At 41.5% G+C, this 57,671-nt stretch carries 55 protein-coding genes, 1 tRNA gene and 1 pseudogene (2 of these 57 running past the window's edge); 27 read left to right on the forward strand and 30 right to left on the reverse strand.

What is annotated here, in order from left to right:
• The 3 genes from HWQ40_RS24810 to HWQ40_RS24820 form a co-directional block, all read right to left on the reverse strand.
• On the reverse strand, window positions 1–1,599 hold the 5' portion of the coding sequence (locus tag HWQ40_RS24810; RefSeq protein ID WP_292783108.1) for a tetratricopeptide repeat protein. Its footprint begins 246 nt before the window's first position; only the first 1,599 of its 1,845 coding nucleotides appear in the window; its start codon is at window positions 1,597–1,599; its stop codon lies beyond the left edge, outside the window.
• A gap of 124 nt (window positions 1,600–1,723) precedes the next feature.
• Window positions 1,724–2,494: a WecB/TagA/CpsF family glycosyltransferase gene (locus tag HWQ40_RS24815; RefSeq protein ID WP_292783111.1), complete on the reverse strand. Its 771-nt coding sequence runs from the start codon at window positions 2,492–2,494 to the stop codon at window positions 1,724–1,726.
• 216 nt (window positions 2,495–2,710) lie between these two features.
• On the reverse strand, window positions 2,711–3,778 hold the full coding sequence (locus HWQ40_RS24820) for a glycosyltransferase family 4 protein (protein ID WP_292783144.1): 1,068 nt from the start codon (window positions 3,776–3,778) through the stop codon (window positions 2,711–2,713).
• Between the two features lie 1,082 nt (window positions 3,779–4,860).
• Here HWQ40_RS24820 and HWQ40_RS24825 point away from each other — a divergent pair.
• From HWQ40_RS24825 to HWQ40_RS24840, 4 genes are all read left to right on the forward strand, one after another.
• Entirely contained in the window at window positions 4,861–6,363 is a 1,503-nt protein-coding gene (locus tag HWQ40_RS24825) for an acyl--CoA ligase (RefSeq protein ID WP_292783147.1), read from the forward strand.
• Window positions 6,364–6,532: 169 nt separating this feature from the next.
• Window positions 6,533–7,213 (forward strand): helix-turn-helix domain-containing protein, encoded by a 681-nt coding sequence (locus HWQ40_RS24830; RefSeq protein WP_292783149.1) that lies wholly within the window; start codon window positions 6,533–6,535, stop codon window positions 7,211–7,213.
• A gap of 80 nt (window positions 7,214–7,293) precedes the next feature.
• Entirely contained in the window at window positions 7,294–7,830 is a 537-nt protein-coding gene (locus HWQ40_RS24835; RefSeq protein ID WP_292783151.1) for a dihydrofolate reductase family protein, read from the forward strand.
• 71 nt (window positions 7,831–7,901) lie between these two features.
• A complete protein-coding gene (locus HWQ40_RS24840; protein ID WP_292783154.1) occupies window positions 7,902–8,042 on the forward strand; it encodes a hypothetical protein in 141 nt (46 codons plus the stop codon).
• Between the two features lie 128 nt (window positions 8,043–8,170).
• On the opposite strand, the gene HWQ40_RS24845 is transcribed toward HWQ40_RS24840, so the two are convergent.
• The 16 genes from HWQ40_RS24845 to HWQ40_RS24920 form a co-directional block, all read right to left on the reverse strand.
• The gene (locus HWQ40_RS24845) at window positions 8,171–8,809 is read right to left on the reverse strand and encodes a ThiF family adenylyltransferase (protein ID WP_292783156.1); all 639 of its coding nucleotides are present in this window, start codon (window positions 8,807–8,809) and stop codon (window positions 8,171–8,173) included.
• Window positions 8,810–8,843: 34 nt separating this feature from the next.
• Entirely contained in the window at window positions 8,844–9,674 is an 831-nt protein-coding gene (locus HWQ40_RS24850) for a hypothetical protein (protein ID WP_292783157.1), read from the reverse strand.
• Window positions 9,675–10,126: 452 nt separating this feature from the next.
• On the reverse strand, window positions 10,127–11,086 hold the full coding sequence (locus tag HWQ40_RS24855) for a HEPN domain-containing protein (protein WP_292783159.1): 960 nt from the start codon (window positions 11,084–11,086) through the stop codon (window positions 10,127–10,129).
• A 208-nt stretch (window positions 11,087–11,294) separates the two neighbouring features.
• Complete coding sequence (locus HWQ40_RS24860; protein ID WP_292783161.1) at window positions 11,295–12,728, reverse strand: VWA domain-containing protein; 1,434 nt, start codon at window positions 12,726–12,728, stop codon at window positions 11,295–11,297.
• 272 nt (window positions 12,729–13,000) lie between these two features.
• Window positions 13,001–13,207, reverse strand: a complete 207-nt coding sequence (locus tag HWQ40_RS24865) for a hypothetical protein (protein ID WP_292783163.1) — start codon at window positions 13,205–13,207, stop codon at window positions 13,001–13,003.
• 77 nt (window positions 13,208–13,284) lie between these two features.
• Window positions 13,285–13,353 (reverse strand) — tRNA-Phe (locus tag HWQ40_RS24870).
• A gap of 32 nt (window positions 13,354–13,385) precedes the next feature.
• Window positions 13,386–14,114 (reverse strand): hypothetical protein, encoded by a 729-nt coding sequence (locus HWQ40_RS24875; protein WP_292783165.1) that lies wholly within the window; start codon window positions 14,112–14,114, stop codon window positions 13,386–13,388.
• A 472-nt stretch (window positions 14,115–14,586) separates the two neighbouring features.
• Complete coding sequence (locus HWQ40_RS24880) at window positions 14,587–14,787, reverse strand: hypothetical protein (protein ID WP_292783166.1); 201 nt, start codon at window positions 14,785–14,787, stop codon at window positions 14,587–14,589.
• A 499-nt stretch (window positions 14,788–15,286) separates the two neighbouring features.
• Window positions 15,287–15,490, reverse strand: coding sequence for a hypothetical protein (locus HWQ40_RS24885; protein ID WP_292783167.1), 204 nt, complete (start codon window positions 15,488–15,490; stop codon window positions 15,287–15,289).
• Window positions 15,487–15,957 (reverse strand): hypothetical protein, encoded by a 471-nt coding sequence (locus HWQ40_RS24890; RefSeq protein WP_292783169.1) that lies wholly within the window; start codon window positions 15,955–15,957, stop codon window positions 15,487–15,489. The genes HWQ40_RS24885 and HWQ40_RS24890 overlap by 4 nt, the downstream gene beginning before the upstream one ends.
• Before the next feature lie 121 nt (window positions 15,958–16,078).
• Window positions 16,079–16,276 carry a hypothetical protein gene (locus tag HWQ40_RS24895; RefSeq protein ID WP_292783171.1) on the reverse strand — a complete coding sequence of 66 codons (198 nt, stop codon included), beginning with the start codon at window positions 16,274–16,276 and terminating at the stop codon, window positions 16,079–16,081.
• Between the two features lie 96 nt (window positions 16,277–16,372).
• Entirely contained in the window at window positions 16,373–16,792 is a 420-nt protein-coding gene (locus HWQ40_RS24900) for a hypothetical protein (RefSeq protein ID WP_292783173.1), read from the reverse strand.
• Between the two features lie 11 nt (window positions 16,793–16,803).
• Window positions 16,804–16,977 (reverse strand): hypothetical protein, encoded by a 174-nt coding sequence (locus tag HWQ40_RS24905; protein WP_292783175.1) that lies wholly within the window; start codon window positions 16,975–16,977, stop codon window positions 16,804–16,806.
• The gene (locus HWQ40_RS24910; protein WP_292783176.1) at window positions 16,974–17,156 is read right to left on the reverse strand and encodes a hypothetical protein; all 183 of its coding nucleotides are present in this window, start codon (window positions 17,154–17,156) and stop codon (window positions 16,974–16,976) included. The genes HWQ40_RS24905 and HWQ40_RS24910 overlap by 4 nt, the downstream gene beginning before the upstream one ends.
• 20 nt (window positions 17,157–17,176) lie before the next feature.
• The gene (locus HWQ40_RS24915) at window positions 17,177–17,332 is read right to left on the reverse strand and encodes a hypothetical protein (RefSeq protein WP_292783178.1); all 156 of its coding nucleotides are present in this window, start codon (window positions 17,330–17,332) and stop codon (window positions 17,177–17,179) included.
• Between the two features lie 158 nt (window positions 17,333–17,490).
• Complete coding sequence (locus HWQ40_RS24920) at window positions 17,491–17,667, reverse strand: hypothetical protein (protein ID WP_292783179.1); 177 nt, start codon at window positions 17,665–17,667, stop codon at window positions 17,491–17,493.
• A 337-nt stretch (window positions 17,668–18,004) separates the two neighbouring features.
• Here HWQ40_RS24920 and HWQ40_RS24925 point away from each other — a divergent pair, with 337 nt between their 5' ends.
• From HWQ40_RS24925 to HWQ40_RS24935, 3 genes are all read left to right on the forward strand, one after another.
• Window positions 18,005–18,229 (forward strand): hypothetical protein, encoded by a 225-nt coding sequence (locus HWQ40_RS24925; RefSeq protein WP_292783181.1) that lies wholly within the window; start codon window positions 18,005–18,007, stop codon window positions 18,227–18,229.
• Between the two features lie 67 nt (window positions 18,230–18,296).
• The gene (locus HWQ40_RS24930) at window positions 18,297–19,064 is read left to right on the forward strand and encodes a hypothetical protein (protein WP_292783183.1); all 768 of its coding nucleotides are present in this window, start codon (window positions 18,297–18,299) and stop codon (window positions 19,062–19,064) included.
• A gap of 64 nt (window positions 19,065–19,128) precedes the next feature.
• The gene (locus HWQ40_RS24935; RefSeq protein ID WP_292783185.1) at window positions 19,129–19,761 is read left to right on the forward strand and encodes a DUF4102 domain-containing protein; all 633 of its coding nucleotides are present in this window, start codon (window positions 19,129–19,131) and stop codon (window positions 19,759–19,761) included.
• A 112-nt stretch (window positions 19,762–19,873) separates the two neighbouring features.
• Here the strand turns inward: HWQ40_RS24935 and HWQ40_RS24940 are convergent, their stop codons facing one another.
• The 3 genes from HWQ40_RS24940 to HWQ40_RS24950 all read right to left on the reverse strand — a co-directional run bounded on the left by HWQ40_RS24940 (window position 19,874) and on the right by HWQ40_RS24950 (window position 21,197).
• Entirely contained in the window at window positions 19,874–20,161 is a 288-nt protein-coding gene (locus tag HWQ40_RS24940) for a hypothetical protein (protein WP_292783186.1), read from the reverse strand.
• Between the two features lie 108 nt (window positions 20,162–20,269).
• The gene (locus HWQ40_RS24945) at window positions 20,270–20,704 is read right to left on the reverse strand and encodes a hypothetical protein (RefSeq protein WP_292783188.1); all 435 of its coding nucleotides are present in this window, start codon (window positions 20,702–20,704) and stop codon (window positions 20,270–20,272) included.
• 334 nt (window positions 20,705–21,038) lie between these two features.
• Window positions 21,039–21,197 carry a hypothetical protein gene (locus tag HWQ40_RS24950; RefSeq protein ID WP_292783190.1) on the reverse strand — a complete coding sequence of 53 codons (159 nt, stop codon included), beginning with the start codon at window positions 21,195–21,197 and terminating at the stop codon, window positions 21,039–21,041.
• Between the two features lie 59 nt (window positions 21,198–21,256).
• Between HWQ40_RS24950 and HWQ40_RS24955 the strand changes: the two genes are divergently transcribed.
• The 6 genes from HWQ40_RS24955 to HWQ40_RS24980 all read left to right on the forward strand — a co-directional run bounded on the left by HWQ40_RS24955 (window position 21,257) and on the right by HWQ40_RS24980 (window position 24,257).
• On the forward strand, window positions 21,257–21,526 hold the full coding sequence (locus HWQ40_RS24955) for a hypothetical protein (RefSeq protein WP_292783191.1): 270 nt from the start codon (window positions 21,257–21,259) through the stop codon (window positions 21,524–21,526).
• Complete coding sequence (locus HWQ40_RS24960; protein WP_292783192.1) at window positions 21,526–22,491, forward strand: hypothetical protein; 966 nt, start codon at window positions 21,526–21,528, stop codon at window positions 22,489–22,491. The genes HWQ40_RS24955 and HWQ40_RS24960 overlap by 1 nt, the downstream gene beginning before the upstream one ends.
• Window positions 22,492–22,608: 117 nt before the next feature.
• A complete protein-coding gene (locus HWQ40_RS24965; RefSeq protein WP_292783194.1) occupies window positions 22,609–23,205 on the forward strand; it encodes a hypothetical protein in 597 nt (198 codons plus the stop codon).
• Window positions 23,205–23,456: a hypothetical protein gene (locus HWQ40_RS24970; RefSeq protein WP_292783195.1), complete on the forward strand. Its 252-nt coding sequence runs from the start codon at window positions 23,205–23,207 to the stop codon at window positions 23,454–23,456. The genes HWQ40_RS24965 and HWQ40_RS24970 overlap by 1 nt, the downstream gene beginning before the upstream one ends.
• Window positions 23,453–23,905, forward strand: coding sequence for a hypothetical protein (locus HWQ40_RS24975; protein ID WP_292783197.1), 453 nt, complete (start codon window positions 23,453–23,455; stop codon window positions 23,903–23,905). Before HWQ40_RS24970 ends, HWQ40_RS24975 begins: the two co-directional genes overlap by 4 nt.
• Window position 23,906: 1 nt before the next feature.
• The gene (locus HWQ40_RS24980) at window positions 23,907–24,257 is read left to right on the forward strand and encodes a hypothetical protein (RefSeq protein WP_292783200.1); all 351 of its coding nucleotides are present in this window, start codon (window positions 23,907–23,909) and stop codon (window positions 24,255–24,257) included.
• A 164-nt stretch (window positions 24,258–24,421) separates the two neighbouring features.
• Here the strand turns inward: HWQ40_RS24980 and aspS are convergent, their stop codons facing one another.
• Window positions 24,422–26,209 carry an aspartate--tRNA ligase gene (gene aspS, locus HWQ40_RS24985; protein ID WP_292783202.1) on the reverse strand — a complete coding sequence of 596 codons (1,788 nt, stop codon included), beginning with the start codon at window positions 26,207–26,209 and terminating at the stop codon, window positions 24,422–24,424.
• A 323-nt stretch (window positions 26,210–26,532) separates the two neighbouring features.
• Here aspS and HWQ40_RS24990 point away from each other — a divergent pair.
• A pseudogene (locus HWQ40_RS24990) lies at window positions 26,533–26,726 on the forward strand (ATP-binding protein); the annotation flags it as partial.
• A gap of 381 nt (window positions 26,727–27,107) precedes the next feature.
• Here the strand turns inward: HWQ40_RS24990 and HWQ40_RS24995 are convergent.
• From HWQ40_RS24995 to priA, 3 genes are all read right to left on the reverse strand, one after another.
• A complete protein-coding gene (locus HWQ40_RS24995) occupies window positions 27,108–29,306 on the reverse strand; it encodes an Ig-like domain-containing protein (RefSeq protein WP_292783205.1) in 2,199 nt (732 codons plus the stop codon).
• Between the two features lie 615 nt (window positions 29,307–29,921).
• Window positions 29,922–30,242, reverse strand: a complete 321-nt coding sequence (locus HWQ40_RS25000) for a hypothetical protein (protein ID WP_292783207.1) — start codon at window positions 30,240–30,242, stop codon at window positions 29,922–29,924.
• A 623-nt stretch (window positions 30,243–30,865) separates the two neighbouring features.
• On the reverse strand, window positions 30,866–33,505 hold the full coding sequence (gene priA / locus HWQ40_RS25005; protein ID WP_292783209.1) for a primosomal protein N': 2,640 nt from the start codon (window positions 33,503–33,505) through the stop codon (window positions 30,866–30,868).
• A gap of 803 nt (window positions 33,506–34,308) precedes the next feature.
• Here priA and HWQ40_RS25010 point away from each other — a divergent pair.
• The 4 genes from HWQ40_RS25010 to HWQ40_RS25025 all read left to right on the forward strand — a co-directional run bounded on the left by HWQ40_RS25010 (window position 34,309) and on the right by HWQ40_RS25025 (window position 38,237).
• Window positions 34,309–35,481, forward strand: coding sequence for an RpoD/SigA family RNA polymerase sigma factor (locus HWQ40_RS25010; RefSeq protein ID WP_292783212.1), 1,173 nt, complete (start codon window positions 34,309–34,311; stop codon window positions 35,479–35,481).
• A gap of 163 nt (window positions 35,482–35,644) precedes the next feature.
• Window positions 35,645–36,139, forward strand: coding sequence for a GNAT family N-acetyltransferase (locus HWQ40_RS25015; RefSeq protein WP_292783542.1), 495 nt, complete (start codon window positions 35,645–35,647; stop codon window positions 36,137–36,139).
• A gap of 362 nt (window positions 36,140–36,501) precedes the next feature.
• Window positions 36,502–36,837 carry a cytochrome c6 PetJ gene (gene petJ, locus HWQ40_RS25020; RefSeq protein ID WP_292783544.1) on the forward strand — a complete coding sequence of 112 codons (336 nt, stop codon included), beginning with the start codon at window positions 36,502–36,504 and terminating at the stop codon, window positions 36,835–36,837.
• 476 nt (window positions 36,838–37,313) lie between these two features.
• Window positions 37,314–38,237 (forward strand): tetratricopeptide repeat protein, encoded by a 924-nt coding sequence (locus HWQ40_RS25025; protein ID WP_292783215.1) that lies wholly within the window; start codon window positions 37,314–37,316, stop codon window positions 38,235–38,237.
• 185 nt (window positions 38,238–38,422) lie between these two features.
• Here HWQ40_RS25025 and HWQ40_RS25030 read toward each other — a convergent pair whose 3' ends face one another.
• The 3 genes from HWQ40_RS25030 to glgX all read right to left on the reverse strand — a co-directional run bounded on the left by HWQ40_RS25030 (window position 38,423) and on the right by glgX (window position 42,463).
• Window positions 38,423–38,872: a hypothetical protein gene (locus tag HWQ40_RS25030; protein ID WP_292783218.1), complete on the reverse strand. Its 450-nt coding sequence runs from the start codon at window positions 38,870–38,872 to the stop codon at window positions 38,423–38,425.
• Between the two features lie 4 nt (window positions 38,873–38,876).
• A complete protein-coding gene (locus tag HWQ40_RS25035; protein ID WP_292783221.1) occupies window positions 38,877–39,881 on the reverse strand; it encodes a hypothetical protein in 1,005 nt (334 codons plus the stop codon).
• A gap of 455 nt (window positions 39,882–40,336) precedes the next feature.
• Entirely contained in the window at window positions 40,337–42,463 is a 2,127-nt protein-coding gene (gene glgX / locus HWQ40_RS25040) for a glycogen debranching protein GlgX (RefSeq protein ID WP_292783223.1), read from the reverse strand.
• Window positions 42,464–42,954: 491 nt separating this feature from the next.
• Between glgX and HWQ40_RS25045 the strand changes: the two genes are divergently transcribed.
• Window positions 42,955–45,051 (forward strand): TonB-dependent receptor, encoded by a 2,097-nt coding sequence (locus tag HWQ40_RS25045; RefSeq protein ID WP_292783226.1) that lies wholly within the window; start codon window positions 42,955–42,957, stop codon window positions 45,049–45,051.
• Between the two features lie 222 nt (window positions 45,052–45,273).
• A complete protein-coding gene (locus HWQ40_RS25050) occupies window positions 45,274–45,570 on the forward strand; it encodes a hypothetical protein (RefSeq protein ID WP_194043762.1) in 297 nt (98 codons plus the stop codon).
• A gap of 275 nt (window positions 45,571–45,845) precedes the next feature.
• Here the strand turns inward: HWQ40_RS25050 and nifH are convergent, their stop codons facing one another.
• On the reverse strand, window positions 45,846–46,736 hold the full coding sequence (gene nifH / locus HWQ40_RS25055; RefSeq protein WP_292783228.1) for a nitrogenase iron protein: 891 nt from the start codon (window positions 46,734–46,736) through the stop codon (window positions 45,846–45,848).
• Window positions 46,737–48,330: 1,594 nt separating this feature from the next.
• On the opposite strand from nifH, the gene HWQ40_RS25060 reads away from it, so the two are divergent.
• The 7 genes from HWQ40_RS25060 to HWQ40_RS25090 all read left to right on the forward strand — a co-directional run.
• Window positions 48,331–48,783 (forward strand): hypothetical protein, encoded by a 453-nt coding sequence (locus HWQ40_RS25060; RefSeq protein ID WP_292783231.1) that lies wholly within the window; start codon window positions 48,331–48,333, stop codon window positions 48,781–48,783.
• Complete coding sequence (locus tag HWQ40_RS25065; RefSeq protein WP_292783233.1) at window positions 48,776–49,990, forward strand: NRAMP family divalent metal transporter; 1,215 nt, start codon at window positions 48,776–48,778, stop codon at window positions 49,988–49,990. The genes HWQ40_RS25060 and HWQ40_RS25065 overlap by 8 nt, the downstream gene beginning before the upstream one ends.
• 3 nt (window positions 49,991–49,993) lie before the next feature.
• Window positions 49,994–50,353: a hypothetical protein gene (locus tag HWQ40_RS25070; RefSeq protein WP_292783235.1), complete on the forward strand. Its 360-nt coding sequence runs from the start codon at window positions 49,994–49,996 to the stop codon at window positions 50,351–50,353.
• Window positions 50,353–50,691, forward strand: coding sequence for a hypothetical protein (locus tag HWQ40_RS25075; protein WP_292783238.1), 339 nt, complete (start codon window positions 50,353–50,355; stop codon window positions 50,689–50,691). Before HWQ40_RS25070 ends, HWQ40_RS25075 begins: the two co-directional genes overlap by 1 nt.
• Window positions 50,692–50,932: 241 nt before the next feature.
• A complete protein-coding gene (locus tag HWQ40_RS25080) occupies window positions 50,933–51,688 on the forward strand; it encodes an alpha/beta hydrolase (RefSeq protein ID WP_292783240.1) in 756 nt (251 codons plus the stop codon).
• A 318-nt stretch (window positions 51,689–52,006) separates the two neighbouring features.
• Window positions 52,007–54,382, forward strand: a complete 2,376-nt coding sequence (locus HWQ40_RS25085; protein ID WP_292783242.1) for a glycoside hydrolase family 31 protein — start codon at window positions 52,007–52,009, stop codon at window positions 54,380–54,382.
• 186 nt (window positions 54,383–54,568) lie between these two features.
• Window positions 54,569–57,671, forward strand: partial view of a PAS domain S-box protein gene (locus tag HWQ40_RS25090; protein ID WP_292783244.1) — the 5' portion only. It continues 1,307 nt past the right edge of the window; the window shows 3,103 of its 4,410 coding nt (coding positions 1–3,103); the start codon lies at window positions 54,569–54,571; its stop codon lies beyond the right edge, outside the window.

Raw genomic sequence — 57,671 nt, forward strand, 5'->3', positions numbered from 1 at the left:
ATAAGCTTCTGCCAAATAAGCTAAGTTCCGCCCTTGCAGATACAAATCACCGGAAACTTGTGCTGTTTTAAAACCATCTTCAAGATATTTAATTGCAGTTTGGTGTTCTCCGATTACTAAATAGGCAATTCCTAAGCTGCTAACACATAAGGCTTTACTTTGAAGATCGCCTAATTTTTCTGATAATTTTAAACCTTGTTCCAAATAATTAATTGCGGCTTCATAGGTTTCGGGTTCTAGGTTTTCCAGTTCTTGAGCTTGCATGACTTCGCTGTAACCTAAATTTACCAGCGCGTTTGCTTCTCCTGTCCTATCGCCTGCTTGCCGACTTAGTATTAATGCTCGTTGACTGTAGTTAATTGCCTCAGCATAATTTTGCTGTTGCACGTAGGTACGGCTAAGGTGATTGAGATTGGCAATTTCACAGGCGCGATCGCCTGCATTCCTGGCTATCTCTAGCGCCTGCTGATGAAAATCAATTGAGCGCTGGTATTGTCCCAAAGCACGCTGAGAATAACCTAAAAGAGTCAAAATTCTTGCTTTTTCTTGAGTTCCCTCGCCTCGTCGTAGCGGTTCATCCAAATAATCTAGGGCATCTCGTAAATAAGTGCCAGTAAAAGAGGCAAAAATCCCACCGTAAAAGGGAAAATACGGACGCTGGGCAAAGGTTCGCAAAATCTGGAGCATGATTTGAGAACAGGCATCGCCGTACACTGTCCCAATGCTGCCAAAACCACTTGCTAACTGACTCCAAATCACTGCAAAGGTCAAAAAAGTGGAAATGGACAACTTTGGCCCCGCTTTCACATCGTAAGCTTGTTGGTCAAACCAGTTAATTAATCCCCGTTGCAAGAACTGTAAAATCAATGCCATTTCCACCCAATCTCTCAGGGTGATACCCCTTTGTCGCTCGGCAAACTCAATTGCCGATTCTTCCCTAGCCAAGGTGCGAAGCAGTGCTTGTGGTAACTCACTATTAAGTTGTTTCGCCCAACTTGCCCAAGGGCCATGTTCTCCCGGTACACCACCAAACCCCAGAGATTCTTTTTGCTCGTACATCCAACTGAGCAAGTTGTCTTGCAATCGCTGCCAAGAAGCTAAACCACGGGTAATCCCTTCGGAAAATTGTTGTAAATCAGCATCTGCCTGAGCAAATTGCAGCAATGCTTTTGACAACTGCTGTAACTGTTGTAAATTTAGCGGATACTTCTGATTGGGGTCAGTAACTCGGATAAATGTCGCTAGACGCTCGGCAGCAGGGGCTGTGGTGATTTCTGTAACTGCGGAGGCGATCGCTTCTGTGGCTTTGTTTTGCTCTGAAGAGCGTTGCCATTGACTTTGAATCGTCTTAATGGCTCTCAAACTGCGAGTCGCTTTGGCTTTCTTGAGTTCGTCTTTTTCGCTATCTACTTGGCTTTGGAGGGAATTCAGGCGATCGCTCAAAGCTAGCTCAAAGACTTCCCCTGTACCGGAAGTAATTCCTTTAAGCAGTATTTGATACACCTGTTCTACAGAGCTAATTTTGCCCTTGAGGGTGGTTTCGACAATTTCATCGATTAAGGCAAGATAGCGATCGCTTAATGGCAGAGAGTCTGGCACTTTGGCTACTAGGAGAATGTCACATCAATTCTAATTCTAGTCTTGGCAGCAGAGGTAAGGGAAACAATTGGCCACTTTTGGGCAGTCATGGTCATAACAAATACAAAATTTAGAAAAAATTTATTTAGCGATTTGTTATCATTCCTTGAGTGATTCGCTGTTTAACTACACGATAAAAAAATAATGGAATGCCTACAATATAACGGTCTGCTAGACGAGTAGGTTCAGTGATTAAGCGTGTTAACCACTCCAGACCATTATCGGTCAGCCAACGCGGCCCACGATATATAGAGTCAGTATAAAAATCTAGACAAGCACCCAAAGGTAAAAATACAGTAGTTTCAATTTTATTGAAGTTATCTAAAATCCAGCGTTCCTGTAACGGCATACCAAAGCCAATATATAAAATATCTGGTTGGAATTTATTAATTTTTTCTATTACCAAATCATTCGCTTTTCCTGATTTGTCAAAATAACCATGATGTCCCTGTACGCGTAAATTAGGTGCAATTGATTCTAACTTAGTAATTGCCTTATCCACTACGCCAGGTTTTCCAGCTAACAAAAATAAAGAAAGGTTTTCTTTCTCACACTTTAATACTAAATCTTCTATGTAATCTGGTGCTGTCATTCGATGTGCAAATTGCATTGAATAACCATTGAATCTAGCTCCTACCATTACACCAAATCCGTCACAAAATACTAAATCAGCCTTATTCAAGAAATCTCGATACCAAGACTTTTCATAAGCGAGATTCATTGCTCTGATATTCACATGTCCTACAACTGTCTTTTTTTGGTTTTTTGCTGCTTCTATTAAATAATCAACTAATTCTTGTACTTTAAGTTTATGGAATCTTGTATCAAACAACTTCACTTCAGGAAAAGTTTTCATTTCTGCACCTCCCTCACTTATTAGCTAGTATACCAAGTTTAGAATAATGCCAACAACAAAAGAATAATATCTTTATCGCTACTTGACTTTTTATAATATTAAATCCATACCTTTTCAACACCTATTATCCTTATACAGAATGAATTATCTCCTTTGTAAGTTCGGTATTTAATACATAGTGTAAGTCACTTAAACCTATTTTCATCAGGATGGCTCTCAATTGATAACTGCTGTATAAATGCATCTTAAAGATGTAAGATAATTGTTTATGTCCAAGTGCTTAACTCTGACTCGTGCATTATTTCCCAAAGATATTCTCAGATTTTCGTCTGCAATTAAGGATTGCATTGCCTCTGACAATTGTTGAATATTCCCCGGATTAACTAATAAACCATTCTGATTTTGAGTAACTACTTCGGGTATTCCTCCCACTGCGGTAGTGATAACTGCCAAACCCCAACTCATTGCTTCTAGTAGTGCCATAGGCAGACCTTCGTTGTAGGAAGGTAACACAAAGACATCAGCTTTAGTTAAAAGCTCGTCACGTTTTTCTTTATCTACCCAATCAAGAATAGTGATGTAGTCAATAAGATTTAGAGTTGGGATCAAACTACGAGCTTGTTCTACATCTCCATCCCCCGCTATAACCAACTTGGCTTGGCTTTGTTGAGCAACAGGCATAGAAGCAAATGCTTTAATTAAATCAAAAGCACCTTTGCGCTCACCAATGCGCCCTAAAAATAAGAAAAATATCTGTTTGGAATCTATTCGCTGTGGAATTTGTGCGGGAATTTTTACTGGGTTAGGGAGAACAATAACTTGCTCTGACTTCAAGCCAAGATTCTCAATGTAGAATTTTTTCCAGCTATCTGATAAAACAATGAAACGGGTACATTTACAAAACGACCAACTTAGCCACTGCTTAAGCCATTGGGGTAGTTTAGAGTAAAACAAATGAAAATCAGCACTGTGAGTATGAATTATTACTGGTTTTTGAAATAGCCAACCAATAAGAGTAGTAATTGAATGACGAAAAGCGCTACCTCTATCTGAAACATGGATGTGAATTAGGTCAGTCTTTTGGTTTAATAAGTTCCAAAACAACTCACCTATTGCCTGCAAAAACACTAACACTTTATGGACAGCAGAACCATTCGGTAAAGTAGTAATGTGTTTAATTTGAATATCAGAGGTAGTTTCTTCAAGAATGAGCTTTTCCACAGAAACTATTCCACCTTGGCGCTCCAAGCTTTCGCCCAACATAGTAATTTTTATGGGACTCATAATTGCTATTAATCTGTTTTGGAAATTGAACACACGGCTATTTATATAAACTATTATAAGAACGAATTTCTTCTAGTTTATATCCAAAGGCATACTCCAATAGCATTTTGGGAGTTAATGCTACTAACTATATCTGCCCGATCGCAGAGCCACAAATTTATTCAATGTACACTTTTCTGATTTTACAGGATTACCTACATAACAAAATTCTGCCATCGAAAGTGTTATGAGGATGAGGATGTTTGAAAAGTATTGTTTTTAATAACAAAATATCATAAAATTAACCCTCTTTTTATATCAGTATATGGCGGTTTCAAAGCCCCTCACGAGTGTGGGAGAGGTTTATAGCCCTCTTCTATGACTATGGAGAGAGAATAATCCAATAGATTAGAAATCGCGGCTACACAAACAAAGTCCGCCTGCGCGGACTAACGCCAAAATAGGGTTTCAAATTTAATCTGACGAGAGTAATAAAAGAGCGATAGAGAGGGTCTACAGTAGACTTTTTGCAGCTTTTTAACCATCCACTGAAACAATCCGAACTTTTAGAACCGTGTAAACTATATCATGTATCACGTCCAAATCAAACATAATCTACGAGAAACTGCCGATAAAACTTAAACGATGTCTACGTTGAAAACCGTAGTTTTTGGAATGATGGTAAAGCTCAAAACACAAGCTAAAATCCAATAATCTACTATTCTTCAAAACTCCAGGTTTCAAAATAGATAGGGTTTAACTCAGAAAGTAGCCATTATCAAGTGGGTACACAAGGATACATAAAAAACTTCTTCCCTTGATTCTCCTGACCAAACAAAAAAAGGATACAAGCCCCTGAATTTATTTATGGAAAAGAAAAAATGCAAAGCAACATTAATTCAAGCCCCCGGATTTATCCGTGGGGTCTTCAATTTTGAATTTTGAATTCCCCGCAGGGGTTGACCCCTATGTTTGCACAGCGTTGACCATAGCAGAAGTTACAGGGTCTTGTAACTTCTTTATGATTTCCTTGCTTTTTGCAGCTAGAACGGCACAATTTTTTGTTTAAGCTAAATCATAATATTTACAGGTCGGAAAAACTAATGAATTTATTTGAGCTTTTAGTAGGAGAAGACAATCATCCAGCCCTAGTTACGCCTGATGGGCGATCGCTAACCTATAAGCAATTGCGCGAGAATGTTATTGGACTGGTATCTCAACTCAACAGCTTTGGATTGAAACGGGGAGAACGCATTGCCATTGCTATGACTAACGGTTCACCAATGGCGATTACCTTTTTGGCTGCTGCCTTATGTGGCACTGCTGCACCCTTAAATCCCAAATACAAACAAGAAGAATTTGCCTTTTACTATCAAGATACCCAAGCAAAAGCACTGATTACGTTGTCTGAGGGGCCAGAAGCAGCCATTGCTAGTGTCACACCCAATATGATGCTGATTAATGCCAAGGTAAATACTGACGGCACATTAAGCTTTGAATTAGTCAAAACAGGCTCAGAACCAGCAGAATCTGCGAATCCCGCGACCCCCAACGCTGATGATATAGCGATGATTCTCCACACTAGCGGCACTACCAGTCGTCCCAAGCGTGTGCCGATTCGTCATCGCAACTTAATCGCTTCAGCCGGCAACCTGATTAGTGCTTACTCACTCACAGCAGCTGATACTACACTATGCCTAATGCCCCTATTCCATGTTCACGGATTGGTGGGCTGTTTGCTGGCAACTCTGGCTTCGGGTGGTACATTAGTTTGTCCCAATGGTTTTAATGCCTTGGAGTTTTGGAAACTGGTAGATACCTACAAACCCACCTGGTACTCCGCAGCGCCAACCATGCACCAGACAATTTTGGTCCGTGCTAGCCGCAACCCAGAAATTGTCAAAGCAAACCGCTTTCGTTTCATTCGCTCTAGTAGTGCTTCTTTGCCGCCGATTATCATTGAACAGTTAGAGGCAACTCTTAATGCTCCTGTGGTGGAATCTTACAGCATGACTGAAGCATCTCACTTAATGACCACCAATCCCATACCGCCAAAAGTCAGGAAAGCAGGTACTGTAGGTTATGGCTTCGGGGTAGAAGTGGGCATTATGGACTCTGAAGGCAACCTGTTATCTAAGGGAAGCTTGGGCGAGGTGGTGGTAAAAGCACCCAATGTTATAGATGGCTACGAAAATAACCCAGAAGCTAACGCCACTGCTTTTGTGAACGGTTGGTTCCGTACAGGGGATCAGGGTACAGTTGATGCAGACGGCTACCTCCGCTTGACTGGACGAATTAAAGAATTGATTAACCGGGGTGGGGAAAAAATTTCTCCTTTAGAAGTGGATGATGTCTTGCTGCGCCATCCCGCTGTCGCCGAAGCCTTAGCCTTTGCCGTCCCCCACAAATCTTTAGGAGAAGATATCCACGCGGCTGTGGTTCTGAAAGCAGAAGCTGGTGAAAAAGAACTTTTAGCTCACTGTGCAACTATGCTGGCAGACTTCAAAGTTCCCAAGCAAATTCACATTTTAGATCAACTACCTCGTGGTGCTACCGGTAAACTACAACGGTTGGCGATGTCGAAATTGCTGAATATAGGGGAGTAGGGAGTGGGGAGATAACGGAAGTTTACTCTGGAAGATTTGAACAGCCAAAGTCACTCCCAGTCGTAGTTAATTTCAACCGGGTACACGTAACATCTGTGCATTCCATCTTGGCGGGATAAAATCAGATGATGGAGGTAACAGAGTTTGGACTTGGGCTTGTAACTGGGCGATGGAATTTGTATTTGACGCGAGGTCGGCAAACTCGTCTTTTGTCGAAATGATCTGGCACACCCACAGCGAACACGCTGGCACTTTTACTTCGGAAGCTGTCAGCAATTGGGAGATGGCAATAGCGACCTTCAATGGCAAGACGACGATCGTCGCACGAGGTCCAGAGACCAAAGCATCCCAAGCTGATTTCCCCGCTGACGCTGAGTTCTTTGGCATCACCTTCAAACTTGGCACGTTCATGCCCCATCTCCCTGTAAAAACCCTTCTGGATAGACAGGATGCCACTCTTCCGAAAGCGTCGAGCAATTCCTTCTGGTTGTATGGCTTTGCGTGGGAACTTCCGACCTTTGAAAACGCCGACGTGTTCGTCAACAGACTTATCCATCAGGGGATACTCGTGCGCGATCCGGTGGTCGAGGCGGCGATACAGGGACACATACCCGATATGTCGATACGTTCCTTACAGTACCGCTTCTTGCAGGCAACCGGATTAACCTACAAGACGATTCAGCAGATCGAACGCGCCCACAGCGCCGTCTCGCTCCTTGAGCAAGGTACGTCTATTTTAGACACTGCCTTCGAGCTAGGCTATTTCGATCAGGCTCATCTAACCAATTCGCTGAAGCGCTTCATCGGAAAAACACCCGCGCAAATTGCTGGCAAAAGCACAGTTGAATAGTTTGCGTTTTTTTCCAAGACTCTTTCCTTTTGCTGCACCATGATTGCGGTATAGACAGCGAATGACAAAAGGAGAACATAATGCGGAAAGTAGTCATTACTGAATTCATGTCACTGGATGGCGTTATAGAAGAACCGGCCTGGACTGCACCCTATTGGAATGACGACATCGCGAAGTTTAAAGGTGATGAGCAAGACACCAGCGATGCCTTGCTTTTGGGACGTGTGACCTATCAAGGGTTTGCAGCAGCCTGGCCGGAGAGTGCGGATGAAGGGGCAGATTACATGAACAGCGTGTGCAAATACGTGGTGTCAACGACCCTGAACACGTTGGAGTGGAACAACTCAACGCCGATCAAAGACAATATCGTCCAAGAACTCACCAAACTCAAGCAGCTGGACGGTCAGGACATTCTGGTGTACGGCAGCGCCACGCTTGTGCAAACGCTCATTGGGCACGATCTTGTGGATCGCTATCGGCTGCTTGTTTACCCGGTGGTTGTGGGCAAAGGCAAGCGCCTGTTTAAAGAGGATACCACTGCAACTTTGAAGCTTCTGGAATCACAGTCGTTCAGTTCAGGCGTTGTGGCGCTCGTCTATGAACCGGATCGCAAATAATCACCGCCATACGGACAAAAAAATATTGGTAGAAACAGCGCGGTATTAGCAGTGGGAACGAGTACAGCAATATGTCAGCACTTGAGAGCGATCGCTACTTATTCCACTTCACCAGCACCCCTCTCCACCTGAACCTGAATTTTCAACCATCAACGTTCGCGCAGCGTCTCCAAGAGTTGCGGCATTACTTTGTTCTACAAGTTGCAGATTGACTCGGTGCAACATCCACGAACACCAGCGTTGTGCAGTCTGTTACCGCAGGTAACTCAACTTCATTCTCTGACACGCTCTCGACAGACTGATGTCTATTTATCGTTAAAATCACAAACGTCTACACAATCTACAAAAACAGAGATTGAACAGTCAGATCCTTCTGGGTGATACTGAAGTTACGCTGTTCTGCTGTGGCAATAAATGAAACGATCGCTTCACACGCCACAGCCACGGTTAACATCACCAGGTTTCGTGCCAACGGATAATCACAGACATCATCATTAACCTCGGAAGGAACGCGATAAACGTTATTCCAAATCACTTCTGCATAATCAGCCGATAGTCCAGCATGAAGACAAGGAATGCTTAGTTGTTCAGCATAATCTTTCACTGCTTGACGTGCCACACTATTGTCAAAGACATCGATAATTAGCTGGCTGTCTTGGAGTAGTTGAGTTGTATTTGCTGGTGTCAACTCCTTTGTTTTGGCATCAACTTTAGTACCAATTGCTCGATATAAATTGTTCGCTAAAATCTTCGCCTTGAACGCTCCCACATCGGAACGGTAGTAAGGCTGAGTCGAAAGATTACGCTCCTCAATGCGATCGCGATCTATCACTGTAAGTTTATCAAAACCAGACCGAGCTAAGTTTTCAGCAATGTTAGCTCCTAATGCTCCAGCGCCACAAATGGTTACACGATAGTTCTTCAACTTTGTCATCACAGCATTGCTGCGGTAAAGCTGTTCGTGAAAAAAGATACTCATAATAATTCGTAATTAATTAGTCCGATTGTTCTCACTAGTCTTGTTGTTCCATAACACCCACTAAGGATTGCAAGTCAAAATCGCGATCGCGTCCACTTAGGCAAATGCCAGAACTGACAACAGTCAAATCAGTTTTAGCGATCGCACTACTATGGCGAACACCATCAGCAGTTATCCAATCGACTGTCCAGTAATCGCTGCGATCGTGGAATTGAGTTAAGGTACCGCCACCCATTTGCAATGCCTTTCTCAATCGCTTTTCATCCTGTTGGGGTTGAGTAAATCCCTCAATGCGCCGAGTTGCTAATTCATACACTGTGCGGATTTCTGGAGTAATGCCCTTAAACTGTAATTTTTCAGCAGGAATGAGTTGCTTAACAGCAGATTGCAGAGTTTCAACAATTACCGGCTCGGTACGGCGATCTACTTCCTCGAACCAGCATGACTGCCCATTCCATCGGGCAATGATTTGCTCAAAGGCGATACCTTCGGTTACTAGATGCACTGCGATCGGCTTAACTACCTTCAACCGTTGACGCATATCTACTTCATTTACGGGGTATGCTAACCAAGCTTGTCCCCGCAGTTGGTGTGCTAACCGCAGTCGTATTTGGGAAAAGTGTTGCAGGTATTCCACAATTTGGGGTAAGTCTGCTTCTTCTACAACCTTTGCTGTTTTTTCATCCACAGCCTGAAAGATGCCCCAACCTTCAAATTTACTAGGCTTTGGCGTGAAAGTGTAGACCATCCCAGCTACCCGTGTGCGAACTCGTCCACCTTTAACACAGGGCGCAAGGAATTGGGTGGTATGTAACTGTGCTTCTGCGATCGCAATTTGGTTGATTAGCTTAAATATGTTAGTCATAACTAATACCAATTTTCAAAAATAAGGCTACCAATGCAACCCTATAAAATCTGATCTTCTTAATTACGAATTACGAATTACGAATTACGAATTAATAAAATTCTGCGTGCAAGTTGGTGGAGCATTGCGTGTTCTCAGTTACTAGAGGGACTCCGCTGGTGAGTTGTTACACACTCTTTCAAGGATGGCTACTTTTAAGCCTACCTCCCAGGTTCTTCGCACTCCCCGTTCACACACGCCCACTGCATTTGGCAGTGTTACTTTTCCTCTCGTACTAGTATGTAAGCTCCACGAGTTGGGGCACGCAGGATATTATATAATACAACATACTACAAAATAAATGGAAAAGCGATTGCGGTTGTCATTGCTAGAAAGGAAATTGAGCTAGAATGCTTCTCAGTCAGCTAATGTTTAAGGGTTTCAAGTTTTATTTGCCGACAATATTCATTCATTTAGCATTCTCTCAAATCAGTGTATAGTTGAGGTTCGATTAGAGAATGTTGTAAAAGCATTTTTACAACTAACTTTAGAAATTTTTTGGCGGTGAAATCATCTTTTAAAACTAATAGCTCTTTTGCAAAATCTGGTTGACCACCGTGGGCTATATTACTTCTATAAGCGTAAAGTTTTTTCCAAAGTGTACTTTCAGGTGTATTTCCAAAAAACTGATAGTAGTCAAGTTTCTTACTAAAACGCTTTGATAATAAATTGATTTTATTTATAACTTGTCGTGTAATTGAATCTCCTGTATCAATTGATTTATGTGTAATTAAAAACTCAATAATAGTAAAGAGTCCAAGAATTTTAAATTCAGAATTATGAGGAAGATGCTTGAGTTCTTCTAGCTTATTAATAGCTTTTTTTATATCTGGATACTTAATCTCATCTAACTGCTGATAATTTTGATATATTGAGCCTATATCTTGCAGAGTTACACCATAAATAGATTCAGTTGAAGGTAAACCACTATTCATTTCATGAAAATAATGAAAAGTATGTGTAGGTTTTTTCTGAATTCCAAAGTGTTTTATTCCTTCATGGTAGAGAAATTGTAAACCAAATTCTAATTCGACTTCTGTTAAATTGGCTGCCAAACTTAAATCAGAAATTTTAGAATTATTTCCAGAAAAGTTTATTACATAATATTTCCAATCTTGTGGTTCAAGCGGCTGTCCTTGAAAACTCTTATGATTGAGTGTGTTTATTGTTTCAACATATACAAATTCATAAGGATATGAATTATAGCTGGAATAATTTGGAAAATAGCCTGAATATTGTAAATATTGTTTAATCTGCTCAATTTGAATAGGGTTAGCTTTTTGGAAGTAGCAATCTTCAATAATTTTAAAAGGCAAATCGCAATTGATATTGACTAGGTTAGCTACAAAAGCAAAGCTAGTATTTTCTGACATAGTGTTTTCAAGCCTACTTTTAATTGTTTTAGTCTATGAGAGTATCCTATCTGAATTTCCAGGATATGTGCAGTGACAAATTAGTGTCAACAGTAAATATATTTCTTGCAAAAATAATTCCTATTTATATTTAACTGAAGTAATTTAAAATCTCCAAAGTAGGCAATGCTTACTATTTGTAATAATAAACATTACCATAGTTTGCAACTTACTTATCATCTCGCACAGGCAAGGGCATATCCAAAATCTCCATCAGCAAATCCAGACGAGAGGGGTGCGTCAGGAGTGGGACGATGTTCGGCAAACTGTAGTAGTCACCCGCGAAAGTGAACGTATCTACAGGTGCTTGCTGCTGCTTCAGTTGAGTCTCCACCCAGTTGTAATGAGTACCCACACGGACAATCACCACATTGGGCATTATCGCCAATTCCCGGCAGTAGTTCTTGTAGACTTCACCGAAGTAAGGAGCAGCATTTTCGCCCTCATCCGTCACTATGATAATCTGGTCAACTACCTGCTTCTTCTTCCGCATTGCTTCCAATGCACAGCCGATGCTAGTACCACCGCCTGCATTGATGTGCTGGAAGGCACGCTCCCAGTCGGTCAACTCCTTGCCTTTTGCCGTAACAGCGTAAGGAATGGTGTCGAAGGCATAGACAAACAGTTCTGCCTTTGTGATACCAGAGATTAGGGCAGCGAGTTGCTTACCGATCGCGATCGCATTTTCCATTGAACCAGACTTATCCACCAATAAAGCAGTTGGACGAGCGATCGCACCACGCCGTTTCACCTGTTCGTTTGTCACCTTTTCCAGTTGGGCAACGGTGTCTGCGTCAAAATCTCCTGCGTCTGTGGCAATCTGTGCTTTGAATGCTGAGACACGCCCACTCTTAGACGCTGCTTCCAGCTTAGAGTCAATCAGCTTCTTCACTTGTGGGTGATCCATTGCACCTCTAGTCTGGAGAGACTTGAGATTGTTAATCGCTTCTTGAGGAGTCATGCTGTTGATTAACGCCACCAATACAACTGGTGTAAGTTGTTTGATAGCACCAATTGCGATCGTGTAGGGAATGTTGAACTCGACAATCAGCCGTGCCTGTTCTGCGGCATTTTCTGCCTTAGCAAGCTGCTTCAGCACATTTGCTAAGGAACCCTTTGGAGGAGTATCGCCAAATAGAATCGCATTTGCCCGCTCATTTGGCTTGATGTGCAGCGAAGCATATAAGTGCTTCATTGCTTTACGACCTCTGAGCGCAGCGCGATCGAACAGAGCCGGATTGCTCTCCCGCACCTTTAGATAACGCCGTACCGCAGTGCGAGCGGAACGAGGTAGTTTATTCTGCTGCTGCTTCATGAAGTCAACTACACGAGCTACCTGATAGGGTGGAAACTCTTGCAGCATTACAAATCCAGCATCTCGGTGTTCAGTCAAATTGCTGGTTAACAAATGAGCAACAAACACTTCCTTGTGGTCGCGGACATCACCATGACGCTGATACCAGACTGCCAAGTGTCCGTAGAATATGGGATCGAGTTCAACAATTAACTGATGAATTTCTGCGACTTGCTCAAGCTTGCGGTGAGGAGTTGTGAGCAAACTATTGAGCATTTCCAAACGCAGGTCACGTTCTGCAGTGTTCATTATGAACCTCCTCTAAGAATTTTGGATTTTAGATTTTGGATTTTGGATTGCAACCTAAAATCCAAAATTGCAGGAGGCAGATGTTGCACGCGGGGCGATAAAGTCACCGCGCAAGTTGTGGAAGCATTGGATATAACTTATGCAGAGTTATGTAAGCTTATGCGATCGGGGCGCGGCAACAACTGCCAATTAGAAATTTGATGTAAAGTATCGAAATCGTTGGTACTACTGCCTAAAAGTAGTAACTGCGTAAGCTGCCATCATATCTGCCGCTATTGCGACAGCACTTTTTGAAAGCAGCGACCAGAACCACAAAGGCAAAGGTCATTGTTACCAAGTTTTTCCTGTAGTTCCTTGTCGCCATGAATAAGGCGATAGCCACGTTTAACAGCTTTTTCAGATGGGTAGCCACGACGACGTTTGCTGGATGGTTCAAAAGCAGAAATCGTCGAAATCTTCAGGCTCGATGTTGAAATCATTAATCTTCTTCATCGTTCTCACCTCCATATTCAAATGAAATAAGATCACCTCATGCAAGTCGAAAAAGCTGTTGATTCACACACAGGATTTGAACCTGTAATTGCTTGATCTTCAGTCAAGTGCCTTACCATTCGGCTAGTATGTAAGCTTATCCAGTTAGGGCACGAAGTGAAAATTTTAGGTTTTAGAAAGTTGATTTAAAATAAATCGAATTTCTTTCTTGTTACACTGCTGTTTCCTAACAGCGTAAATCATTCGACCTCTATACATTATTGCCGCAGAACGATGAATTATCCCTTTGACAGCATCTGTCACATAATGAGTTGGTGGTGGTGGAAAATCTTCAAAGGTAATTAAATACCAAATCTCGTTTAGCTTCTGGTATTGATGATAATTATCAAGGATGACAATATCAGTTTGTTCCTGCTTTTGCTTCTGCTTTCGAGGTATTTTCTCGGCTGCACAAAGAATTCCGGTTTCAGGATGGATATAGAAGCGATCGCGATGGTTTGCATCTAGCTGAATTCGATATCCTCGATAAGGCTTGCTATAGAAACCACCATCAATTATTTCTACATACCGTTCAACGTAGTCCCAGACATGATCGATAACATGCTGTCCTGCCATTGTGTTGGGATCTAATCGTTGACAAAGTTGGCTGTAAACGTCATTCCAAGGCTGTCCGACTTTTGAGCGCAAAAACCGACGCAAGGGGCCGAGATGGTCAGAAAGATACTTAGATTTATTTGTTGGTTTAATCAGGTAGGGATTCAACAATCCATCCTGAATTGCATCCTCGGTGATTTTGTATAATTGCTTCTTAAAGCCAGTCACCTTTTTGAGGCTAATTCTCCTCCCACCGCGAGGACGCTCAATCACAATCTCGCTCAAACGATGTTCGCTCATATCTCACGTTGTTTAAATGCAGTTGTACTAATTGAGTTGTTATTAAACATGAGTTGGCTAACATCATTGAACTCACCTCTGTATTGAGTAAAGGTTATAGATAAATACAATTCAAATAATTGAAATTCCGCACAAGTTAGCAAAGCAGTTTTCACAATTGCCTATACCAATTTGGCTACGCTCCCATCAAAGGGAGCGACAGGATTTGAACCTGCATTCCGTTGCCGGAGTGTGTGTAGGCTTTACAAGTTAGGGCGCGGAATTAAGTCTTAAATCATTACGTGCAAGTTCAAGAAGCTTTTTACAGCTACGGCCGCTCTTACCAAATATTGGCAGTGGGCACGCACGCTAAATCTGCGAGAGACTTAGAAATCATGCTTCGCTTATTCGATCGCTCGAACTTTACTACCTTAGGGCCGTTATTCAATGTGTATGTATGCTTCTTCTGTTAGGGCACGGATGACTAGGAAATTTAACCATAGACAGCTTCAGGGCGGACGATCAAATCACCACTAGGACGGCGATCGATTACATAGGCAGAGAAGCGATCGCTATTCACATCTAAATGCCGAGCGACGCGCTCTTTCACTGCCACATCATTCATCCCTGCTGCAATTCCCAATTGTGTTTTTGGCACATCAACAGAACGTCCTTCAAATCGAATATGAACCATTATAATCACCTTTTGTTTTAATTACGAATTGATATTAGTGGATCTGATCGGGATTGAACCGATACCCTCCCTGTGAGAGTTACACTCACACCTCATGCAAGTTGAAAAAGCTGTGGTAACACCGCAGGAATTGAACCTGCACTTATCGTTTTAGAGACGATCGCTCTACCATTGAGCAAGTATGTAAGCTTTTTCTGTCAGGGCACAAGTGACATCTGGGAACTCTACCGTTAGAGCTACAGACCCAAGGAAAGCATTATTGCAATGCTTTTGAGGAGGCTTTTCTTGCATACTACAAATGTAGTACAAAATTTACATAATGTCAAGTGTCGGGATAGATCGGGCAATTGTCCTTGATGTAGTGTAATGAAAACCATCACCCGACAGCATCGACCATTTTTCAGAATTTGGCACGAGCGCGGCGGAACCAGTACCTTCTTTCACTCTAAACTATTGAGGGATTTTCAAACCCCTACAGTAATGTAGGGGTTTACCATGTCTAATGAATTTCTTGCAAATCGATCGCGTACCCGCACTCAGTGCAAAAAGCAATTAGTTCTTCAACATTCTCCGGGTCTATAAACATTTGACCATCAGCACACTTAGGGCACTCACCGTAAAAATCTAAGTTCCCTTGATTGTCATACTCGTCATCGTCGTCATCGTAGTCAGATCCATAAACTGGATAATCTTGTTGGCTCATTTTGCGTTCGCCCCTGGCGTTGGCTGCGCCATCGCTCTCGATAACTCCCGAAATAGAACATTCGCAACTTTAGACATCAGCTTCGACTGCAAGTGCTTACCGTTGAGTAGCTGCTTGCCAGAACCATCAACTTTGCTTTTGAGTGTTTCCTTGTAAAGAGTAATTTCGTTGCCAATAGGATTGTCAGGCAAGCGGTCGTCAATTTCAATTTTGGTGATCACGTATTGCCAAAACGTCATTCGACATAATGCCGAACCACTACCTACCTCAACTAGACTATCTCCAGACTGTTCGAGAACCGTTCCCATGCCCAGTCTGAGTTTGAAAGCGTCCCTTGAACGGTTACGCTTAACCCGCTTAATATCACCGGGAAGAAATTTAACCACGCGCTTACCCTTTTCCCGCGTGACTTCCTTTTTCTTTACTTCTCGGACTTCTCGCTCAATCAGCTGTTTGCCATTGGTCAAAAACGCTTCAAACGGGTAGATGCGACTGAGCAGCCTAGCGCGAATCCGACTACCAAAATTAAACTGGTCAAAAATTTGGTTATACGTTTTGAACTGCTCATCATTGACCAGCGCCTTAAGTTCAACCTCTAGGCGCTGCTCTTCGATGTTGCGGTTGGGGTAGGTCGTAAACTACCTGAAACTCCCCGTCACCTTGCCTAAGAATGCTCATGTAAGCAACTGCCTCAGTTCGGGTACGAAATCGATAAAAGCAGACATTTTTGCCAGTGGGCAGACGTTGGAAAATCGCCCACGGTGTTAACTTGTCGCGGTAATTCATAATTCCAAATCCTAATTGTGTAAAAAAACACCAGCACAAATGTTACCAGTCACGCTGGTGCAACCTTATAAATGAGAGGTGTTGTAGTTAGTGGGTTTATTGCTGCATAGGCGATACCTCCGTGACGACTGTTAAGCTTTGCCCGTAACAGACTTGATTAATCAACGCTTCGATTAATCCCTCTCTATCAGCCACAGGTAAGGAGCTATTAGCTTGATGCCCCACTACATATATTTCTTCGCGGCAGCGTCCAGGGGCTTCGTCGCACAACTGAATTGCCAGAGCCGAAATTAAAAACAGCTTTTCGCGTTTGGTTATACGCTCAAATGTTGCCCCGTACTCCGACTGGAGGGATTCGAGCAAGGAGGCGTCGTTTATGGTGTAGTTGATGAAATACCCTATTGGCTTGGACATTGGTACAATCTCATTACTGATAAAATCCATTTGTTGTGTTGGCGTTAGCGAAGCTCGCCTTTGGCATCGCTCCACCGGATCAGGGACGGTAGGCGATCGCATGAGTCAATTACTTATTCCTCCTTTGATTCCTCGGACTGGTTGCTCATTACGATATTCAGGGTGCAGCCTTGAGTCTGGATGTCAACGATGGGATAATGCCGATCGCCATCAACAACGTTTGTTATGAATACCTCTGTACTAGTAGGGTAGCTTTGCAGTTTTTCAATCAGTTCTCGAATAATCATTCCTCCTCCTCATCTGGCTCCTCGTCTACTTTTGAGCCGATGATGATGGTTACGCCGTCATCAAAAGACTTGAAATCAGTAATCGCAAACTCAACATCGTCAACGTCTTTAACAGCTAACACCGTCTCAGCAGGGTAGTCCTTCAGGTTTTCAATCAATTCTCCGACTGTGGAAGTCATGTTTAAATCTCCGTTACGAATTACGAATTATCTCTGATTAGGATCTTCACCACGTTACTTTCCTGTTGAAAAGTCTTGATGAACAATGGCTCATCATAAAAATTTCTTAAATCTATCACCGCTTCAGCAGGCAAGCCTTGCAGCTTTTCAATTAGTTGTTGAACTGTGGTTGTCATGTTGGTTTTTTAGTTGTAAGTGTGCAGACATCAAAATATCACCGCGCAGTCAACTCGTGATCTGCGCTCGGTTCACAGGTGATTAAGTGTTATGTAGCTAGTACTCCCAGCGTTAGCTATGGAGTCCGAGCTTATCTAGCCAGTACTCCGAGCATTACCTATGGAGTCCGAACGTTAGAAGAGTGGGTTGAGGGCGTTTCCGCGCCGGGGCGTGAAAGCAGTGGCGTGGGTGCTTGCTCCATATAGTCTCCACGGGCACTAGGCAAATGTGGGGAGGGAACTCGAACAGCACGAAGCGACATTGCTAGCAGCAGTGGTTCTAGAACAACTTCCAACGGTTCTTCAAAGCAGTCCAGACCTACTCAAGCACGTTCAAGAGAGCGGCGCGAGCATCAAGCAAAGATTGCGCTCCTGACCAATGACTAATGACTATGAACCATATTTACAAAGGATTTTGGGCGCTGATTCTACCAGAAATGGAATCTACAGAATCAAGATTAAAGAGAGGAGATTGGCGATCGCGAATCTTGGGATTATAGATACACCGCTCGTTACAGAGGAAGAATCTGTTTTCTAGTTGATAATCCCCTACCCACAATTGAGGATGCGATAACTGATTTTGAAAATCGTATCGACGCAATTCTAGACAGTCTTTAACCCAATTGTTGACCAATGAAGAAACAAACAATTTACATTGCTCTTGCCCTAAGTACTGACAACAACGCGCTTGTTGCCATGTGCTGGCACATAGACAAAAGTCGAGCCGGGGATGTGGGTACAGCCCTGACTCAACAAAAAGGGCTTGCTTTTTTCGGTGTTACCAGCTGTGAAAATGCTGATTTTGAAGCAGATTCCGGTTTCCCGGATGAGCACTGGTTGAACAAAAAGCAGTCTTAAAAAAACCAAAAAGCCACCAAAAGATTTAGCGGTCTAGGTGGCTCCTTGAAAAATAACTAATAGTATTATGCCAGAAAATACATTTAAAAACAATCTTTCGTGGACGGAAGCACACGACGCATACTGTTACCAACACCATATTCCACCCGCCGCAAAAACTCTCTGGCAGTGGCTAATAAGACTTGGCGAAATAGCCAGTGAGATTGAGCCAGATTTATCAGAATTTAATGCTTGGGTAGCGAAGAACAGAGGTAAACCTTATGCTCACAATTACCTGAAAAAGATATTTGACATACTAGTATCATGCCGTGTTTTACAAGTAATTAAACAATATTCTTGGAAGATAACCAAGTTACTTGTTAGACCTATTACATGGTTAAATCCACCTAAGAAGGTGCGAGAAAAAAAGTTATATAACCATAACTTTAGTTACAAAAAAGACCCCTCAAATACCCAATCTGCCGAATCCGTGGTAGGCAGCAGCAGCAATTCTTCTACTCATATATCAACAGAAGAGTTTCAAGAGTTAGAAATCCGACACGAAATACTTAAGACTTGTGGCGAGTATCAAATCTACTTTGACCCGAATAAACCTACAACTAACCAGTTGTTTGAATTTGATATTGCAGATGTCACAGAAGCATTAAAAAAACACTTTGTTAAACGCGGAGATCATGAAAAATATTCATCAGGTAAGCCAATGATTCCCAATCCTCAAGGTTGGTTAATCAGATGTTTACAGAACTGCTATTGGGAAGACCAGTATTTCCGGGTTGACCAATTCAGTATGTTCTTAAAATCTTTGTTACCAACCAATCTGCCAAGGGATTACTAGCAAATACTCCATAAAAAAAACTGCCTCCATCACTGGAGACAGCGACCATATAACCAGTCTGATTATGAACCAACCGACACTTTTTGATTTAGAAGCTTTTACGCTTTCCTCTCCCCCCACTCCCCTTTACGATCCGGCTTGGGATGAAAAAGGGGAAACTGCGCCCCAACACCACGAGCCAGAACAGAGGTGGAGTCCTGCTGACTTTGGAGAAGTACCGCATCAAGTAAGCGACAACGGACAACTGACAATTTTCTTTGATGACAGCGATGAGCCACCAGACCCAGACGACTATTTAAACCTGGATGATTATTCGCTTGCCTGGGCTGAGTGGGAATTACGTGTTGGGGCGCAAGTAAATTTAGGCACAACCGGAGAATCACGTGTTGGGGCGCAGGTATCACACGTTACCCAAAAAACTGCGCCCCAACACGATACCCACTGGGTAGAGAAGTACTGGGTCAAGCGGTCTGGTAATAAATATTGGTACTACCGCTACTGCTGGATGGTAGGCCGCAAGAAAAATCGGCTTTACCTGGGTAGTGTGAACAGTGCCCAGGTAAAGCGCAAAAAGGCAGATGTGGAAATTGCGATCGCAGATGGTAAATTACCATTTGAGATTGAGAAACTAATCCGAGGCTGGAAGAATGAATCGCCCACCACGCCCAAGGTGCAACGGAAGAACGCTAATTTTTAAAAACGGTAGCTATAAATTATCTGACAATACAGTGGTACAAAGACATTACTGTCAAAAATGCCGCAAAAGCTTTAGTCCAACAACCGTTCTGGAGATTGCCGCAGCAGCTCTCTTAGCTTCCCAACTCATCCCAGGTACGAGCGGTAATGTCCGGTTTTGCAAAAAGCTGGGTAGAGCGGTAATTCTTGGTTCTCCAAGCGATGTAGCGGTCAATTATCACAAGGAAATCCCCTATCAGCATGGGGATTTTTTGAGACTCATTGAATATCAGGTTAGAGTCAACAGCTCTAGCGTAAGCCAAAATGTCATTCTTCAGCACAATCGGCACACGTATTAATGTTGTCTTACCACCGTTCCATCCAGGCTGCCAAGTTGTAGATTTCCGTCCACCTTTGCTCATGTTTATCGCATCTATTGCGTGTTACAAGGCAATATTACAGGAAATGGGGAGTTACGAATTAGGAGTTATCACTAAAAATCCACATCCCGGCGTTGTAGATATCCATACCTAACCTGGATGTCTACGCTTAGATAGCTCCCGTCCACTCCAAGGATACAAAATCTGAACTTCTTCTCTGTTGTATTGCAAAACCTGTTCAAGTTCCTCAAACGTCCATTTGCTGTAATGGACAATTTTTTCCCCAAACCAATCCAGGGACACTCCATTAAAAGCATCATTAACTACTCGCTCTAAACCTGCTTCAGATAAAGCAATTAATAAGATAATAGCTTTGACATTTTTCTGTTTAAGTGCCTCATAAGCAAGCAGCTTGTTGAAATCCCTAACACTAATAGTTTTAGCTATAGATGCTCCACTTTTAGTGCCTTCACGAGGTACAGTCACCTCCACTTGTGAACCTGTGAAACCATCTTGCTGCAATAGTTCTAAACGTTTTGACCCTCGTTTTGTGAACGTGCCAAACCATTGCTTTGAGTAACCCAAAGCAAGTCCCACTCCTGTTGCACTAAATCACTTCTCAAAAGTGTAGTTTTGGAGCTTATAAGCATCTACTGGAATTCTGCCAAACCATATAGTTGTCTCAATAGCTCGAATGAGATCGCTCATGGTGGAACAACCTGACTAAGTATATTTAATTAACTATAAGTATACTAAGCGTATAGGCAGCAAAAATGCATCAACGGGGCAATCCCTATTCCCTGTTCCCCAATGCCCAATACCCAATGAAAAGCGATCGCGCCTGATTGATGAACCGCGATCACACTTGTTGCATTTGCGATCTGTGAATAGCTTGGTTTGAGTTTATTCGCCCCCAGGCTTATTTGTCCAAATTTGGGTAGAGTCGGTCAACTCCATCCCATGCAAGACTTGCAAGATTCTCCAGTGCCATTGCCAAATATACAGGATGGTCGTACTTCCCCTTCTGCAAGCGCTCGAAGAATATCTCAATTTGCAGGAACAGGAGTTTGGTATTCATAGAGTAGCGATCGCGCCGCGGCGCTCGTCACTGCCACAGATAAAGCTAATACTATTGCAATGATGGTAGCAATACCCATAGGAATGTCGGCAGCGGCAGTTGAAATAAACAATAGTGTTGGGACTATTAAAAAAGAACTCAATCAAGAAGATCCAAAAGATGCAAACGGGAATCCAATAACCGATAAATTAGGTAATCCCCTCAAATGGGAACCTGGGGTAACAGTACCAGACCCAACGAAAACAGTAATAGCACAAGAACAAGCTAAGGCAGATAGTAAAAATATCATCCAAGCAACATTAGAAGATATCTTTGATGGGAGCGATTAATGACAGACCCAATTCTTATTCCACCTAGAGATGACCAAGGTAGACAGCTACCGCCAACATCAGATATTACAACCGGAGCAACAAAAACACCTTTTACGCCGGCAATTAGTCCGAACGCTCCACCTGATGATAAATTACCAGATAATTTTCAACCTTTTGAGCATTTGCAAGAAGTATACATTCCTCAACACAATGCACTTGTCAGGCAATATTTTTCAGATCATGCACCCGATTGGAAACCAAATATAGCGACTGCTAGAAGTAGCTTAAGAGTTGCTTGTACAATGCTAGATTCTGATAATCAGCTAATGATGAATTTGCGGCATCATTTATTGTTTGATTTATTGGGGTATAGCAGGAAAAATTTAGCTTTATACTATGGCTCTAGAGAAAATATGGAGCCGCCTGTTGAAGGGCATCCCAAAGTAGTCTTTTATTTTTCGCAGGATTCTCAATCTGTGCCAGCTACACAAGACTATAAAGCTGATGCAGAATACAGCGTTAGATTGATGACTCTAGAAAATACTTCTGTTAATTTACGCGAAAAATTACTAGAAATAGCTAACGAAATTAAAACGCAGTTTGTTCAGAACAAGCAAGGAATTATTCACGCCAAAGGGAACCTTTGTATTAGCTATAAAGACACAAAACATGGATTTCCCAATGGTTCAAAAATTTTATCTAACAATGAAACAGACGGTATAAATCTTTATCAAAAGATTTGCAACGTAATTGACGTACCATTTGATGAGCTAAAAATAAATGTTGGCAACCCGAAAAAACCTAGTACTACGGGAACGGTTACAGAAACCCAAGTAATTATGGGTAAAACCCGTAAGAAAAAAGCTTATCGCAGAGTAGTAAATATCCGATTTCGGTATGCTTACGCACTTATTCCCGGCGAACCACAACCAGTATTTTTGATAGACATATCGGGAAGATATAATCCCTTGATCAAGATTTAAAATAACCGAAAATAAACCACGCGAAAATCAAAGGAAATATAATATATCTCCGAAAATTAAACCACGCGAAAACTGTTGCTATCGTTGAGTCACAACCATACTTTAATCAAAAATAAAATGGCTTATAGAGACATTAGTCGAGGAGTTAGTTTAGCAAAAGATCATGCAAACTACATTACATGGCTAGAGAAAGATACAAACGCTCGGCAAACTGCTTATGCAGCGATTACAACCCCTGCTAATCGGGTAAAAACTGAACGAGTTGGTGGTTATATTATTCCATTTAGCCAAAATGGTTCGGGACTTGTTTATCTTCCCGCTAAGTTAATTAGTGCTACTCAAAACGGCAGAGGGTCAGCGCTCGCTACAACTATAAAGGGATTAGTTGATGACTATACTTTTAGTAGTACCGAGGTTGCAGCGCTAACGACTCCTGACGTTCTAGAAAATGTTAAGAAGTTCAAGTTTGCCAAACTGACTGTTATTCAACGAGTAACCACAGCGACCGAAAAAGAAGCGTCTCGAATTACAGGCAGGAAATATTACAGACACGAAAATGATTCTGTTACCGCTAACTTTGGTAAAAAACTAGCGGCTGATACCTTTGATAGTGTAGTTGCAGCCATTAAAGCAGAATCCGCATTTAATGCGTTATTTACTGGTAGCGCCAATGCACTAGCTAGTCGTTATCGCTTTGTTCCAGAAGGTGCGTAATGTCTATCGCCTCTGATAACAATTTGTTGTGGGTTCCCTCAGACATTAGCGATTTATTAACTGTGTCTGTTGACGGGCAAGCTGATGATTCTACCGTTCAAGGGATGCTCGTAATCAATGGTGCAGCCAGTAGTTGGTTATCTGGTGCAATGGACGATTACACTTACTTTGAATTGTTAGACCACTATGGCATTGACCCGCTTGGCTTTGTTGGTGAAGTCGAAGACCATATCCAATTGCTAATGAGATGACCAGAATCTTGCAGCTAGGGATAGAAAGTAATTGGCATTTGCAATACAGTGATTCTTTCCCGGCTGTAAGTTACTTAAATGATTCAGCAGGAAAGCCAATTTATCAAAGGATAACTGAAATAAATATTCCTGTAGTGTTTGATAAACCCATCATTGCTGTATCTGTCAACACTACTGTTCCTGTAGGAAAAGTTTGGAAATATGCAGGATATTTACGCCGCAGCTTAACAACTGGTTTGGGTGCAAGCTTCGTGGGTGAGCCGGAAAGTTTGTTTTTAGGTAAGTTTAATTTAGTCGTTTTTGATGATTTGAATATTAATTATTCTCTATCTATTCAAGTTCCTAAATGGTTTATCAGTGCCAATATTGCTGTCTACCAATATGAGGGAGCAGATACAACAACGTTAGAAGATGATGTTCAAGCGATAAAAATATCGCTAGGTATATGAAATGACTACTGCACATTCGACCATAGCTGTTACCTCTTCTAGTCCCGGAATAACAGTAACTTTAGAAAGTACAGGTATTTTTCTCGGAATATTGGTGAGCGCTTCTGTTTTAGCTGGAGTGTGCATCAAAGTTGTCAGCAGTATCAGCCGGATTTCTTCTTCAATTGCTCAAATTGAAAAAGATTTAAAAGAACATGCCGACATGTTTATTGACTTAAGCTTGATTTTCTGCGATCGCTTGCAGTATCCGATAGTCTGCGGCAAGGAGCTTTATAAACTTTGCCATTGGATTATACAAATAGTACTCCAACCCAAAGAGCGCAAAGGGTTTGTTTTGCTTCCAAAACACTGAGTGATAGAGCGCACCTTGCGTTGGCTTGTTTGGTGTCGGCAATTAAACAAAGACTACGAGCTACTTCTTGAAACTGCCAAAACGTTTATTTACCTTGCCACGATTCGGATTATAGTGAGACGATTGGCATAAAATTTTACTGTTCATAACTTTTCAAACATCTTCTAAGACTTTGGTTTATAAGTCGAAGCAACGTGTAATTCTTTCAACTGTTTAGCATCTACACTCGAAGGCGCATCTGTTAACAAACAACGTGCTTGTTGTGTCTTTGGAAAAGCAATGACATCCCGAATAGATTCTTCTCCAGCTAGCAACATTACCAAACGATCTAAACCGTAGGCGATGCCACCATGCGGCGGTGTACCATATTCAAATGCTTCTAAGAGAAAACCAAATTTATTTTGTGCTTCTTCAGGAGATAAACCGATCGCTTCAAACACTTGCTGTTGAATTTCTCGCTGGTAAATCCGCAGACTTCCGCCGCCAACCTCCACGCCATTAAGTACCAAGTCGTAAGCTTGGGCGCGTGCTGTCTTTAAGTCGCTCAAATCATCAGGATGCGGTGCTGTAAATGGGTGGTGTAGTGCTTCTAGACGTTTTTCGTCAGCATTCCACTCAAACATCGGAAAGTCTGTAATCCACACCAAGTTGATTTTTTCTGGATCGATTAAGCCAAATTCTCTAGCGATCGCTTGTCGTAATCTATCTAATGTTTTATTAACTGTAGCAGCATCACCAGCCCCAAACAACAGCAAATGTCCAGCTTTGGCATCTGTACGGCGCAAAATTTCTTGTTTTTGTTCTTCGCTTAAGTTGTCTTTTATCGCGCCAATGGTGTCAATTTCGCCATCATCCCTGACGCGGATAAAAGCTAAACCTTTAGCACCGGCTTCGCTGGCTTCTTTAAATAAGTCGCCACCTGGTTTAATACGGACATTAGAAATTACATCGTTACCGTTGGGAATGGGGAGGATTTTGACGATACCACCATTGGTAACAGTGTCCCGAAAGACTTTGAAACTAGAGTCTTTGACGATATCTGAGACATCAACTAATTCCAAACCATAGCGTGTATCCGGTTTATCACTACCGTAGCGTTCCATCCCCTCAGCATAAGTGAGACGGGGGAAAGGGCGCTGTAATTCAATGCCTTTAACTGTTTTGTAGATATGGCAAACTAAATTCTCATTTAGTTCGATAATTTCTTCTTGAGACATGAAGCTCATTTCCATGTCTAACTGGGTGAATTCTGGTTGTCTATCGGCGCGTAAATCTTCATCACGAAAGCAACGGGCAATCTGATAATATCTGTCTAAGCCGGATACCATCAGCAATTGTTTAAATAGCTGGGGTGATTGCGGCAAAGCATACCATTCACCAGGATTGACGCGACTAGGTAGAACATAATCCCGCGCCCCTTCTGGGGTAGAACGGGTAAGAATTGGGGTTTCGACTTCGATAAAACCTTCCAAATCTTCTAGATAACGACGCATGGCTTTGACAATTTGATGACGCAGTTGCAAATTTTGCGCCATACGTTCGCGTCGCAAATCCAAATAACGATATTTCAGCCGTAAGTCTTCCCGCACTGTTTCGGTGTCAGCTACAGAAACTTGGAAAGGTAACTGTTTGCGAACAGCATTGAGTAGCTCAATTTTATCGGCGTAAATTTCCACCTCGCCTGTGGGGATGCGGGTATTCAACGATTCTTCGGGACGTTGTGTTACCCTACCAGTGATTTCGACAACATATTCATTTCGCAGGGCGTTCGCATATTCGTAAGAATCTGGGGTGCGTTGCGGATCGCTGACGATTTGGACAATTCCAGAGCGATCGCGTAAATCTAAAAATATCACACCACCATGATCGCGGCGACGGTCTACCCATCCGTAAAAGGTAACAGTTTCTCCAATATGTTCTTTTCGGAGTTCGCCGCAATAGTGAGTTCGCATAAGTCTTAGTTATTGTTTCCGGGCTAGATTGGCAAGAAAATGTCAAAGCCTTCCCATTATCTAGCATCAATAGTAATTGTAGTAGTTCTGGTGAAAGAAAAAATCAAATAATCTCACACTATAACAGCAGTTTTGTTTTGGAGGCAGAAGGCAAAAGGCAGGTGGTCACTGAGCGTAGTCGTTCGCGCAGCGTCTCCGGCAGGAGAAGTGAGGTAGGAGGCAAAAACTCTTTATATCTGACTTGGATGTACCGTGGTGCAGATATCTATATCTTTATCTTTGTTTCAGGGGACAGTGATGTTGTTGGTGATGTCTCTTTTTCTAGCGATCGCAATCGCATTTTTGACCGATTTTATCGCGGCGATCCCTCACGTAACCGCAAGGTAGAAGGAATCGGACTAGGATTGAGCTAGCGCGGGAAATTGCTAGGGCACATCGTGGCGACCTTACTCTTGACTTAACATCTTCTGGTCAAACAGCGTTCACCCTCACCTTACCGATGAAGTTAGATAATTGAGCGATCGCCCAGTGTTGATATTAAGGCAATACAGTTCAGTTAAGCCTAAAACTCAACCCAACCTACAATTTTCTTAACTAAACCTCTTGCACGAATGTAAAACTAGCCCTCATCCCCCAACCCCTTCTCCCAAGTGTGGGAGAAGGGGAGCCAATTTTAAAGTCCATTTCAAAGTCCCTCTCCTTTGGGAGAGGGATTTAGGGTGAGGGCTTTTAATTTATCCAAGAAGTCTAATAATCGAAGCAGAAAACTGAAACTATTACTAAATCAAGGTTTGAGGCTTTATTTTCTCATATAAATTCAAAAATGTAGCCAAAACCTGGAAAGTGAAGTTTCGTAAGCCTTGCAGTGATTGCTTTCTCCAAGAGTGATGGAAGAGCGCTAATGAAGTGGACGCAGAAGTGTAATTTTGCCCATGCCCGTCTCTTGACTGAGCTGTGCCACGTAGAGATTTCCATTGGTGGGATTCTCAACCAAATCCAATGGACTTGGATTAAAACCAGTGAAACCACTAATACCCGTTTGGGAATTTACAATATCCAAGTTTGCGCCACCTGGTGTTAGCACAATGATGTCTTTCCCTGAACTGAAGCGTGTCACCAGCAGTTTGCCTTGCAGCTGACCACCTAAAACATTACTACGATATTCAATGATGCCATTAGGTGAAAAATGCTCTCCGAAATCGAAGGCAATACCCTTCCAATTCCGGTCAGGTAGAGTACCAATGGGATATTCATTTATCTGAACTAGGTCTGTACTAGCTGTGGGATTTCCGCCACTCAACACCCACTCACAACGCTTCGGATTGGGATGACCATAATAACCATTTTTAACAATGCGAAACAGAAAGTCTCGCTGTGTGCCTAGACTGCTAAGTCCAGGCACAGATGGAGTAGTATAAGCCGCATTAGTAGCCTTATCAATACGGTTTTGGCAGGCAAGAGGTAGAGGGATCGGTGTATTTGGCGTATTGCCACCAGCTGCCGAACCATTCGTTGGCACATACAACTGACCATTGGTATGCCAAACCAGATCGTAGCCATTACGTATACCGCTAGCAAAGATAGTTACAGGTGCTCCCGGATTAAAGGGGTTATAAGTACCTCCATCCTCCGTCTTCACGCTTAAAGGAGGTGAGGTGATTTTGGACAGGTCAACTCGTAATACAGCAGCAGTTAACAACCGCTCAGGACGATTACTCCAAGCAGTGTTTGGTGCGCCTGTACTACTATTACTACCCTGCAACACATACAACACGTTTGGCTCATTGGGCTTAAACTCAATGCTATTGGTTAGATGATCCCGACTCGATCGTGGTAAATCAACCACATAGTCTTTTACTGTCTCTAGATTGGTACCGCTTAAACGAGTAATTTTACCAGTCCACTCTGGTGCATCAACAGTACCATTCCAGTAGTAGTTATTTGTTACCCAAAGAATTAGGTTGCTAGCATTTGTTGATGAGGGATCAAAGTGCATACCAATGATCGTTCGATTACCACCATTTGCAGTCTGCAATGAGGAAATCGTTTGTGGCGTACCCAGAGTGCCATCAGCATTGATCGGGAAACGCAAAATCTCACCTAGTAAGGTGGCAGCATAGAGTTTATTGTCAGGCCCAATCAATACTGTGGTGTAAGGTTTGATAGGTACATTTGCTAGTGAGATTTGCTCGAAAGTAATATTGCTTCCTGTGTCTACAAAAGTGCCTGTTGTGAAACTGATGCTATAGGGTAAGAATGCAGCACCATTGCTATCTTTAACCCCGTCGGTAATTTGTAACAAATATTTGGTATTGTTCTTGAGACGAGTTATCGGAGACACTACAATCACATCTCCGCCACCAGAAGTATTGTAAGTAGCATTGACTTGTGTGTTAGTACTGCTATCGATCAGCTTGATAGTTGAGGCAGAAATAGTATTAACCGCAATCCCACTATTGGGGAGATTTAGGTCTGCTGTAATGGAGATATCTGGCGACAGATTTGTCTGACCATCATTGGGATTGGTCGTTCTGATTGAGGGACGATTACCTGGTGCGATCGCAATATAGTTGAGCTTGGTATTCTTACCACCTTTAGCATCAATTGTGAGCTTGCCATCGGCAACATTAACAATCCGGGTAATTGCGGCAAACTTTTTGGTTGCCATCGGTACAAATCCAGAAATAGCAGCCGTCCCTTCTATATTAATCTGGTGCTTACTATTGGCAGTATTACTAGCATCACCGACACTAACAGTCACATTGTAGGAACCATTAGATAGGGCATATTCCCAAGCAGCAGGTATCGTGACTGCTGTTCCCGCACTGCTAAGAGGATATTGGAGATGAATCAGTCTATTTAGTCGCCGATCGATGCCACTTTGGTTGCGATCGCGTGTATTGAGTTGGATATCAAGGGGAGTGTGTGTAGTATTGCCTAAGCTATCTTCACGCACCCAACCAAAGCCTCTAGTATCATTGTAGGCTTGACCGATATCTTTAATATACCCAGATGGTACAGGAGCGTTATTTGGTTGAAAAGCAATCCCTTGAACAATTGCTAATACCAGTATTTTGGGTTTGATCTTGTAAATCATAGTATGCCTTGCCGTTGTGTTCGTAGTTGATACGTGATTAGTCCATTAACATTGGCCAAGTATCTGCAATGATTATTCCTGGCAATCCTTCATTGCCTATAAACGAACGTAATGACCGCAAGTCTTAGGGAACCCATTTCTCCAGAATGTATAAAAAGTATTTAGTAAATACTTTTTATACATAAATACTGAACTTCTTTTTAAGAGAATTATAAAGGAACTTTCTAATTCCTCAACTTGGCACGGTATAATTACGTAAAAAGCAATAAATCTTCAAAATTACAGTAGAACTCAGAATACAGAATTCAGCAGTCAGGAGCCAGAATACCCCTTCAGGGAAGCAAGCTACAGAATTGAATTCTGTGAGACTGATGGATAGCGCAGATAAGCCTTCTCTTGTCCCAAGAGAAGGCTTATCTGCGACACGCTGCTCGTAGCGTCTCCTAGAGAGCGTCTGAATAAACGGGTTTAAGTCCCCCACGAGAGTGATTCTGAATTCTGAATTCTTCTTTAATTGCTGCTGGCAGAGTTCATTTTTGTCTGTGCTGTCAATCTGATGCAAGTAATTTTGGCAGCAAATCATGAAATTACTTTTTAATCACCTGCTTCTTGACTTCAAATATGTGCAATATGGTGACTCAGCCAATCAGCGTTTTCGCGCAGGATATGCAGAATACTTCCGTGAACGACCGTTTCTAGATGTAGCCGCTCCTTTAAAGGGGAAGAGTAGTTAACTTTAGAGTGGCTAGATGATTCTTGTACCTCTTCAACTACATAGCGGTTAGGGACATGACTTAAAATGTGAGCAATTAGCTTTTGCCTCAATTCATGAATTGAAAAGGCTAATTGATAAGGATCTTCGGGATACTCATCTAAGACATTCTCAATTTCTTGAATGACGATTGGCAATGTTAAATTAATTAACGTGTGCGACATTTTTTAGTAACCTAATTGAAAAGAAAAATTCTTAGGATCTACTTCTGCTTCTTTCAGTCTTGTTTATAAAACTGGCATCTCCTGACGGCAGCAGCTACAACGCCAATAAAGACCTTCCAAGCTTATGTGGCGGAGTAAAACAGTTGAACAGCTAGGACAACTATGCTTACTGTTCATGAAGTGCTTGATTGTTGTTGTGAAAAGAAGCTGTTGGCTGCAATCTGGTTTTAGATACCTTGACCGCAGCATGAAATTGCTTAATAAAGTATTCACTTAAAACCTGGATTGATTTGATTATTGTGTAACACATTCCCAACAAGATTTACGGCTGGCTCTAATTGGTTTTATAATAAACAGCATAACAATCAGATGTTTGAAATCGCGTATTTCCAAACGTTTTATTTATGGTTGAGTTGTATGAATTAAGCGATCAGATCAGCTTTTTGCTTGAAAAAAGACATTGCAATTCACTCATCTATCTAAAGTGGACTATGCCTAGTTTGACTCAATTACCAAGCAAATTAGCTTTATTTTTAAAAGTAAAAAGTAAAAAGATAATCCCCATAAATAAATTTAGTTGCTCTAAAACCATTTTCTTTTTCTTTCTTTTGCTTTTTAAACGATCAGATAATATTAATCGGGTCTACATCAATAGTTAAACTTACAGACGAAGGACAAAGCGATCGCACTTCTTCCCAATCTGGCAACTGTGGTAAGGCATCGGGGGCAAACTTAATTAATATCTGCCAGCGATAACGATTAGCTACTCGTAAAATACTCGCTGGTGCTGGGCCTAATATCTCGAATTCTTCTTCTGTACTCAAAGCTGTAGCAATAACTTGCGCCGTATTTTGGACTTGAATGGGGTCAAGACTACTTAAACGCAACAAAATTAACCGCCCATAAGGAGGATAATTGAGTGCTTGGCGTTGTTCTAATTCCGCTTGAGAGAAAGATTGATAATCGTGCGATCGCACTGCTGCAATTACCTGATGCTCTGTAGTATAAGTCTGCACAATCACTCTACCTGGATCTTCACCTCTACCCGCACGTCCAGCGACTTGAGTCAAGGTTTGAAATGCTCGTTCACTGGCGCGATAGTCTGATAAATTTAGCAATCCATCAGCGGCGACAACGCCCACAAGTGTCACCTGTGGTAAATCCAAACCTTTGGTGAGCATTTGCGTACCAACTAATAAATCTGCTTCGCCATTGGCAAACTGGGTGAGTAGGGTACGGTGTGAGCCTTTGTTGCGGGTGGTATCGCTATCAAAACGAATCAAGCGCAACTCTGGAAACTGTCGCGCTAGTTCCTGCGTGACTCGTTGAGTACCGCTACCAAAAAATTTCAGGTAAGGGGAACTACAATCAGGGCAAAATTTGGGGTGCGATCGCGCATAGTTACAGTAATGACACCGCAATAATTCCGGCGCTTTTTCTTCGGTGTGGTGATACGCCAGCGACACATCACAGTGCGGACATTCCAACACATATCCACAACTGCGGCAAGATACAAAAGTACTGTGTCCCCGGCGATGAATAAATAAAATTCCCTGTTGTTTTCTTTCTTGCAACTCTTCTAAAGCTGCTTGCAGCGATCTACTAAATATAGAACGATTTCCCTGTTGCAACTCTTGCCGCATATCGACTATTTCCACCGGCGGTAAAGGGCGGGAGTTGATGCGTTCAGGCAAACTTAAATAATAACTCCTGACTCCTGCCTCGTGATTTAAAAGTGATGAATTAAAATTTCTTTCTTGTCCCCCCTCTCTGCTTGCGGAGAGGGGGCTAGGGGGTGAGGTTCCGACGCTTACCCAAGTTTCCAACGAAGGCGTAGCAGAACCCAACACCAAGGGGCAATGTTCTAATTCGGCTCGCCACTGGGCAACAGTGCGGGCGTGGTAGGTGGGTATGGGGGAGTCTTGTTTAAAGCTGCTATCGTGTTCTTCATCTAAAATAATTAAACCCAAGTTAGGTAAAGGGGCGAAAACGGCGCTACGAGTACCAATGACAACTTGTGGTTCTCCTGTGAGCATTTGCCGCCAAGTATCGTAACGTTCACCGTCGGAGAGGGCGCTATGATAAACGCTGACTTTATTACCAAAACGGGCGCGAAAACGATCGGTTAGCTGGGGTGTAAGTCCAATTTCTGGGACTAAGACAAGAGCAGATTTACCTTGATTGAGGAGAGGTGCGATCGCTTGCAAATATACTTCGGTTTTTCCTGAACCTGTCACCCCATGCAATAAAACTTGAGCAAATTCATCTAGTGTCTGGATTGTCTCTAAAGCACTAGTTTGAGCAGTAGTTAAAGCTTTAGCGCCATCACCTACTAAAGTTGGGCCTTGTTCAGTTCGCAATACTTCCCGTTCTTCAACAACAATGTAACCTTTTTGTGCCAGCGTCTTGAGGATAGAAGAACTAGCATTGCAAATTTGCAGTAATTCATTTTGCCATAACTCCCCACCATGTCGCCGCAGCACTTCTAAAATCTCTCGTTGGCGAGTAGTTAACTCTTGGTCAATTATACCTGTGAGCGTAACTGCTTTTTGCAACTTTGGTCGAGTCAGTCGCGGTGGTTCCAAGTAGCTTTCTACTAAACCAAATCGCAATAACTCCCGAATTCCCCGATAAGCAGATTTGACTTTTTGTTGAAGGTAAACAAAACTGTAGTCCCCCGCTGGTTGCCCTTGCAAAAGTTCCCAAACTTGCCGCGCAGTCGGAGTCAAAAAAGCCAAAGGATCAGCATATCCCAGTAAATAACCACTTCTCCCTGCCCCCCTGCCCCCCTGCCCCTCTGCCTCTCTGCCCCTCTGCCCCCCTGCCCCCCCGCCTCCAACCAGGCGGATACGACGCTGCGATCGCCCCAGTAACCCTGGTGGCAGAGCAACCCGGATTACTTGAATCAGCGGCGTATAGTAATATGCAGCAACTCGGTTGAGTAATTCCCAATAAGCACTTGGGAAAAACCCAACGCTGACTATATCTTCTACTTCCCGGATTTTTTCTGGTGGTAAATCGATATTTAGTTGTGCCAGTAATCGAATAGCGATCGCTCCTAATTGTTGCGCCCCAAATGGCACGCTTAAAATATCACCTGGTTTTATTTCTAACTGGGCTGGTAATCGATAAGTAAATAGTCCTGTACTTCCTGGACAGTCTACCAATACTTCAACCCACCGATTAACACTTTCACCTGACTGATATGATTCATTCGGTTCATTCACCACTAAAGGAGATAAATTTATGTCATTAATATACATACTTGCTGATTTTATAATTAAATATTTTCTTCACATAGCTGGTCTAAATCAACCTAGCTAACTAAACTTTAGTTTTTCGCTTTCTTAAATTTAAATAGTATTTCTCAATACTGTTATTCTTCATAATACTTGATAATTTTCCTCTTATGTAATCTACTAGACAAATTCGTATTAACTATATATGCAATAAATATTTGGTGCCCACTATACAAATAAAAGCATGTCGGCTATTGCTGCAACAGTTGTTCTATCTACTAAATATGGAGTAGACTTTTTCCGCCTATCGGTAGATATTCAACCCTTTCTGTATATGAGATGCTTTTATACAAAGTAAGATCCTCCAAAATTAAGCTGCTACTCTTGTAATTTGTATCATGTAGGGAACTTGAAATCAAATCGGGAATGCGCCAACCCAGTAGTAGGTATTCCTTTTATACAACGACCTTCAGCGCTTAAGACATTAGAAATATTTAGAAAAATATATGAAAGTTTAAGAGATTTGGATGATTAGCTGGAATTTTTATATTTGTTAAGGTTGAGAATGTTTGAGGGGGTTTGACATATTTGATAATTCAGAAAAAAATGAAGAATATATCTGTTGGGAATCTAAGAGAAAAGTTTTGCTGGGTGCTAAGGTCAGTTTCGTTATAGGTTGTATATAACTGTAACCTATAGGTACTAGGTAGATGCCGATTTTTATTTCTATAGACAAATTGCATCAGCCTATATTTCGCTATTCTTTACGGGTGCATCGTCCATTAGGGAAAACTACCAAGCCTCAAACGAGTAGGTGTAAATAAATTATGTACCAAACAAAGCAACAATCCCTAAAGGAAAATATGAATATTGTTGAATTGGGAAAAATGGAAATACTGGAGAATGCTGCTGATATCGAAGAACCATCACTTGATAGTTTAAATGCAGTGGCAGAAGAAGAATCTCCAATTGTAGTAGAAAATCTAGAATCAGACGAACGCGATGGAGATGACATGGCGGCGGCTCGTCCTTCGGGATACAACAAAACCGAACATGATGATGCTGTCGGCGCGTTTTTTAAGGAAATGGCGCGTTATCCGCTTTTAAAAGCTGATGAAGAAGTAGAGTTAGCGCGGCGAGTCAGGTTTCTAGAGGAATTTAGAGAAATACAAGCGGCTTTAGAGTTAAAACTGGCACATGAACCCAGTAAACTAGAAGTGGCTTCCGAGCTAGGAATGACGGAAAAGCAACTAGAAAATCGCTTGTATCAAGGGAGAGTAGCGAAACGCAAAATGATTCGCTCGAACTTGAGATTGGTAGTTTCTATTGCCAAGCGATATTTAAATCGGGGAGTGCCTTTTCTGGATTTAATTCAGGAAGGAGCAATGGGTTTAAATCGCGCTACAGAAAAGTTTGATCCCGATAAAGGATATAAGTTTTCTACTTACGCCTATTGGTGGATTAGACAAGCAATTACCAGAGCGATAGCTAACGATGCGCGAACAATTCGACTACCGATTCATATTGTTGAAAAACTTAACAAGCTAAAAAAAGCCCAACGGGAACTCAAACAAAAACTCTGTCGTAATCCTACCGAAGGTGAAATGGCAGAATATTTAGAGATTAGTGTGCAACAACTACGCCAGCTACAACAGCTACGGCGACAAGCACTTTCTCTCAACCACCGCGTCGGTAAAGAAGAAGACACGGAATTGATGGATTTGCTAGAAGATGAAGATAACTTGTCTCCAGAAGCAAAAATGAATGAAAACATGATGCGTCAGGAGATTTGGGAAGTCTTGGGTGATGTGTTAACTCCACGAGAGAAAGATGTGATTTCTCTGCGTTATGGTTTGACAAGCAGCGAACCATGTACCTTAGAAGAGGTTGGCAATATGTTCAATCTTTCTCGTGAGCGAGTGCGTCAAATTCAAAGCAAAGCCATGCGGAAATTGCGTCGTCCTCACATAGCCAAACGCTTAAAAGGTTGGTTGATTTAACTACATTGCTCCAGATAGAGATGCAATCTTGAACTTAATTAGCTTTGCAATTCGCAAAAATTGGGCGTTTTGTAGCTTTTTTCGGCTCTTGTTTAGTCAATACTCAAAAAAAATTGCCCAGTTGCCTATAGACTATGGACTATAAACTATGGACTATGGACTAATGACTTCGGGTAGCAATTTGATTGTGCGTTTTGCTGAACCAGCCGATTGCAGCGTGCTGTTTAAATTAATTGAGGGACTTGCAGAATATGAAAAATTATCTCACGCGATCGCTGGCAATGCTCTAGCACTTCAGGAGCATTTATTTGGTTCGCGGAGGTATGCAGAGGTAATATTAGCAGAATCTGCGAATCAAGCTGTTGGTTTTGCGCTATTTTTTCATAATTATTCAACATTTCTGACTAAGCCAGGAATTTATCTGGAAGATTTATTTGTTTTACCAGAATATCGCAGACAAGGTATTGGTAAGGCTCTCCTAACTAAAGTAGCTCAAATAGCTGTAGAACGTGATTGTGGGCGATTAGAGTGGAGTGTCTTAGATTGGAACGAGTCAGCCCAAGCATTCTACCGTAGTATGGGAGCATCTATATTAGATGATTGGCGAATTTGTCGCGTCACAGAAGATGTGCTTACTCAATTAGGTTCTGTTAAATAAAAAACAAAGGATGAAGTATAAAGGATGAAGCAGGACAATTTTCATCTTTAATATTTCATCCTTAAATTTTAATGATTTTTTTATAAAATATTCAAAATTACAAAAATTTGTATTTTAATCATCAGCATAAATGCACATTTTTGCAAATAAGCAAGTTAGGGTATTTTGTAGAGAAGCACCTTTTTGTTACATATCGCTTTGTGCTAACAAACCTAAATCTAAAATCACCAAGATTCAAAATCCAAAAACTTTATTTAATAAAGCAAAGTTTGACAGCTTGTCGTTTGACTATGGCAGCGGCTCAACTCACAATTATGGAGGATATTGCACAGAATAAGCCGTTATTGCAGAGAGAACACGAAATGAAAAAAATGATTACAGTCATGCTGTTAGGCATAGCAATCTTCACCTTTGCCTTCAGCCATCCAGCTTTGGCAGCAGATGTTGCTAGTGGAGCTAAAGTATTTAGTGCCAATTGTGCCTCTTGTCACGCAGGAGGTAAGAATCTGGTTCAAGCTGACAAAAACCTGAAGAAGGAGGCTTTAGAAAAGTATGGTTTGTACTCAGCAGAGGCGATTATTGCCCAGGTTACAAAAGGTAAAAATGCTATGCCCGCCTTCGGCAAACGTTTGAAGCCTGAACAAATTGAAGATGTAGCGGCTTATGTGCTTTCACAAGCAGATAAGGCGTGGAAGTAGACTAAAATCTAACTTCAAAAATTAACAATTAGCGGGGCTTTTTGTCCCGCTAATTTTGTTACTGCCGAAATTATCAAACAGGATGCATATACCAATTTTGGATTACAGCAGATTTCAAGTTGATGAAGTACACAATCTAAGTCTCAAAGTCATACCAATTCTGTATGAAGATGCGCTAAACCATGTTTAATGATGAGAAAGAAAAACGAACCGCATTCGCGTTAGCGTCTCCCCTTGGGAGAAGGACGCATTCGCGCAGCGTCTCGTAAGAGAAGGACACAAAGAAAGAAAAAGTTAAAAGGGTTTGGCGCAGCCTCACAAAGAAATGGTATCAGGTACAAAAATTGTTTTACTTCTGTTAGCACAGCGGGGCGTAGCCCATTCTGAATTCTGACTCCTGAATTCTGCTGTAAGAGTTTTTACAAAAAGACTGTTCCAAGCATATCAAACAATACTACCTATCCTCATTTGGTATTATGAGTAATTTCTGGCGATTATTTTTCAGTATAATTATTGCTTTCCCTCTGACTTTTCTGACTTTATCTGCACATTCTTTACCCATTTTAATTACCCAAATTACAGCGAGTGATTTCTTAGAGTTGGGTGTAGATAAGATGCAGCGCGGTAATTATCAGGAAGCAATAGAGAATTTCAACCAGGCGATCGCACTTGAAAAAGATTTGGCTCTAGCTTATAGCGATCGCTGTCTTGCTTATCTCCACTTACAAGATTACCATCAAGCTGTTACAGATTGTACTCAAGCCATAAATTTTGCACCGGATAACTTTGAGGCTTATCTGAACCGGGGAGTAGTACACTACAGACAAGGGGATTATTCAGCTGCCATTGTCGATCATAATCGAGCCGTTGCACTTAAACCCTACGATTTTCGAGCTTACTACAACCGAGGGCTAGCCCGTGCTGGGGATGGGAAAGATTTAGAGGCAATTCTTGACTTTAATTTAGCCCTAACTCAAATTCCCCGACTCAGCAGCTTACTGCTTGCAGATATATATAATGACCGAGGTTTGGCACATTTTGTGTTGCAAGATATCCAAGCTGCGATGCTCGACTTTAATCTAGCAATTCGCCTCAATGCTAACGATTATAGAGCTTACTTTAACCGGGGTTGTGCTTGCGGACGAAACGGAGATAACTTTGGTGCAGTGCGTGATTTTTCCCAAGTTATCAGACTTAACCCCAGTAATGCCCAGGCTTATGTTAATCGGGGAGTAGCTCAGTATCGCTTAGGATATCATTTAGGAGCTATATCTGATTTACAAAAAGCATCTGAGTACTTTGAAAACCAAGGAAAGAGAGTTGCTTACGAAAAAACTCTAGATTTACTGAAGAATCTGCGACAGCAAATTTCCTTTGCAACGCAAATCGCTCTTTTGTAAGACTGTTAGGGCTATGCAGGGTATACACCAGCTTGAAAAATCTGTTCGGCGGTGTTAAGTTTAATTCGGGGAAAAGAGGTGAGATAATGCGTTCCCCAAAGGGGTTGCCGCAGGCATCGCTACCTCGAAACTGGCTGACTTGATATTCTCCCTATGAAATATGAATTCGGTGAGTTGGTGTGATTTCAAAGATCGCGAGTTAAATTGTCAAGTTCACTCACAAATGAATCAATTTTAGCTGCCACAGTGCCTCCCGTTGCAATAGCCGTAGCCAAATTAATAAAAAGAGAGAGAACGTTAAGAGCTTCTTTTGTGCCATCAAATTTTTTAACAGCTTCTAAAACTTTATCAGTAATTGCTTCTATTCGTTGTTTAGCATTTTCTAAATTAGTCATTACTTTGACAACTCCTTGTGCATCTAAACTCTTAGCTGCATTCTTTAATTTTGGGTTTTGTTCATTCAGGAATTCAATCTTCTTTTCCAACTCTTGAATTTTTTCTCTAGAAGCTCCCTCTTCTTTAAGATTCTTTATTTTTGCTTGTAGGATTTCTCGTTGATCTAGAATCGCATCAGCAATTTCTCGATAGCGTTTAGCTTGCTCATGTAAGTCATTTGCGCTTAATTCTCGACTCATAAATTTACTTCACCTTTGGGGTTACATTATCCTTAAAGACTTTGTTGGATTGCTCGACTAATTTATCTAGTTTTTTGACATAAGTTTTAACCATTTTTCTGATTTGTGTTGATGAAGGCTTTTCATCTTTTTGATACATTTCCTTAATTGTGTGATGATCTTGAGAAATCTCTTTTAAAATTTCAACATACAAGTCTGCAATTTTTTGTTTTTCAACAAGTGTTGATTTGGTTGTTTTCCACTCTCGATCTAGCTCTACAATTGTCTTGTCTCTAAGAACGACACCAATTCCTTCCAGATTAGAACTATTAACTGTGTTGATAATACTTCCTAGATAGCTTCTGTAATAATCATCAACAGCGAGTTTCTCACTCTCTAAGGCGCCCTTACTATAACCTTTATTAATTGCATTGGAGAATCCGTCAATATAAGATGTTAAATTCTGATCGTTCGCTAAAACAGCATCTTTTAAAGTGGAGCGTCGTTCTTGCTCAGAAAACACTCTAAAAAGGAATTGGGCAATTGCTGTTCCCGCACCAACTACATCAGTTTGAATTTCTGGTATTTGGTTCAGTGAGTCTTCAATAGAATTTAGTTGTGGGTCGTAGTTAATTAAATCATCAGAGGCTAACTTACCTAAAGCTATTAAATAGTTGATAATTACTAAATTGCCATTAGTCAGCGCCTGACTAGCGTCTTTTGGAGTCGGTTTATGATTAACAGAATCAAGTGAATTTTGCTCTACTTGTGGATTTCCATCACATTCTTTTTCTGCCGTTATCCTATCTTGGTTAATTCCCTCACTATTTGAAGATTTTAAGGGAGTATAATCAGCAGCACGAAGGCAGGATTGATAGAAATCATCAGCAATTTTTTCAAAGACTACATCTGCTTCTTGCCCTACTCTGGATAGACTTTTAGCCGCTTCTATATCTGCATTTCTACCACATCCTCCTAACACTAAAACAAGCGGAACCAGCACTTTGAATGCTAATTTTTGTCGGAACACGAAAACCTCCTTATCAAATAAAAAATCTTTGCAAATGTGGATGATAATTTTTTATAAAAATCAATGGCAATCCAAGGCATTTTGTATGCCTAAAGAAAAGGTAAAACCTTGTGCCAAAATATTTGACCCCAACGACGGCTCCGGCGAATGCAACAGATCCGGCAACAGGATTAATTCTCTGAATACAGATATACCACAAAAAATTACGTAAATTAAATGTTTTTAAGCGCATATTTTGCGCCTGTGTGGCATCTATTTAGGGTACAGTTACGGAAGGATACCGTTGGCGAAATATAACTTAACATCGACCCCTGGTGTTCCAAACCAACTTGCTCGACAGTAATCTAGTTTGTTTGTACTAGGTATTGGTGTAGCTGGAAAATGTAGGATTAATATAAATTAACCGCATCTTTGTAGGTGCGGAAAAAGTTGATTATCTTTTCTTGCTCGTACTGCTAACTAATAAGGCGTAACACCATCAGAGAGCGATCTGTGACTGGTAAAGTTTGAGAGCCTGAAACTAATTTTCCCCGATCTAAAAAGCGAGGTTCATTAGTGTCAATTACTATCTCCCATACCTTTTCTTTAAATTCATGGGGCAAAGCAAAGTCAATTAACTCGTAGTGAGCGTTAAAAAATAACAGAAAACTTTCATCAATAATCCGCTCACCACGATCCCCTGGAGTAGCAATTCCCTGCCCATTCAAAAAAATCTCCATTACTTTGGCATAACTAACTAGCCACTGCTTCTCAGTCATTTCACTGCCATCAGAATTAAACCAAGCAATATCATTAATGCCTAAACCGTGAATGGGGCGACCTTGAAACCACTTACGTCGTCGGAATACTGGATGTTGATGGCGAAAATTAATGAGTTCACGTGTAAAGTCTAGTAAATCCGCGTTCGCTTTATGCAAATCCCAATGCCGCCAGGAAATCTCATTGTCTTGGCAATAGACATTATTATTTCCCTTTTGACTACAGCCAATTTCATCCCCCTCTAATAGCATTGGAACACCTTGAGATAGCATTAGGGTTGCTAAAAAGTTTCGTCGTTGCCGTTCGCGCAAACGCATTACTTCTGGATCATTGGTTTCGCCTTCTACTCCACAATTCCAGGATCTATTATGGCTTTCACCATCTCTACTGTCTTCCCCGTTTGCCTCGTTATGCTTTTCGTTGTAGCTGACCAAATCATTTAATGTAAAACCATCATGAGCAGTTATGAAATTAACACTTGCATTTGGGTTGCGCCCGTTTGTTTGATAGAGGTCAGGACTACCGGTAAAACAGTAAGCAAATTGTCCTAAACTATCATCTACACCACGCCAAAAATCTCTGACTGTATCCCGATATCTACCATTCCACTCAGACCAACGCAATGGAAAGTTCCCGACTTGATAGCCGCCTTCTCCTAAGTCCCAAGGTTCAGCAATCAGCTTTACATCTGCCAAGATTGGGTCTTGATGAATAATATCAAAGAAAGCTGATAGGTTATCTACTTCATATAATTCCCGCGCTAGCGCCGAGGCCAAATCAAAGCGGAAGCCATCTACATGCATTTCTGTTACCCAATAGCGCAGACTATCCATGATTAACTTCAGAACTTGAGCATGACGCACATTCAGAGAGTTACCGCAGCCTGTAAAATCCATGTAGTAGCGAGGATCGTCCTTTACCAAACGGTAATATACAGAATTATCAATACCTCGCAAAGATAACGTTGGCCCGAAATGATTTCCTTCGCCAGTGTGGTTGTAGACTACATCTAAGATCACTTCAATTCCAGCAAAATGTAGTGCCTTGACCATTTGCTTGAATTCGGTGACTTGTTGTCCCGCAGTGCCACTAGCACTGTAACTAGAATAAGGCGCAAAATAGTTGATGGAATCGTAGCCCCAGTAATTGCTTAATCCTTTTCCTTCTAAATGTCCCGGATGAGATAGAAAGTGATGTACTGGCATCAACTCAACTGCTGTAATTCCTAATTGCAGTAAGTGTTGAATTGCAGCAGGATGCGCCAACCCGGCATAAGTGCCGCGCAACTCTTCTGGAATACCTGGATGTAGTTTAGTAAAACCTTTGACGTGAGTTTCATAAATAACAGTCGTATACCAAGGTGTAGCAAGCAGTTTATCGCCTTCCCAATCAAAAGATTGATCGACCACAACACACTTGGGCATTATTTTGGCATCATCTAGTTCAGAAAAAACTAAGTCTTTTTCCTCAGCGTCTAGAGAGTAGCCAAAGACAGATGGATCGTTACTAAATTCACCGTCAATTGCCTTAGCGTAGGGGTCAATTAATAGTTTGTTTGGATTAAATCGATGACCTACCTCCGGTGCCCACATCCCATGCACTCTAAACCCATATTTTTGACCTGGGGCAACTCCTGGTAAGTAACCATGCCAAACAAAATTGTTTTTTTCTGTCAAAGGTATGCGAATTTCTTCGTCATCGTTATCAAATAAACAAAGCTCTACCCCTGTTGCATTTTCCGAAAATAAAGCAAAGTTTGTTCCTTTCCCATCCCAAGTTGCACCTAAAGGATATACATTCCCCGGCCATAAAGCTACATACATAAGTAAATCTTGAATAATTAGTTTTTCGGGAAATAATTGAGTTTGATTTTTTTGAATAATTAGTTAAAATTTGAAGTTACTAATAATTCATTAAAATCATCAACATTATAATTTAACTTCTAAATCATATTATCTGCTCTATCATTAGTAATAGAAATCTCTATTCCTTTAGTTTGAAAAATTAACGCAGAGGGCAACGATACCTATAGCAGGATGCACTAACCCTAAAAAGCAAGGGTTTAAAACCCTCACTGTTGCCTCAGCTTCCCACAGGGTAAGGCTCTTTACATGGCTTTAAATCATCCGGGGTCGAATTTTCTCCTGCCTCTTAGTCTTGTTCAAATGTGGCCGCTCTAGGGTTTAACACCTAGTGAATTGACCAACAGTCTCATCTGAACTGTAGAAATATGACAGCGTGTCTTTTGACACGATTTTACTATTACAGCCACAATGCTACGTGGTGACTGTTTTTACTTGGTGTGAAAGAGAACGTGAAAAAGGATTTTTTGTTGCTAACAGTTGCTTTACCGAGTTTACTGATAGCGTCTCCTAGTTATGCTGTTGAGAGTGAAATTGAGCAGAGAAATACTAATAAATCAACCGAAGTTATTTCAGATATTCCGAGTTTGAGTGAAATTGAGCTACCCGCCACTAATGCCGACTTATTATCTCAACAATCTGTACCGATTGAAGTTAATCCAGAAAAAACTCAGCCAGAAACAGAGCAAACTCTGAGCGATGATGCAGACATTACTATAGAAACGATCGCAGAACCAGACAATCTACCTCAATCTACTCCAACTTACGTAATTGATCAAGAAGAAATTAAAAAGCAGGGTGCTGCAAGTTTAGCCGATATTTTGAAAAGAATGCCTGGTTTTGCAATCAATGATGTAGGTCATGGTGCAGATACTCACACAGGTACATACTATCGGGGAGCCTCAATTAATCAATCTGTATTTTTGATTAATGGCAGACCGATTAATAACAATGTCAACACTTATCATGGTGGCACTGATTTAAATAGCATTCCTGTAGAGGCGATTGAACGAGTAGAATTATATAGCGGCACAGCCTCCGCTTTATATGGTTCATCAGCATTTGGAGGAGTTGTCAATATTATTACCAAAGAAGGTTATGGCAAACCTAAATTGAGTGGTAGTGCAGAATTTGGCTCATTGAATTTAAATAATCAACAAGTGACTTATGGTGGTTCATCTGATCAGGTCAAGTACAACTTTAGTTTTGAAAGATTCTTTACAGATAACCGTTACCCAGTTCCTGTAGGTGCAGCAAATCGTGATGAGAAGGGATTTTTATCAAATGCAGATACAGCTACAAGTACATACTTTGGTAGCATTGGACTAGATTTAGATCAAAAAAATTCATTGAATTTAGATGTTACTAAACTTAGCAGTCGTCGCGGCTTAATTTATTTTGGATTTCCTCTCCAAAGAGATAGATTAGACCACGATGGTTTAAATATTGGCTTATCTTGGAAAACTCGGCTAGGTAATGGCGAAAGCTCTAACCTGACAACCTCAATTGGTTATAACCAAGATTATTTCAGCACTTATGGGCCTACAGGAGCATTTTACCGTACAGGAGCTTTAGATACACAACAACTCACAGCCAGGGTAGATCATGAGTGGAAAATTACTGGCAATAATAAATTGCGCTGGGGATTAGATTTGAAAAACACCGATTTAACCGGTGATATTTTGAGTACAAATCCTATTAGTATTGCCAATAACGAAACTGAAAACAGGAGTTTGTTCAATGCAGCTTTATTCGCTGTCAATACTTGGAATATTAGCGATAATTTTCTGATAGATTTAGGACTAAGACAAAGCTTTGACAGCCAATTTGGAAATTATCTCAACCCTAGTGTTGGTTTACGTTATGCCGTCACACCAATAGTAGCAGTGCGTGGAAGTTGGGCAGGAGGACAACGCAATCCTGGGTTAGATCAGTTGTATGTTTATGATACAGTTCATGGTTGGGAACCTAATCCTGATTTAAGCCCAGAAATTGGTTCAACTTGGACTGCGGGAGTGGATGTTAATTTTTCTCAAAATCTGATTGGACAGTTTACTTACTTTGGTAGTAGTATAGGCGATCGCTTGGGAGTCATCGCCGGAAAATGGACAAACATTGGATTAGTAGATACCAATGGTTTAGAGGCTGCATTGCAATTAAAAATTGCGGCTGGCTGGTCAACTTTTCTCAACTATACTTATACAGATTCCCAAATAAAAACAGGAACAGAGAAAGGTTTACAATTAGGTTTGATTCCTTATTCTGTACTTCAAACTGGTGTGGGTTATCAAAATTCAGGTTGGCAAGCTAACTTGTATGTTACCTACAATAGTGGCGCTCGCAGATCCATCTTCGCTAACCCTACTGACAAGCCCACAGATTTTGCACCGTCTTTTGTGAATTTAGATTTGAGCGGGCGTATACCTCTAACTAGCAATTTAGGACTGACAGTTTACTTAGAAAATCTACTCGGTGAACAATATGAGCGAGTTAATCGCATATATAGCCCTGGATTTACTTTTCGTGTTGGTTTAAGCGCCAATTTTTAGGTATTCAATGTAGAGATTTTATCATTGCAAAGTCTCTACATTCTTATGTCTTTGCAGATGATTTGGAAAACCTCACTTTCTTATAAATGTAGAATGTTAGGTTTCACAACATTTTTTTTGTAAAGGCGACGCACTTCCGTACAACATAGTGCGTTAAGCTAAAGCCATAATGACCCTATTTAAAATTTACTTTTAATCTAAAATCTAAAATCTAAAATTGCTATGAGAGCCAGAATTGAAAATAAAATACTTTTTATCCACCACGAAGATTTGCCAGAGTTTAAGAAGGGTGGTTCGGTGGTGAGAAACTCTTATTTTTGGGCACTACGTTCAATAGCTGGTCAAGCTTCACGTTATCGTGATTGGGAATACGAACCGGAGGTTTGGCTAGCGCTTTCACGAATGCTTTTATCATTTGCTGAATCTGGATATTTGGGTATTAGAGAAACTTTACTAGAGTTTCCCTTATCTCAAGGAGAAATTCCTAATTTGCTGCGAGATGTTTCCACTTGGGAGTAGGGATGTATAGCTGTCATTGTTATTAAAAAACCCTGTATAAGCTTCTGGTTTAAAATGATGATATCAAGCGATTACCAGAAACATTTGTATCTTCTAATTTGTAACCGCCACTTTTAAAATCTTGAAACATCTCTTCTACATAGATGCGTAGCGGCTTCTTGCAGAGTACGAGCGATCGCTATATATTTCTATTAAGGATTCAAACAAAGAAATGCAAAAATTGGGAAAAAGGCGGGCAGCTGCCCACCCTAAACCATTATTTACTTAGCAATACTTTAAACAGGTGCTTCAGTAGCAGTTTTACCAACTAGCATTGCAGTATTTTCGTCGCTTTCCAAGATACCGAATTCAATCAACAACTCTTCTAACTCTTCCATCTCAATGGGGGTGGGGATAGTGAGGTTTTTGTTATCGACGATCTTTTGAGCCAATGTCCGATATTCGTTAGCTTGATTGCTGTCAGGTGCGTACTCGTTAACAGTCATCCGGCGCAATTCTGCGTGTTGTACAATATTGTCACGAGGTACGTAGTGAATCATTTGGGTGTTCAAACGTTTTGCCAGGGTTTCGATTAGGTCGATTTCCCGGTCAGTGTTACGGCTGTTACAAATCAAACCACCCAAGCGCACGCCACCAGTGTGAGCATACTTAAGAACACCACGAGCAATGTTGTTAGCAGCGTACATCGCCATCATTTCACCTGATGTAACGATGTAGATTTCTTGTGCCTTACCTTCGCGGATAGGCATAGCAAAACCACCACACACAACGTCACCTAATACGTCGTAAGATACAAAGTCTAGGTCTTGGTAAGCACCGTTTTCTTCCAAGAAGTTGATGGCAGTGATAATACCACGACCGGCGCAACCTACACCAGGTTCTGGACCACCAGATTCTACGCAAAGAACGTCACGGAAACCCTTGAGCATCACTTCATGGAGTTCTATATCTTCTACTGCGCCACGTTCAGCAGCGAGGTGAAGAACGGTTGTTTGAGCCTTGCTGTGTAGCATCAAACGGGTAGAGTCAGCTTTAGGGTCGCAACCGACAATCATGATGCGCTGACCCGTTTCAGCCATTGCTGCTAAGGTATTTTGGGAAGTGGTAGATTTACCAATACCGCCTTTACCATAGAAAGCTATTTGTCTAATCTTTTGCTCAGTCATGGTTGTGTTTCCTACAATGATTTAGTTGATGAGTCGGAAGCTTGATGTGAGATATTCACCCTTGGTGCTGTAGGGAAGTAGAGCCTATTGGCGATCGCACCCTGGCAAAAACAGCTAAAATCAGAACATATTTACCCACGAAGCGATAGCTTAAGAGATAGAAAAATCTAATCTCCTACTAACGAAGCCTTTGAAACTATGACTTCAGCATTATCAGCTGTTGTAACCAATCCCAAATGGTTGCTCAAGCCTCAAGAGTGGTTGCAGCAGGAATTCAAATGAACGCAGATTTGTTCCTTGAACCACACAACCAACCAAATTGCAATCCACTCTTAAATGGTCGCTACAACTTTTCTGATTTTGCTGATGTCAAGTAACCAAGAAAATCTATAGCGCTTCTCGTTTCGTGATTGATGCAGCAGGATAAATTCTAGGCTAAAAGTGGTAGCTACCAGTGCAGTAATATAGTACTTGTACAGGCAACATCTGATACTCTGCCTTAGATAATATCTTGGTGACTTTTGACAGTATGGTTAAATTCCTCGAAATTATGGAACGACACCATTCTGCTTGAAGTTTTCGTTCCAAAAGTCAGCAACTGCTTCAACTTAGTTTGCGGTTGAAAATGTTTACTCCCGCAAGACGAAGTTAGTAAATATTCTGTATTTCTATTGAATTGTCAGGCTGTACTAAGAGTCTTTCTTCCCAGACTCCAAGAGTAATTGCCTTTGGCGGTTAATCCTCTAGCTAGGTTAGCCAACTCTTATTGGCTCATACCCAGATAAATTTTGATTGACTTCAAGTTGTTACAAAGGCTACTATCCTACTCAATCTAGTTTTAGATTTTCGTTAAAAAAAGATGTAGCTAATTGAAGGGGACTTACCAGAGCAAAAAAACTTTCTTGAGCTTGCCTCAAACTTGTCTTGAAGTCTTTTTGTGTTTTTACTTGTTTGATTCCTATAAAAACCATAACATACATCTCACTAATTAATTTGCCGAATCTCAAATTAATTTTCTATTTAATAGAATATTTTTATTAGAACCGTTGATAGTCATAAGTTACACACTTCAAGGTTTCTATTTGATAAAATTATTGATTATAGCTAATATGTGCAATTAGATACTTTTGGGTATTTGATAAAAGTATTTAAACTAATGTTTTACAACCAAAACTGAATTTCTTATTTTTGCAGTAAAAAGTTTTTTAAATAAAGTAGATTAAATCACTCATAAAATTTCACGCAGTAATAAATAAAAGGGCTTGATTAAATCAAAGGGTCGTAGTAAGCAGCTTTAGCTCTTAAAAACCTTATGTATATGGATAAATTACTTACTACCAACAAAAATTTTATCTTAAATTTAATTACGTCTATACCAATTCTATTTAATTTATAAACACCGATAGGCTATGATCCCCGACTTATTCAATAAGTCAAGGATCTTTTTATAGTTGATTTCCGTTAACACGCTGCATTTTGAAAAATAAATATTAAGTTTGAAGTGATATCTTATAAAATCTTCCGTTAGAGAGATATACACTGTTACCAAAATAATGAGAAAAATATATTTATGTTGGCTATGGAGAGTGTGAAAATGCCAGAGCCTAGTAAATTAGGATCTGTAATTAATTGTTTGTTAATACTGACATTGTTAGCCTCTTGCAGTAGTAAAAACTCCGCAGAAGATATGGATAAAGAAACACAAAGTGTATCTTCTTGGGTAGCAACAGCAAATATGGTTGGTGATGCTTGGATACGCGGTGCTGTGCCCAATAAATATGCTGAACAAACATTGGAAAGAGCCACAGAAGAACTGCAAAAAGAAAAAAATAAAATAGACAAAATAAAGTTATCTAAAGATGTAAGCGAACATAACAGATCACTGCTATTAGCTGAGGTTTTACAGTTAGCAAATAAAATAGAGGAAATGTCGAGGGCTGTGGCAAAAAAAAATAATTCAGAGGTACAACAAAAACTTGGAGAGTTAGCAGTAGAAAAGCAAGCATTAAATAAGCTAATAAAAGTAGCAGGGCAAACCAATGAATAAAATTTTGGAAATTGCTCTTGGGATTGTTACCAGTATCGGCGGCTTTTTAGATGTAGGTGCGATCGCTACTGCTGCGGAAGCTGGATCTATTTACAGTTTTCAACTAATTTGGGCAGTTGTCTTAGGAACAATTTGTGTAATCTTTCTGGTAGAAATGTCTGGACGTTTAGCAGCCGTTAGCAAACATACATTAGCTGCGGCGGTACGAGAACGATTTGGGTTCAACTTTTATATTATTCCACTAGTAGCAGAAATTATCGTTGATTTTCTGGTTTTGGCAGCCGAAATTGGTGGTGTTTGTATTGCCTTACAATTAGTAACAGGCGTTAGTTTCCAGTGGTTTGCTTTACCCGTTGCTTTTGCAATTTGGTTGCTACTTTGGAAAGGGACATTTGGATTAATTGAAAACGGTATTTCTTTATTCGGATTAATTACACTAGCATTTGTCGTCGCTACTTTTAAGCTGCATCCATCACTGACAAAAATTGGTGCTGGTTTATTGCCAACCTTGCCACAACAAGACATTGCACATTACTTATACCTTGCTGTTGGCATTCTAGGTGCATTGATTAGCCCGTACTTATTTTATTTCTACTCATCTGGTGCAGTAGAAGATAAGTGGGATGAAGGGTATATCGGTGTGAATCGTGCTGTTGCTGGTTTGGGGATGGGTTTTGGTAGTATCGTATCGCTGGGAGTGTTGATTGTGGCAGCACTGGTACTGAATCCCAAAGGTATCCAGGTTGATAGCTATGAACAGGCGGCGCTGATGTTGACAGAACCTTTTGGTTACTGGGGATTTGTGCTATTTGCAGCATCTTTAGGGATTGCTTGCTTTGGTGCAGCACTGGAGGTTAGTCTCGATACAGCGTATATTGTGGCTCAAGCTTTTGGTTGGAATTGGGGCGAAAATCTTAAACCAAAAGATGCCGCACGTTTTAGTTTGGTCTACACCGTGTTTGTCTTTCTCGCTTCATTACTAATGGTATTTGGTATCGATCCATTGCAATTGACTTTGTTCTCAATGGCAATTACAGCAGTGATTTTGCCGCCTGTAATTATACCTTTTTTGGTTTTGATGAACGATGAATTATATGTTGGCAAGTATCGTAACGGCTGGATTAGTAACAGTGTTGTCATTTTTACAATTGCACTGACATTTGTGCTAGCAATCGTTGCTATTCCACTAGAAATTATTGGAGGGTAGGAAATGGATGTTATCAGAGATGTTCTTGATAATCAATTAGTTGACCGTAATCAACGCAAAATGGGTAAAGTTGATGGCATTGTGATGGAGTTGCGCGATCGCGAACCACCACGACTTGCTTATATTGAAGTAGGTGTGACAACCCTTGCCAAACGGCTAAATCCCCGCTTGGCACCTTTGATAGCAGCAATTGTAAGTAAATGGGGCGCTAAACAAAGTGAACCATTTCGGATTCCGTGGTCAAAAGTGCGGGATATCGGCATAGATGTCGAAGTCGATGTTGAAGCTGAAGCAACACCAGCTTTAGGGTATGAAAAATGGCTACGCGATCGCATCATCGCCCGAATTCCAGGAGGGGGATAATGACAACTCGTGAAATTCATCTAGAATTACTGCTGAGTAAACCAGTACTAGACTCAACTGGTAAGGCTGTAGGACGCATTCAGGAAGTACGTGCCGAACAACAAGGCGAAGAATGGATTGTTAAAGAATATCTTATCGGTTATGCTGCGGTGTTAGAACGGCTATCTGCTTGGACAATTGGGTTAAAAATTTTGCATCTACTAGGGGCGCACAAAATCTACGGTGGTTATACAGTACCTTGGGACAAGCTAGATTTGACTGACCCTGACAAGCCGCGTTTGCGTTGCAGTCTAGATGCATTAAAATCATTAGACGAGCAGCCGCAGGATACAGAGTAACTTGGTTTGCAGGAGGCAGAAGTATAATCTCACCGAGTTGTAAAATGCTGTAAATGTTAAATATTTTTGGTCGCCTACACTCTCTTTCAATTAAATTTAGTAATATTAAATTTTTTATATTATTAATAAATTGGCACTCAGCATGATGTCAATTTGGCTAAACTTCTCTATAAAGCTTTCAGAAATCCTTTAAAAGCTAAATTATTATATTTTCCTGTTCTTTATCTTTTTTAATCTTCAAATGCCAGAAATTCAAGTTGGAGATATTAGCATCTACTACGAGATAAAAGGCAGTGGTTATCCGCTACTCATGGTTATGGGTTTCAGCTTCAGCCTTTTGGACTGGGGAGATGTGTTCCCTGATGAGCTGGCAAAACATTACCAAGTCATTTTGTTTGATAACCGCGATTCTGGACGGACAAAAAGCCAGTCAACAGACAACTATACAACTGCTGATATGGCAAATGATGCAGCAGGATTGCTTAATGCTTTAGGAATAGCACAAGCTCATGTTTTGGGATTTAGCATGGGTGGCATGATTGCTCAACAGTTTGCCTTGAGACATCCTACCAAACTAAATAAATTGATATTAGCGTGTACAATGGCTGGCGGGGATTGTAGCGATTTCAACCCAAATAATCAAGGAGATTTAATGGATCTTCTTTTTCCAGCATCATACTTAGCTATCTCTAATAACCGGAAAAAAGCAGAAGATTTTTTCCTAAAAACCTCACCCTATCACAGCCCACCAGATGGTTATATAAGGCAATTACAGGCGCACCATGCTCACGATACATGTAATTTATTGCAAGGCATTAAAGCGCCTACCTTAATCATGACTGGAGATAGCGATTTGGTCATTCCTGCTGTCAATAGTAATATTTTGAATAACAAAATTTCTGGGTCAGAACTGAAAATTATTAAAGAAGCTGGACATGGGTTTGGTTATAGCCATGTTGCTGAAATTACAAAAATTATCATTGATTTTTTATCGTAATTCAACGGCATAAAAATAAATGTGGCGGTCTGCAATCTTAATTGCTAAAACCTGTCCTTACCAGTATTTTTAAACCAGCATTAGTGAGCAATTGCTCATTTTTTGGCCGACCTTACAAAATCGCATTGCTCCCGCTCGCAATGTAAATCTTTGTAAAGACAATATTTCGTGCATTATTTCGTGCATTATGAGAACTACTCTTGCTAAAAAAAATATCTGCTAATCTTTCACCCAACCTCTAGCGCAAGAAAGAGTTTGAGACTAAGTATCTCTGTAATCATGAAATGCGGACAAGTATTAACCTGCTGAATTACTGATATGCCGCAATATTTCGGAAAACTACCCACTACGAACCAAGCTTGGACGACTGTTAGCAATGTAAAAGCTGTAACCTGGGACAATAATATTATTAATTTTGACTGTGGCGACTCACGCCTGACCATCAGCGTACTTGCTCCCAATTTAATCCGCGTGCGTTTGGCACCAACTGGGGAATTTATGCCCCGCCGTTCTTGGGCAGTGACGCTGGATGATGCAGAATGGGCAATAACACCTTTTGCAGTGCGGGAAACTGAAGCAACGATAGAAATTGAAACAGAACAGATTCGTGTGTGTGTTCAGCGGGAAAAATGTCGCATCGCCTGTTTTGACAAAGCTAATCGTCCCTTTGCCCAAGATGCAGAGATGGGAATGGGTTGGCGGATGGGTGCAGTTGCAGGGTGGAAAGAAATTGCAGCCGACGAACATTTCTATGGCTTTGGTGAACGCACAGGCTTTCTGGATAAACTCAGCGAAGTGAAAACTAACTGGACAACGGATGCCTTAGATTATGATTCACTCACTGATGAAATGTACCAGGCAATTCCATTTTTTATGGCTTTGCGCCCACAGGTAAGCTATGGCATCTTTTTTAATACTACCTTTTGGAGTCAGTTCGATATCGGTGCTGAACAACCAGGGATTTGGAAGATGGAGACTCGTGGCGGTGAATTGGATTATTACATTATCTACGGCCCGGAACCTGCCCAAATCCTGGATACTTACACTCAGCTAACTGGGAGAATGCCATTACCGCCGAAATGGGCGCTAGGTTATCATCAATGTCGCTGGAGTTACGAATCAGAAAGCGTTGTGCGGGAACTGGCGCGAGAATTTCGTCAACGCCGCATTCCTTGCGATGTTATTCACTTGGATATTGATTATATGCGGGGCTATCGAGTGTTTACTTGGAGTTCTCAACGCTTTGCCAACGTGGCAAAACTCATTAGTGATTTAGCAGAAGATGGTTTCAACACAGTCACAATTATTGATCCTGGTGTGAAGTATGAACCAGAAGGTAATTATCATGTTTTTGACCAAGGCATAGAAAACGACTATTTTGTGCGTAAAGCTGATGGTACGTTGTTCCACGGCTACGTTTGGCCTGAGAAAGCTGTTTTTCCTGACTTTTTACGTCCTGATGTGAGTAACTGGTGGGCTGATTTACACAAAAGCCTAACTGATATTGGTGTGGCAGGAATTTGGAATGATATGAATGAACCTGCCATAAACGATCGCCCTTTCGGCGATGATGGGGAAAAGATTTGGTTTCCTCTAGATGCACCGCAGGGGGGTGAGCGAGAGAATTCAAAATTCAAAATTCAAAATTCAAAATTAGGAATTGATGTGACTCATACGGAAGTGCATAACTTGTATGGGTTGATGATGGCTAAAGCTTGCTATGAAGGGTTACGACGGCATCGAAGTTCAGAGCGATCGTTTGTGTTAACGCGATCGGGTTATGCTGGTGTGCAACGCTGGTCTTCGGTGTGGATGGGAGATAACCAATCGTTGTGGGAGCATTTAGAAATGTCTCTGCCGATGCTTTGTAACATGGGACTTTCGGGTGTGGGGTTTGTGGGTTGCGATATTGGCGGGTTTGCTGGTAACGCCACCGCTGAATTATTCGCTCGGTGGATGCAGGTAGGAATGCTTTACCCATTGATGCGCGGTCACTCGGCAATGTCTACTGCTCGTCATGAACCTTGGGTATTTGGCGATCGCGTTGAAAGTATCTGTCGAGAATACATTAATCTACGTTACCAACTACTTCCCTACATTTATAGTCTTTTCTGGGAAGCGGCAACAACGGGCGCACCAATTTTAAGACCATTATTGTACCACTTCCCCAACGATCCGAAAACCTATAGCCTCTACGATCAAGTATTGCTAGGTGCATCGCTGATGGCTGCACCAATTTACCGCCCTGGAGTTGAGCATAGAGCTGTCTATTTACCCGCTGGCACTTGGTATGATTGGTGGAGTGGCGATCGCTATGAAGGCCCGATTCACATCCTTGCTCATGCACCACTGGAAAAAATGCCACTGTATGTTCGTAGCGGTGCGATCGTTCCTATGCAAGCTGTCAGCCAATACGTTGATCAAGCCCCACTCGATGAGATCCGATTACGGATTTGGCCTGGTAATAAAAAATATCAGCTATTTGAAGATGATGGACATACAAACGAGTATCAAGATAAAAATTTTTCAATCACAAATATCAGTGTATTTACCCAGGCAAATCAAACAGTAGTGGAAATTGAAGCAAGAGTTGGAGAGTGGACACCTCCACTGCGAGAAGTGATTGTAGAACTTGTAGGTGTTGGAGAGCAACGGTTTCAAGATGATGGTAAGCGACATACTCTGCAATTCTGAAATACTCGCAAAGGTGGTTTTTGAGCCACCATTATTTCCTACTTTAAATTATGCAAGAAAAAATATGCATAGAGGTAGATGAAAACCAAGTCAAGGGGTAACATACAATACAAAAGACATAAATGGTTAAACCGTAAGAAATACGTAAGTTTACTACGCTAGATAGATGCGGTTAGAGAACACTCAATGTTAAATATTAACCGCTTGCGGCTGCAAGATAGATTTAAAATCTCTACAAATTCACTTGTGGCAAGAGTTGCAAGTGCGATCGCTGTTTTTGTTGGTAGCTTGGTATTAGTTGGCTGGTGTCTTGGCATTGAAGTTCTTAAGCGCGGCTTCCCTGGTAGTTCTGCCACAATGAAAGTCAACACAGCGCTTTGTTTTGTGTTGTGTGGTCTGTCACTTTGGCTATTTTTAAAAGGGGAGCAGGGGAGCAGGGGAGCAGGGGGAAACAATTCAAAATTCAAAATTCAAAATTCAAAATTATTTACCCATTTCCCTACTCTTCTAATCTCTCAGGTCTGTGCAATAGCTGTCATCACAATTGCAGCGCTTACCCTCTGTCAATATCTGTTCGGCTGGAATCTCGGTATTGATGAGTTGGTGTTGCGTGATTTGCGAACTAGTATAGCGACATCGCATCCGGGGCGAATGGGGGTGAACACAGCACTGAACTTTATACTGGTTAGTGTCGCTCTAGAGATTCTGATTCATCCAAAAACCCACCGCAGTTATTGGTATGCCCAGATTATTGCTCTGATTGCTACTTTAATTTCCTTTCAAGCGCTGATGGGCTATGCCTACAAAGTGAAAGTTCTCTACGGACTTGCCCCTTATACAACATCAATGGCGCTACACACAGCGGTGTTGTTCCTCCTACTAAGTATGGGTATTCTGTGGGCGCGGGCAGAATATGGGTTAATGAGGGTAGTTACAAGTGATAGTTACGGCGGCTTACTTGCACGTCGTTTATTAATTGCAGCGATCGCAGTACCTTTTATATTGGGATGGGTAATTGTCAAAGGGCTACGGGCAGGACAATACGATCCGGCATTTGCAGTATCGGTGTTTGCGATCGTCCTGATTATAATTTTTACTATTTTGATTTGGCAAAGTGCCAGGGTTATTGAACACCTCAGCTATCAACGCGACCTTGCCCAAGAAGCACTGAGAACCTACGAAGCTAAACTAGGGAGTTTTGTAGATTCTAACGTCATCGGCATTCTGTTTGGCAACGTGTATGGCGGTATCCAGCAGGCAAACGACGAATTTCTGAGGATGATTGGTTACACGCGGGAGGATTTGTTAGCAGGTAAGTTAAGTTGGAGTAATATCACAGCACCAGAGTATTTATACTTAGATGAGCGAGGTATCGCTGAAGCACAAGGAAATAGCAACGCTACTTGTACACCCTACGAGAAAGAATATATTCGCAAGGATGGTAGCCGCATCCCGGTTTTAGTTGGTTACGTGCTGCTAGGAGAAAACCGCGAAGAGTCAGTAGCCTTTATCCTCGATTTGAGCGAACGCAAACAAGCAGAGGCAGAGCAACAAAAATTAGTGTCGGTAGTAGAAAATAGCTCTGATTTTATCGGCATCGCTACCCTTGAAGGTCAATTACTCTACATAAATGATGCAGGTCAAAAGCTGGTAGGTCTTGCCAGCCTTGATGAAGTGAGGCAAAAAGCAGTATTAGATTACTTCATGCCCAAAGACAAAGCCTATTTTAAAAAATATATACTGCCGACTGTGCTATCAGAAGGGCGGTGGCAGGGAGAATTCTGCTTCCGGCATCTCCAAACAGGTCAACCGATACCAGTTGATTACAACATTTTCACTGTTACAGATAACAACACAGGTCAGCCAATTGCCTTAGCAACTGTGACTCGCAACATCAGCGAGCAAAAGCAGACCCAGGAACAAATATTACAACTAAACAGGGATCTACAGCGCCGCATTACTGAATTACAAACTTTGTTGGAGGTAATTCCTATTGGAATTGGCATTGCTGAAGATCCAAAATGCCAAAATATCAAGGTCAACCCTTCTTTTGGCAAGCAGTTGGGGATATCGTCAGATACAAATGCCTCCCTCAACGCTCCCTTGGATGAAAAATCGACAAGCTTTAAAATCTACCGAGAGGGAAGGGAACTTTCAACAGAGGAACTCCCAATGCAGTATTCTGCTGCTCATGGTGTGGAGGTTCTGAATTCTGAACTTGATGTTGTCCATGAAAATGGAAAAATCGTCAAGCTGTTGGAGTACGTTGCACCCCTGTTTGACGAAGAGGGTAAAACCAGAGGAAGCGTTGGTGCATTTTTAGATATTACGGAGCGCAAACAGGCAGAAGAAGTACTGCTAAATCAGCAAAAATGGCTAGAGGATGTGTTAAATCTGATGCCAAGACCGTTGCTGTTTATTGAACCAGGAACGGCGCGGGTAACTTTTGCCAATCGCTCTGCTAACGAATTAGCTGGGGGCGAATTTCCTAAAGGTATACCTGTTGAAGATTATCACACAGTTTACTACTATACAGATGCAGCTGGCGATCGCATCCCCAATGAACTTATGCCAGGAGTGCGGGTTGCCCGTGGCGAACGCCTGAATGGATTGGAGGTGGACTGGCACACTCCCGCTGGTGTGCGCTCTCTACTAGTATTTGCTGATACCTTGCCAGCAATGCACGGTCATCCGGCTACCTGTATCTTAGTGTTCCAAGAAATCAGCAACCTGAAGGATGCACAAAAAGCACTCTCGTTAGGTTACAAAAGGCTAAAGCTACTATTTGACACAGCCAACGATTTACTATCAAGCCAGGAACCAGTACTACTAATCGATAGCGTCTACCAAAAACTCTCAGACCAAATTGGTTTAGATGTTTACTTTAACTATTTGGTTGAGGATAATTCTCAGGTAATGCGGCTAGAGTCTTACAGTGGCATTTCCCCAGAACTGGCAAAGCAAATCGAGTCTTTGGGATTTGGTGAAGCGGTTTGTGGGACTGTCGCCCAGGAGCGTTGTGCAACCGCTTTAAAGAATGTGCAGCAATCAATTGACCCGAAAACAGAATTGATTCGTTCTTTAGGAATTACAGCTTATTATGCATACCCGTTGATCGCCCAAGGACGGCTCTTGGGTACTCTTTCTTTTGGCAGCCGCACTCGGTTAAGCTTCACCGACAATCAAAAAGGGATGATGCAAGCAGTATGCGACCAAATAGCGATCGCAATGGAACGGACTAGTTTAATTGTTTCTTTGCAACAACAAACTGAGCAGTTGCAAGAAGCCA

It is taken from the genome of Nostoc sp. NMS9, assembly GCF_017114995.1.
Classification (GTDB): Bacteria; Cyanobacteriota; Cyanobacteriia; order Cyanobacteriales; family Nostocaceae; genus Nostoc.

Excerpts from the sequence above, each read along its gene's own strand:
- HWQ40_RS24815 (WP_292783111.1), bottom strand. The coding sequence starts at position 2,494 with ATGAAAACTTTTCCTGAAGTGAAGTTGTTTGATACAAGATTCCATAAA.
- HWQ40_RS24820 (WP_292783144.1), bottom strand. The coding sequence starts at position 3,778 with ATGAGTCCCATAAAAATTACTATGTTGGGCGAAAGCTTGGAGCGCCAA.
- HWQ40_RS24825 (WP_292783147.1), top strand. The coding sequence starts at position 4,861 with ATGAATTTATTTGAGCTTTTAGTAGGAGAAGACAATCATCCAGCCCTA.
- HWQ40_RS24830 (WP_292783149.1), top strand. The coding sequence starts at position 6,533 with ATGGAATTTGTATTTGACGCGAGGTCGGCAAACTCGTCTTTTGTCGAA.
- HWQ40_RS24835 (WP_292783151.1), top strand. The coding sequence starts at position 7,294 with ATGCGGAAAGTAGTCATTACTGAATTCATGTCACTGGATGGCGTTATA.
- HWQ40_RS24840 (WP_292783154.1), top strand. The coding sequence starts at position 7,902 with ATGTCAGCACTTGAGAGCGATCGCTACTTATTCCACTTCACCAGCACC.
- HWQ40_RS24845 (WP_292783156.1), bottom strand. The coding sequence starts at position 8,809 with ATGAGTATCTTTTTTCACGAACAGCTTTACCGCAGCAATGCTGTGATG.
- HWQ40_RS24850 (WP_292783157.1), bottom strand. The coding sequence starts at position 9,674 with ATGACTAACATATTTAAGCTAATCAACCAAATTGCGATCGCAGAAGCA.
- HWQ40_RS24855 (WP_292783159.1), bottom strand. The coding sequence starts at position 11,086 with ATGTCAGAAAATACTAGCTTTGCTTTTGTAGCTAACCTAGTCAATATC.
- HWQ40_RS24860 (WP_292783161.1), bottom strand. The coding sequence starts at position 12,728 with ATGAACACTGCAGAACGTGACCTGCGTTTGGAAATGCTCAATAGTTTG.
- HWQ40_RS24865 (WP_292783163.1), bottom strand. The coding sequence starts at position 13,207 with ATGATTTCAACATCGAGCCTGAAGATTTCGACGATTTCTGCTTTTGAA.
- HWQ40_RS24875 (WP_292783165.1), bottom strand. The coding sequence starts at position 14,114 with ATGAGCGAACATCGTTTGAGCGAGATTGTGATTGAGCGTCCTCGCGGT.
- HWQ40_RS24880 (WP_292783166.1), bottom strand. The coding sequence starts at position 14,787 with ATGGTTCATATTCGATTTGAAGGACGTTCTGTTGATGTGCCAAAAACA.
- HWQ40_RS24885 (WP_292783167.1), bottom strand. The coding sequence starts at position 15,490 with ATGAGCCAACAAGATTATCCAGTTTATGGATCTGACTACGATGACGAC.
- HWQ40_RS24895 (WP_292783171.1), bottom strand. The coding sequence starts at position 16,276 with ATGAATTACCGCGACAAGTTAACACCGTGGGCGATTTTCCAACGTCTG.
- HWQ40_RS24900 (WP_292783173.1), bottom strand. The coding sequence starts at position 16,792 with ATGCGATCGCCTACCGTCCCTGATCCGGTGGAGCGATGCCAAAGGCGA.
- HWQ40_RS24905 (WP_292783175.1), bottom strand. The coding sequence starts at position 16,977 with ATGATTATTCGAGAACTGATTGAAAAACTGCAAAGCTACCCTACTAGT.
- HWQ40_RS24910 (WP_292783176.1), bottom strand. The coding sequence starts at position 17,156 with ATGACTTCCACAGTCGGAGAATTGATTGAAAACCTGAAGGACTACCCT.
- HWQ40_RS24915 (WP_292783178.1), bottom strand. The coding sequence starts at position 17,332 with ATGACAACCACAGTTCAACAACTAATTGAAAAGCTGCAAGGCTTGCCT.
- HWQ40_RS24925 (WP_292783181.1), top strand. The coding sequence starts at position 18,005 with ATGAAGAAACAAACAATTTACATTGCTCTTGCCCTAAGTACTGACAAC.
- HWQ40_RS24930 (WP_292783183.1), top strand. The coding sequence starts at position 18,297 with ATGCCAGAAAATACATTTAAAAACAATCTTTCGTGGACGGAAGCACAC.
- HWQ40_RS24935 (WP_292783185.1), top strand. The coding sequence starts at position 19,129 with ATGAACCAACCGACACTTTTTGATTTAGAAGCTTTTACGCTTTCCTCT.
- HWQ40_RS24940 (WP_292783186.1), bottom strand. The coding sequence starts at position 20,161 with ATGAGCAAAGGTGGACGGAAATCTACAACTTGGCAGCCTGGATGGAAC.
- HWQ40_RS24950 (WP_292783190.1), bottom strand. The coding sequence starts at position 21,197 with ATGAATACCAAACTCCTGTTCCTGCAAATTGAGATATTCTTCGAGCGC.
- HWQ40_RS24955 (WP_292783191.1), top strand. The coding sequence starts at position 21,257 with ATGATGGTAGCAATACCCATAGGAATGTCGGCAGCGGCAGTTGAAATA.
- HWQ40_RS24960 (WP_292783192.1), top strand. The coding sequence starts at position 21,526 with ATGACAGACCCAATTCTTATTCCACCTAGAGATGACCAAGGTAGACAG.
- HWQ40_RS24965 (WP_292783194.1), top strand. The coding sequence starts at position 22,609 with ATGGCTTATAGAGACATTAGTCGAGGAGTTAGTTTAGCAAAAGATCAT.
- HWQ40_RS24970 (WP_292783195.1), top strand. The coding sequence starts at position 23,205 with ATGTCTATCGCCTCTGATAACAATTTGTTGTGGGTTCCCTCAGACATT.
- HWQ40_RS24975 (WP_292783197.1), top strand. The coding sequence starts at position 23,453 with ATGACCAGAATCTTGCAGCTAGGGATAGAAAGTAATTGGCATTTGCAA.
- HWQ40_RS24980 (WP_292783200.1), top strand. The coding sequence starts at position 23,907 with ATGACTACTGCACATTCGACCATAGCTGTTACCTCTTCTAGTCCCGGA.
- aspS (WP_292783202.1), bottom strand. The coding sequence starts at position 26,209 with ATGCGAACTCACTATTGCGGCGAACTCCGAAAAGAACATATTGGAGAA.
- HWQ40_RS24995 (WP_292783205.1), bottom strand. The coding sequence starts at position 29,306 with ATGATTTACAAGATCAAACCCAAAATACTGGTATTAGCAATTGTTCAA.
- HWQ40_RS25000 (WP_292783207.1), bottom strand. The coding sequence starts at position 30,242 with ATGTCGCACACGTTAATTAATTTAACATTGCCAATCGTCATTCAAGAA.
- priA (WP_292783209.1), bottom strand. The coding sequence starts at position 33,505 with ATGTATATTAATGACATAAATTTATCTCCTTTAGTGGTGAATGAACCG.
- HWQ40_RS25010 (WP_292783212.1), top strand. The coding sequence starts at position 34,309 with ATGTACCAAACAAAGCAACAATCCCTAAAGGAAAATATGAATATTGTT.
- HWQ40_RS25015 (WP_292783542.1), top strand. The coding sequence starts at position 35,645 with ATGACTTCGGGTAGCAATTTGATTGTGCGTTTTGCTGAACCAGCCGAT.
- petJ (WP_292783544.1), top strand. The coding sequence starts at position 36,502 with ATGAAAAAAATGATTACAGTCATGCTGTTAGGCATAGCAATCTTCACC.
- HWQ40_RS25025 (WP_292783215.1), top strand. The coding sequence starts at position 37,314 with ATGAGTAATTTCTGGCGATTATTTTTCAGTATAATTATTGCTTTCCCT.
- HWQ40_RS25030 (WP_292783218.1), bottom strand. The coding sequence starts at position 38,872 with ATGAGTCGAGAATTAAGCGCAAATGACTTACATGAGCAAGCTAAACGC.
- glgX (WP_292783223.1), bottom strand. The coding sequence starts at position 42,463 with ATGTATGTAGCTTTATGGCCGGGGAATGTATATCCTTTAGGTGCAACT.
- HWQ40_RS25050 (WP_194043762.1), top strand. The coding sequence starts at position 45,274 with ATGAGAGCCAGAATTGAAAATAAAATACTTTTTATCCACCACGAAGAT.
- nifH (WP_292783228.1), bottom strand. The coding sequence starts at position 46,736 with ATGACTGAGCAAAAGATTAGACAAATAGCTTTCTATGGTAAAGGCGGT.
- HWQ40_RS25060 (WP_292783231.1), top strand. The coding sequence starts at position 48,331 with ATGCCAGAGCCTAGTAAATTAGGATCTGTAATTAATTGTTTGTTAATA.
- HWQ40_RS25065 (WP_292783233.1), top strand. The coding sequence starts at position 48,776 with ATGAATAAAATTTTGGAAATTGCTCTTGGGATTGTTACCAGTATCGGC.
- HWQ40_RS25070 (WP_292783235.1), top strand. The coding sequence starts at position 49,994 with ATGGATGTTATCAGAGATGTTCTTGATAATCAATTAGTTGACCGTAAT.
- HWQ40_RS25075 (WP_292783238.1), top strand. The coding sequence starts at position 50,353 with ATGACAACTCGTGAAATTCATCTAGAATTACTGCTGAGTAAACCAGTA.
- HWQ40_RS25080 (WP_292783240.1), top strand. The coding sequence starts at position 50,933 with ATGCCAGAAATTCAAGTTGGAGATATTAGCATCTACTACGAGATAAAA.
- HWQ40_RS25085 (WP_292783242.1), top strand. The coding sequence starts at position 52,007 with ATGCCGCAATATTTCGGAAAACTACCCACTACGAACCAAGCTTGGACG.